54 protein-coding genes, 1 tRNA gene and 1 pseudogene (1 of these 56 cut by a window edge) are annotated in these 56,217 nt (G+C 65.8%); 19 read left to right on the top strand and 37 right to left on the bottom strand.

The features are described 5' to 3' along the window. Positions 1-343 precede the first annotated feature (343 nt). The gene (locus DCG74_RS07365; protein WP_172786060.1) at positions 344-988 is read right to left on the bottom strand and encodes a response regulator transcription factor; all 645 of its coding nucleotides are present in this window, start codon (positions 986-988) and stop codon (positions 344-346) included. Between the two features lie 86 nt (positions 989-1,074). On the opposite strand from DCG74_RS07365, the gene DCG74_RS07360 reads away from it, so the two are divergent. Continuing rightward, positions 1,075-2,415, top strand: coding sequence for a histidine kinase (locus DCG74_RS07360; protein WP_172786061.1), 1,341 nt, complete (start codon positions 1,075-1,077; stop codon positions 2,413-2,415). A gap of 1 nt (position 2,416) precedes the next feature. On the opposite strand, the gene DCG74_RS07355 is transcribed toward DCG74_RS07360, so the two are convergent. From DCG74_RS07355 to coxB, 9 genes are all read right to left on the bottom strand, one after another. Continuing rightward, complete coding sequence (locus DCG74_RS07355) at positions 2,417-2,782, bottom strand: nuclear transport factor 2 family protein (RefSeq protein ID WP_172786062.1); 366 nt, start codon at positions 2,780-2,782, stop codon at positions 2,417-2,419. Positions 2,783-2,891: 109 nt separating this feature from the next. Beyond that, positions 2,892-3,656 carry an SURF1 family protein gene (locus DCG74_RS07350; protein ID WP_172786063.1) on the bottom strand — a complete coding sequence of 255 codons (765 nt, stop codon included), beginning with the start codon at positions 3,654-3,656 and terminating at the stop codon, positions 2,892-2,894. Further along, positions 3,653-4,054, bottom strand: coding sequence for a DUF983 domain-containing protein (locus DCG74_RS07345; RefSeq protein WP_172786064.1), 402 nt, complete (start codon positions 4,052-4,054; stop codon positions 3,653-3,655). The genes DCG74_RS07350 and DCG74_RS07345 overlap by 4 nt, the downstream gene beginning before the upstream one ends. A 97-nt stretch (positions 4,055-4,151) precedes the next feature. Next, positions 4,152-5,048: a cytochrome c oxidase subunit 3 gene (locus tag DCG74_RS07340; protein WP_172786065.1), complete on the bottom strand. Its 897-nt coding sequence runs from the start codon at positions 5,046-5,048 to the stop codon at positions 4,152-4,154. A 79-nt stretch (positions 5,049-5,127) separates the two neighbouring features. After that, positions 5,128-5,781: a cytochrome c oxidase assembly protein gene (locus tag DCG74_RS07335; RefSeq protein ID WP_172786066.1), complete on the bottom strand. Its 654-nt coding sequence runs from the start codon at positions 5,779-5,781 to the stop codon at positions 5,128-5,130. Between the two features lie 5 nt (positions 5,782-5,786). Then, a complete protein-coding gene (locus DCG74_RS07330; protein ID WP_128923243.1) occupies positions 5,787-5,963 on the bottom strand; it encodes a CoxF protein in 177 nt (58 codons plus the stop codon). After that, the gene (locus DCG74_RS07325; RefSeq protein ID WP_172786067.1) at positions 5,960-6,904 is read right to left on the bottom strand and encodes a heme o synthase; all 945 of its coding nucleotides are present in this window, start codon (positions 6,902-6,904) and stop codon (positions 5,960-5,962) included. Before DCG74_RS07325 ends, DCG74_RS07330 begins: the two co-directional genes overlap by 4 nt. Before the next feature lie 61 nt (positions 6,905-6,965). Then, positions 6,966-8,591, bottom strand: a complete 1,626-nt coding sequence (gene ctaD, locus DCG74_RS07320) for a cytochrome c oxidase subunit I (protein ID WP_172786068.1) — start codon at positions 8,589-8,591, stop codon at positions 6,966-6,968. An 87-nt stretch (positions 8,592-8,678) separates the two neighbouring features. Continuing rightward, positions 8,679-9,533 (bottom strand): cytochrome c oxidase subunit II, encoded by an 855-nt coding sequence (gene coxB, locus DCG74_RS07315; RefSeq protein ID WP_172786069.1) that lies wholly within the window; start codon positions 9,531-9,533, stop codon positions 8,679-8,681. A gap of 459 nt (positions 9,534-9,992) precedes the next feature. Here coxB and DCG74_RS07310 point away from each other — a divergent pair, with 459 nt between their 5' ends. Continuing rightward, positions 9,993-10,526, top strand: coding sequence for an invasion associated locus B family protein (locus DCG74_RS07310; protein WP_172786070.1), 534 nt, complete (start codon positions 9,993-9,995; stop codon positions 10,524-10,526). Positions 10,527-10,750: 224 nt separating this feature from the next. On the opposite strand, the gene DCG74_RS07305 is transcribed toward DCG74_RS07310, so the two are convergent. Continuing rightward, positions 10,751-11,038: a hypothetical protein gene (locus tag DCG74_RS07305; protein WP_210268310.1), complete on the bottom strand. Its 288-nt coding sequence runs from the start codon at positions 11,036-11,038 to the stop codon at positions 10,751-10,753. Positions 11,039-11,207: 169 nt separating this feature from the next. Here DCG74_RS07305 and tldD point away from each other — a divergent pair, with 169 nt between their 5' ends. The 3 genes from tldD (at position 11,208) to DCG74_RS07290 (ending at position 14,096) form a co-directional block, all read left to right on the top strand. Next, a complete protein-coding gene (gene tldD, locus DCG74_RS07300) occupies positions 11,208-12,635 on the top strand; it encodes a metalloprotease TldD (protein WP_172786071.1) in 1,428 nt (475 codons plus the stop codon). Continuing rightward, complete coding sequence (lepB, locus tag DCG74_RS07295) at positions 12,632-13,408, top strand: signal peptidase I (RefSeq protein ID WP_172786072.1); 777 nt, start codon at positions 12,632-12,634, stop codon at positions 13,406-13,408. The genes tldD and lepB overlap by 4 nt, the downstream gene beginning before the upstream one ends. 121 nt (positions 13,409-13,529) lie before the next feature. Beyond that, positions 13,530-14,096 (top strand): nucleotidyltransferase family protein, encoded by a 567-nt coding sequence (locus DCG74_RS07290; RefSeq protein ID WP_172786073.1) that lies wholly within the window; start codon positions 13,530-13,532, stop codon positions 14,094-14,096. A 125-nt stretch (positions 14,097-14,221) separates the two neighbouring features. On the opposite strand, the gene DCG74_RS07285 is transcribed toward DCG74_RS07290, so the two are convergent. From DCG74_RS07285 to DCG74_RS07275, 3 genes are all read right to left on the bottom strand, one after another. Continuing rightward, the gene (locus DCG74_RS07285) at positions 14,222-14,788 is read right to left on the bottom strand and encodes a PAN domain-containing protein (protein WP_172786074.1); all 567 of its coding nucleotides are present in this window, start codon (positions 14,786-14,788) and stop codon (positions 14,222-14,224) included. Between the two features lie 116 nt (positions 14,789-14,904). After that, a complete protein-coding gene (locus DCG74_RS07280) occupies positions 14,905-16,275 on the bottom strand; it encodes a glutamate--cysteine ligase (protein ID WP_172786075.1) in 1,371 nt (456 codons plus the stop codon). Between the two features lie 100 nt (positions 16,276-16,375). Then, on the bottom strand, positions 16,376-16,870 hold the full coding sequence (locus DCG74_RS07275; RefSeq protein ID WP_172786076.1) for a MarR family winged helix-turn-helix transcriptional regulator: 495 nt from the start codon (positions 16,868-16,870) through the stop codon (positions 16,376-16,378). 605 nt (positions 16,871-17,475) lie between these two features. Between DCG74_RS07275 and DCG74_RS07270 the strand changes: the two genes are divergently transcribed. Together DCG74_RS07270 and DCG74_RS07265 are read left to right on the top strand one after the other, a co-directional pair. Then, positions 17,476-17,784: a hypothetical protein gene (locus DCG74_RS07270; protein WP_257187553.1), complete on the top strand. Its 309-nt coding sequence runs from the start codon at positions 17,476-17,478 to the stop codon at positions 17,782-17,784. 372 nt (positions 17,785-18,156) lie between these two features. Beyond that, positions 18,157-18,501, top strand: coding sequence for a hypothetical protein (locus DCG74_RS07265; RefSeq protein ID WP_172786077.1), 345 nt, complete (start codon positions 18,157-18,159; stop codon positions 18,499-18,501). 54 nt (positions 18,502-18,555) lie between these two features. On the opposite strand, the gene DCG74_RS07260 is transcribed toward DCG74_RS07265, so the two are convergent. The 4 genes from DCG74_RS07260 to DCG74_RS07245 form a co-directional block, all read right to left on the bottom strand. Beyond that, positions 18,556-20,769, bottom strand: coding sequence for an FAD-dependent oxidoreductase (locus tag DCG74_RS07260; RefSeq protein ID WP_172786078.1), 2,214 nt, complete (start codon positions 20,767-20,769; stop codon positions 18,556-18,558). A gap of 156 nt (positions 20,770-20,925) precedes the next feature. Next, positions 20,926-22,134, bottom strand: a complete 1,209-nt coding sequence (locus tag DCG74_RS07255; protein WP_172786079.1) for an acetyl-CoA C-acetyltransferase — start codon at positions 22,132-22,134, stop codon at positions 20,926-20,928. Between the two features lie 55 nt (positions 22,135-22,189). Beyond that, entirely contained in the window at positions 22,190-23,980 is a 1,791-nt protein-coding gene (locus DCG74_RS07250) for an acyl-CoA dehydrogenase C-terminal domain-containing protein (RefSeq protein WP_172786080.1), read from the bottom strand. A 41-nt stretch (positions 23,981-24,021) separates the two neighbouring features. Next, on the bottom strand, positions 24,022-24,408 hold the full coding sequence (locus DCG74_RS07245) for a nuclear transport factor 2 family protein (RefSeq protein ID WP_172786081.1): 387 nt from the start codon (positions 24,406-24,408) through the stop codon (positions 24,022-24,024). A gap of 195 nt (positions 24,409-24,603) precedes the next feature. On the opposite strand from DCG74_RS07245, the gene DCG74_RS07240 reads away from it, so the two are divergent. The 3 genes and pseudogenes from DCG74_RS07240 to DCG74_RS07230 all read left to right on the top strand — a co-directional run bounded on the left by DCG74_RS07240 (position 24,604) and on the right by DCG74_RS07230 (position 30,856). After that, a complete protein-coding gene (locus DCG74_RS07240; protein WP_036020538.1) occupies positions 24,604-25,191 on the top strand; it encodes a PadR family transcriptional regulator in 588 nt (195 codons plus the stop codon). A 378-nt stretch (positions 25,192-25,569) separates the two neighbouring features. Continuing rightward, positions 25,570-28,861 (top strand): annotated as a pseudogene (locus DCG74_RS07235) (hypothetical protein). Positions 28,862-29,212: 351 nt separating this feature from the next. Continuing rightward, positions 29,213-30,856, top strand: a complete 1,644-nt coding sequence (locus DCG74_RS07230; protein ID WP_172786083.1) for a lysine--tRNA ligase — start codon at positions 29,213-29,215, stop codon at positions 30,854-30,856. A gap of 147 nt (positions 30,857-31,003) precedes the next feature. Here the strand turns inward: DCG74_RS07230 and DCG74_RS07225 are convergent, their stop codons facing one another. Both DCG74_RS07225 and DCG74_RS07220 read right to left on the bottom strand, forming a co-directional pair. Continuing rightward, positions 31,004-31,756, bottom strand: a complete 753-nt coding sequence (locus DCG74_RS07225; RefSeq protein WP_172786084.1) for a carbonic anhydrase — start codon at positions 31,754-31,756, stop codon at positions 31,004-31,006. A 114-nt stretch (positions 31,757-31,870) separates the two neighbouring features. Then, the gene (locus DCG74_RS07220) at positions 31,871-32,527 is read right to left on the bottom strand and encodes a helix-turn-helix transcriptional regulator (protein WP_172786085.1); all 657 of its coding nucleotides are present in this window, start codon (positions 32,525-32,527) and stop codon (positions 31,871-31,873) included. 293 nt (positions 32,528-32,820) lie between these two features. Between DCG74_RS07220 and DCG74_RS07215 the strand changes: the two genes are divergently transcribed. Together DCG74_RS07215 and DCG74_RS07210 are read left to right on the top strand one after the other, a co-directional pair. After that, positions 32,821-33,165, top strand: a complete 345-nt coding sequence (locus tag DCG74_RS07215; RefSeq protein ID WP_172786228.1) for a DUF952 domain-containing protein — start codon at positions 32,821-32,823, stop codon at positions 33,163-33,165. After that, positions 33,162-34,259 (top strand): quinone-dependent dihydroorotate dehydrogenase, encoded by a 1,098-nt coding sequence (locus tag DCG74_RS07210; protein WP_172786086.1) that lies wholly within the window; start codon positions 33,162-33,164, stop codon positions 34,257-34,259. The genes DCG74_RS07215 and DCG74_RS07210 overlap by 4 nt, the downstream gene beginning before the upstream one ends. 152 nt (positions 34,260-34,411) lie before the next feature. Here DCG74_RS07210 and DCG74_RS07205 read toward each other — a convergent pair whose 3' ends face one another. From DCG74_RS07205 to DCG74_RS07185, 5 genes are all read right to left on the bottom strand, one after another. Beyond that, positions 34,412-35,737 carry an MATE family efflux transporter gene (locus tag DCG74_RS07205; RefSeq protein WP_172786087.1) on the bottom strand — a complete coding sequence of 442 codons (1,326 nt, stop codon included), beginning with the start codon at positions 35,735-35,737 and terminating at the stop codon, positions 34,412-34,414. A 3-nt stretch (positions 35,738-35,740) separates the two neighbouring features. Then, positions 35,741-36,475: an MBL fold metallo-hydrolase gene (locus DCG74_RS07200; RefSeq protein WP_172786088.1), complete on the bottom strand. Its 735-nt coding sequence runs from the start codon at positions 36,473-36,475 to the stop codon at positions 35,741-35,743. Between the two features lie 27 nt (positions 36,476-36,502). Then, positions 36,503-36,808, bottom strand: a complete 306-nt coding sequence (locus tag DCG74_RS07195) for a DUF6460 domain-containing protein (RefSeq protein ID WP_172786089.1) — start codon at positions 36,806-36,808, stop codon at positions 36,503-36,505. 314 nt (positions 36,809-37,122) lie between these two features. Beyond that, positions 37,123-38,784, bottom strand: coding sequence for an ATP-dependent DNA ligase (locus tag DCG74_RS07190; RefSeq protein WP_172786090.1), 1,662 nt, complete (start codon positions 38,782-38,784; stop codon positions 37,123-37,125). Further along, positions 38,781-39,818 carry a ligase-associated DNA damage response exonuclease gene (locus tag DCG74_RS07185; protein ID WP_172786091.1) on the bottom strand — a complete coding sequence of 346 codons (1,038 nt, stop codon included), beginning with the start codon at positions 39,816-39,818 and terminating at the stop codon, positions 38,781-38,783. The genes DCG74_RS07190 and DCG74_RS07185 overlap by 4 nt, the downstream gene beginning before the upstream one ends. A gap of 66 nt (positions 39,819-39,884) precedes the next feature. Here DCG74_RS07185 and DCG74_RS07180 point away from each other — a divergent pair, with 66 nt between their 5' ends. Both DCG74_RS07180 and DCG74_RS07175 read left to right on the top strand, forming a co-directional pair. Next, positions 39,885-40,811: a class I SAM-dependent methyltransferase gene (locus DCG74_RS07180; RefSeq protein ID WP_172786092.1), complete on the top strand. Its 927-nt coding sequence runs from the start codon at positions 39,885-39,887 to the stop codon at positions 40,809-40,811. Positions 40,812-40,926: 115 nt separating this feature from the next. Next, positions 40,927-42,156, top strand: a complete 1,230-nt coding sequence (locus DCG74_RS07175) for an ABC transporter substrate-binding protein (protein ID WP_172786093.1) — start codon at positions 40,927-40,929, stop codon at positions 42,154-42,156. A gap of 158 nt (positions 42,157-42,314) precedes the next feature. Here the strand turns inward: DCG74_RS07175 and DCG74_RS07170 are convergent, their stop codons facing one another. From DCG74_RS07170 to DCG74_RS07120, 11 genes are all read right to left on the bottom strand, one after another. Beyond that, entirely contained in the window at positions 42,315-43,172 is an 858-nt protein-coding gene (locus tag DCG74_RS07170) for an amidohydrolase (protein ID WP_172786094.1), read from the bottom strand. Positions 43,173-43,175: 3 nt separating this feature from the next. Further along, a complete protein-coding gene (locus DCG74_RS07165) occupies positions 43,176-44,153 on the bottom strand; it encodes an aldo/keto reductase (RefSeq protein ID WP_172786095.1) in 978 nt (325 codons plus the stop codon). Positions 44,154-44,255: 102 nt separating this feature from the next. Continuing rightward, the gene (locus tag DCG74_RS07160; RefSeq protein ID WP_172786096.1) at positions 44,256-45,188 is read right to left on the bottom strand and encodes a sugar-binding protein; all 933 of its coding nucleotides are present in this window, start codon (positions 45,186-45,188) and stop codon (positions 44,256-44,258) included. Positions 45,189-45,281: 93 nt separating this feature from the next. Further along, the gene (locus DCG74_RS07155; RefSeq protein WP_172786097.1) at positions 45,282-46,352 is read right to left on the bottom strand and encodes an ABC transporter permease; all 1,071 of its coding nucleotides are present in this window, start codon (positions 46,350-46,352) and stop codon (positions 45,282-45,284) included. Further along, positions 46,352-47,110 (bottom strand): ATP-binding cassette domain-containing protein, encoded by a 759-nt coding sequence (locus DCG74_RS07150; protein WP_172786098.1) that lies wholly within the window; start codon positions 47,108-47,110, stop codon positions 46,352-46,354. Before DCG74_RS07150 ends, DCG74_RS07155 begins: the two co-directional genes overlap by 1 nt. 13 nt (positions 47,111-47,123) lie before the next feature. After that, positions 47,124-48,446 carry a xylose isomerase gene (gene xylA / locus DCG74_RS07145; RefSeq protein ID WP_172786099.1) on the bottom strand — a complete coding sequence of 441 codons (1,323 nt, stop codon included), beginning with the start codon at positions 48,444-48,446 and terminating at the stop codon, positions 47,124-47,126. Next, positions 48,447-49,901, bottom strand: coding sequence for a xylulokinase (gene xylB, locus DCG74_RS07140; RefSeq protein WP_172786100.1), 1,455 nt, complete (start codon positions 49,899-49,901; stop codon positions 48,447-48,449). Between the two features lie 83 nt (positions 49,902-49,984). Further along, the gene (locus tag DCG74_RS07135; protein ID WP_172786101.1) at positions 49,985-51,058 is read right to left on the bottom strand and encodes a LacI family DNA-binding transcriptional regulator; all 1,074 of its coding nucleotides are present in this window, start codon (positions 51,056-51,058) and stop codon (positions 49,985-49,987) included. Between the two features lie 126 nt (positions 51,059-51,184). Further along, a complete protein-coding gene (locus tag DCG74_RS07130; protein ID WP_172786102.1) occupies positions 51,185-51,658 on the bottom strand; it encodes a GNAT family N-acetyltransferase in 474 nt (157 codons plus the stop codon). A gap of 24 nt (positions 51,659-51,682) precedes the next feature. Beyond that, positions 51,683-52,264, bottom strand: a complete 582-nt coding sequence (locus DCG74_RS07125; protein WP_172786103.1) for a helix-turn-helix domain-containing protein — start codon at positions 52,262-52,264, stop codon at positions 51,683-51,685. Between the two features lie 165 nt (positions 52,265-52,429). Next, positions 52,430-52,503, bottom strand: a tRNA-Gly gene (locus tag DCG74_RS07120). A gap of 173 nt (positions 52,504-52,676) precedes the next feature. Between DCG74_RS07120 and DCG74_RS07115 the strand changes: the two genes are divergently transcribed. The 5 genes from DCG74_RS07115 (at position 52,677) to DCG74_RS07095 (ending at position 55,656) form a co-directional block, all read left to right on the top strand. Then, positions 52,677-53,255 carry a methylated-DNA--[protein]-cysteine S-methyltransferase gene (locus DCG74_RS07115; RefSeq protein WP_172786104.1) on the top strand — a complete coding sequence of 193 codons (579 nt, stop codon included), beginning with the start codon at positions 52,677-52,679 and terminating at the stop codon, positions 53,253-53,255. A gap of 10 nt (positions 53,256-53,265) precedes the next feature. Continuing rightward, positions 53,266-54,105, top strand: a complete 840-nt coding sequence (locus tag DCG74_RS07110; protein ID WP_172786105.1) for a helix-turn-helix transcriptional regulator — start codon at positions 53,266-53,268, stop codon at positions 54,103-54,105. A 54-nt stretch (positions 54,106-54,159) separates the two neighbouring features. Then, complete coding sequence (locus DCG74_RS07105) at positions 54,160-54,519, top strand: VOC family protein (RefSeq protein WP_172786106.1); 360 nt, start codon at positions 54,160-54,162, stop codon at positions 54,517-54,519. A gap of 145 nt (positions 54,520-54,664) precedes the next feature. After that, positions 54,665-55,066 carry an SRPBCC family protein gene (locus tag DCG74_RS07100; RefSeq protein WP_172786107.1) on the top strand — a complete coding sequence of 134 codons (402 nt, stop codon included), beginning with the start codon at positions 54,665-54,667 and terminating at the stop codon, positions 55,064-55,066. 113 nt (positions 55,067-55,179) lie between these two features. After that, positions 55,180-55,656 carry a hypothetical protein gene (locus DCG74_RS07095; RefSeq protein ID WP_172786108.1) on the top strand — a complete coding sequence of 159 codons (477 nt, stop codon included), beginning with the start codon at positions 55,180-55,182 and terminating at the stop codon, positions 55,654-55,656. On the opposite strand, the gene DCG74_RS07090 is transcribed toward DCG74_RS07095, so the two are convergent. After that, positions 55,653-56,217, bottom strand: the 3' end of a protein-coding gene (locus DCG74_RS07090; protein ID WP_172786109.1) for an MATE family efflux transporter. The gene runs 878 nt beyond the window's last position; 565 of the gene's 1,443 nt are visible here — the last part of the coding sequence; its start codon lies off the right edge, out of view — the gene reads right to left on this strand; its stop codon occupies positions 55,653-55,655. The two genes, DCG74_RS07095 and DCG74_RS07090, sit on opposite strands and share 4 nt — an antisense overlap.

The following is a 56,217-nucleotide window of genomic DNA, read 5'->3' as shown; positions in this document are numbered from 1 at the left end:
TGTGTGCAGACCGGTTTGCTTCGTCGGCGAAGTCGCCCCTCAAAACTGTTCCGGCAAGCTTTCGTCGCCTGTCACGAAATCGTCAAGGCCAAAACCCGCACGTCTCGAAAATGTTCCTATTCTTCCCGACTCGGCTCAGGCTCGTCCCACGCAGGCACAGCCCAATCTCGGCAATGAATTCCGCTTTTTCCCGCATGAGCCATGGGAACGAATACAGCCTCGGTCCATTGTGTCGGCGGATGGCCGTCAGCCCGTTGTCCATGCATTGCCCGGCCAGCGGCGGCGTCGATCCGTCGGCCGAACCGCTGCATCCTGAAGCAGCCGGTTCGGTCGCTGGCAAAGGTCAGTTCAACCCGATTTCCACTGCGATCCGGATCAGGTCGGAATGGTTCTTGGCGCCCAGCTTCTGCTTGAGCAGGGACGTGGTGTTGGCGACGGTCTTGTAGGAGATGCCGAGCGCCTCGGCGACCTCGACGATCTTGTCGCCGCGTCCGAGCAAGCGGAGAATTTCGAGCTCCCGCGGCGTCATCTGCGAAGCCGGGTTGGCCTTGATCGCCGCGCCGGAAAACGTCACGGCTTCCGCAAGCTGCGGTGAGATGAAATTGTCGCCCGCCACCACCTTGCGCACCGCTTTCAGCAGGATCCTGGGGTCGTCGCCCTTGGAGACATAGCCTTGCGCCCCGAGCTCGACGGCCCGCACCACGAAGGCCGGATCGTCGTTCATGCTGAACATGATGATCTTGGCGTCGGGATCATCCTTGCGGATGCGTCGCATTAGCTCGAAGCCGGAGACGTCGGGCAGGCTGATGTCGATCACGGTGACGTCGGGCCGCTTGCTGACATAGGCGCGATGCCCGGATTTGGCGTCGGTCGCCTCGTCGATGCGAATTGAATGGTCGGATGCGAACAGGGTGCGGCAGCCGGACAACACCACGGGATGGTCGTCGACGATCAGGACCCTTGTCGCCAGCTTGGCGGTATCTTGCATCGCGCACTCTCTGTTTTCTCGACTCTTAGACCGGCGGGAATAAATGGAAAGAGCAAATTCCGCCGATGCGCGTTAGAATTGACCTAATGTGGCACCGACTTTCGTTCCGGACACAATTGTTTCTCCCGCTCGGCGCCAGTTTTCTCGCGGCGCTGGTCCTGGGCGGCGTGCTGCTCCAGGTTTTCGCGACGGGCCAGTTGGCGGAGGAGAGCGAGCCGCGACGGCGTTCGACGGAGGCGGTCGCCGCCGCGCTCAACAACGCCTTGAGCGCTTCGGACAATCCGCGGCAGACCCTCGACGCCTTTGTCCATTCCTTGGACACCTCCTCCGATATCCAATTCCGCCGCCTGGGAGCAGGTCCCGCGCCACCGGCGAAGGACGACCTGCGCAAGCCGCATGGCGTGCCGCAATGGTTCATCGACCTTCTCGCTGTTCCCAACATGGACACGGCATTTCCGGTGATGATCAACGGTAAGCGCGTTGGGGACATCGTATTTCTGCAGGACATGTCGGCCGATCTGTTCGAGAAATGGATTGGCCTTCTAGCGCTCGCCAGCCTGCTCGCCGCGCTCATGGTTCTTATCGGCACGATTGCCTATGTCTTGTCGGGATCGGTGCTGCGCCCCCTGCAAGATCTCGGCGAAGGTCTCACGCGAATACGACGGGGCGACTACACCAGGCCGATACCGGTCGGGGGCCCGCCTGAAATCCGGCAAAGCTGCGAGGAGGCGAATGCGCTGGCTGCAACGCTGGCGCATTTGAGCCAGGACAATCGCGATCTGATGCACCGCCTGGTGTCGCTCCAGGATGACGAGCGGCGCGATCTCGCCCGCGAGCTGCATGACGAGCTCGGCCCCCTGCTGTTCAGCATCCGCGCGGGCACGATCGCGCTGAGCGAGGCCTCCCAGCCACAGGGACATCTCGGCAATTCGGCACAGGACCTGCTGCAATCGGTCGAGGCACTGCAGCAGACCAACCGCCGCATCCTCGACCAGCTGCGACCGCTCTATATCGAGGAACTCGGCCTTTCGAGCAGCGTACAGACGCTGCTGCGGAATTTTCGCAAGCAGGCACCTCATATCGTCCTGACGGACGCGATTGATCCCGATCTCAGCGGGATCGGCGGACCGCTGGCGCAGACCGTCTATCGGGTGATCCAGGAGGCACTGACCAACGTGCTGCGACATGCCAACGCCGGCAACGCCCATGTACAGGCGACGGTCGCCGACAAGACGCTCGTCGTCGAGATCTCCGACGACGGCGGCGGTTTTCCTGCGGGCAATGTCTTCGGCCGCGGCCTGACCGGCATGCACGAGCGCGTGCGCGCGCTCAGCGGATCGCTATCGCTGTTGCGCGTGGATGGGCGAACTTACGTGCGCTGTCGCCTTCCGGCGGAGACGATGCGGGAGGCGCCAGCACCAGGCTAGTTCAGCACGCGCAGCCGTGATGCGCATTCTGTCGCGCCGGCTCGCACAGCGTGCTGCGGATCTTGCCATCCGGGCTGAAGCGGAACGAGGCCTGAATGCGCAGCGCGCCGGCGACGGAATATTCGAGGTCGACACCGTGGGACGCGGGATGGATCTCTTCCAGCCCGAAGCCAGCCAGCGAGAAGGTGCTGAGCCGCGGCTGCCAATAGATTTCAAGCTCGCTGCGGCCGCGATAGCGTTCCGTGCCGTTGCACGTGCATTCGAGCTCGGCATCGTCGGCATAGAGGTCGAGCAGCGTCGCAAGATCGCCTCTCCGACAGGCATCCACCCAGTCGACGACAATTCCCATCTGATCGAAATCGCTCACGCCGAAATCCTGTCTGCCGCGAGAAATCTTGAAGCCGGCTTAGGACCACACTCGTGAATGTCCGCTGAATAATAAAGTCCGGGCGATTCCGGGTTCCACATCAGGGAATCTACGGAGTGACGGAACTCTGCCGCCGTCCTCGCAGCCAGACCGCGAATGCGATCAACACCGCCCCCGCGAGCGTGAACCAGGTGATCGCGTATTGCAGATGGTCGTCCTTGAGATTCACCACGAGCGGCCCCGGGCGCGGAATGCCGTTCGCCGGCGCGGGCTGCTCGAGATCGATATAGAACGGCGCAACCGCACCCCAGCCCAGCGCGCTTGCGATTGCCAGATGATCGCGCACGAACCAGAGCCGCTTGTCGCGATTCTCCGCCGGTGTCAGCCAGCTTGGCGCCTCGGGAAAGCGCAGATAGCCGGTGAGCAACACCGGTTCGCCGGTGACGAGCTTCTTCACCGCGCGATCCTCGACGCCGCGGTCCTGCATCGTATTCTCGACGAAGCCGGCGTCGATCACGAGCGTCTCGCCGCCGGGAAGCCGCGCCGGCAGGAACGCCCAGGTGCCCGGGCCGGAGGCGTCCTTGCGCACTGCCGAGCCGGAGGAATAGACCATCGCATCGGGCAGGGCTGCGTAAGTCGCGGTGAAGCTGACGCGGCGGAATTCATCGCGGGCGGGATTGAGCGCGGCCCATTGCGCGGACGGCGGCAGCGCGACGGGCGCCGCCGCAATCCGCTCGGTGAGTGCCGCAATCAGCTCGTGCTTGGCCGTGCGGCGCTGCAGCTGCCAGACACCGAGGGCGACGAACACGGCCGTCAGGAACAGCGTGAACAGCGCGAAGCCGGTCACGCGGGCCTTGCGCGCAGGCTCGGTCATTTCGCGCGATCGACCAACCGGCCCGGCGCCGCCTTGTGATGGAATTGCAGCGCGATCAGCAGCGACTTCATCGAGCGCAGCGGCAACAGCGTGGTGGCGAGGATCAGCGGCAGCCAGAGCACGGCATGCAGCCAGTATGGCGGCTGGTATTTGACTTCGACGATGAGTGCGCAGGCGACGACGATGCCGCCGGCCAGCATGATGATGAAGATCGCCGGACCGTCGCCGGAATCGATGAAGGCATAGTCGAGCCCGCAACGGTCGCAAGCGGGCGCGAGCGTCAGAAAGCCCGCGTAGAGCTTGCCCTGGCCACAGCGCGGGCATCTGCAGGCAAGCCCGCGCAGCGCGCTTTGCAGGACCGTGGTTTCGGACTGGGGTGTGCCGGCACTGTCGTTCATGAGGACGGACTCTATCACAGTTTCCGGAGAAGCTTCCGGCGGCCGGAAAACGAAAGGGCGGCCCTGCGGCCGCCCTTCCCGATCGCTTCGATACGGCTCAGTGCGCAGCGTGGGCCATGGTCTCGGCGCCGCGTCCCCAGACGTAGATGCAGAGGAACAGGAACAGCCAGACCACGTCGACGAAGTGCCAGTACCAGGCGGCGAACTCGAAGCCGAGATGCTGCTTCGGCGTGAAGTGGCCGGCATAGGCGCGGAACAGGCAGACCAGCAGGAACACGGTGCCGACCAGCACGTGGAAGCCGTGGAAGCCGGTCGCCATGAAGAACGTCGCGCCGTAGACGTTGCCCGCGAAGGAGAACGCCGCGTGGCTGTACTCATAAGCCTGCACGCAGGTGAAGAGCGCGCCGAGCACGACGGTGAGGATCAGGCCGTATTTCAGGCCCTGCCGGTCGTTCTCGAGCAGCGCATGGTGCGCCCAGGTCACGGTGGTGCCTGAGGTGAGCAGGATCAGCGTATTCAGCAGCGGCAGATGCCAGGGATCGAAGGTCTCGATGCCCTTCGGCGGCCAGGTGCCGGGGACCGCGCAAGCGCCGGGCTGCGTGCCGAGGCCGCAGCCGAACACGGCGTCACGGGTGGCGTGAACGGCATCGGCCGGAAACAGCGCCGCGTTGAAGTAAGCCCAGAACCAGGCGACGAAGAACATCACCTCGGAGGCGATGAACAGGATCATGCCGTAGCGGTGATGCAGCTGCACGACGCGGGTATGGTCGCCCTTGTACTGGGCTTCCTTGATCACGTCGGCCCACCAGCTCGCCATGGTGTAGAGCACGCCCACAGTGCCGACGCCGAACACGATCGGCGCCGCGGAGAACATGTGGTGCATCCAGGCGATGGCGCCGACCGCCATGATGAAAGCCGAGAGCGAGCCGACCGCCGGCCAGGGAGAGGGATCGACCAGATGATAGTCGTGATGCTTGGTGTGCGCCGTGGCCATTTCCGTCTCTCTCCTCAATCCCGTGCCTGTCAGGCACTTATCCCCTTGTGTCCGACCGCCCGAGCGTTGAGCCCTGCGGTCAAAGATTTCCCTTGCGCTTGTCGCCCTCGCCCGATGCCAGCGGCTTCACCACCGGATCGCGCACCGGATAGAACGTGTAGGACAGCGTGATCGTGTTCAGCCCGTCGTTCTCGCGGTCGTCGGCGATGGACGGATCGACGTAGAACACGACCGGCATCTCGCGCTTCTCACCGGGCGCCATGGTCTGCTCGGTGAAGCAGAAGCAGTTGATCTTCTGGAAATAGGCGCCGACCGTCAGCGGCGCGACGTTGTAGGCAGCCTGGCCCGCAGTGGTGCGCGCCGCCTGGTTGGTCACGGTGTAGAAGACGGTCACGACCTGGCCGATATTGACCTCGATCTCGCTCTGCTCCGGCTCGAACTTCCAGGGCAGGCCGGGCGCGACGTTGGAATCGAAGCGCACCGAGATCTTCCGCGCGATCGGGCCCGTGGCCGGCGCGGAGGTCGCCACTTGCGTCGTGCCGTTGAAGCCGGTGGCGCGGCAGAACCAGTTGTAGAACGGCACCGCCGCGTAGGAGGCGCCGACCATCAGCGCGACCACGCCGCCGCAGATCGAAGCAACCACCACATCGCGGCCCAGCCCGCGTGCCTTGCCCGGCTTGCGAGAGCCCGGCTTGGCGCTGACGTCCTGCGATATGGTCCGCTCGTAATCCATGTTTCCTACATCGGCCGCACGAGCACTGCCGGCCCCTTGACCATGGTGACGGCGAAGAACAGCACCACCAGCACGCCGAGCGCCAAAGCGATGGCGATGGAGCGCTGACGGCGGCTCTTCTGCTGCGCCTCGGTGAGGACGATTCCTTCTGGCTCGCGTTTGTCGGCCATCGCGGTGATCATGCGCCCCCAACCATCGGAGCCAGCGCGCGGAACACGACCTCGGCCAGCAGGGTCGCAAACAGCGCGAACAGATACAGGATCGAGAAGGCAAACAGCTTGCGCGTCGCGCGCAGCGACTGGCTGCGCTCACGGCGCAGATAGACGTTGATGGCGAGCACCAGCATGCCGGCACCGAGGATCAGCGAGACCACGCCGTAGACGGCGTCGAAATAGCCGAGCGCCCAGGGCGCGGCGGCGACCGCGATCAGCACGATGGTGTAGAGCAGGATCTGCAGGCGCGTCGCGTCGGGGCCGGCGACGTTGGGCAGCATCGGAATGCCGGCGCGCGCGTAGTCGTCGGAGCGGAACAGCGCCAGCGCCCAGAAATGCGGCGGGGTCCAGAAGAAGATGATGGCGAACAGCAGCAGCGGCTCGACGTCGACCGTGCCCGTCACCGCGGCCCAGGCCACCACCGGCGGCAGCGCGCCGGCGGCGCCGCCGATCACGATGTTCTGCGCGGTCCAGCGCTTCAGCCACATGGTGTAGATCACGACGTAGAAGAAGATGGTGAAGGCGAGCAGCGCGCCCGCGACCCAGTTGACGAGGATGCCGAGCGTCATCACCGAGAAGAAGGCGAGCGTCATGCCGAACGCCATCGCTTCAGGGCGGGTGATGCGGCCGCGCGGGATCGGCCGGTTCGCCGTCCGCGACATCTTGGAATCGATGTCGCCTTCGAGCGCCATGTTGAGCGCCCCGGAAGCGCCGGCGCCGACCGCGATGCAGAGCAGCGAGGTGATTGCCAGCACGGGATGGAAATGCCCCGGCGCCATCGCCATTCCGACCAGCGCGGTGAAGATCACCAGCGACATCACCCGCGGCTTGAGCAGCGCGATGTAGTCGCCCACCTCCGCTTCGGAGATGCGGGGATTGATGTCGGCGGCGTGGTGGTCGAGGACAGACACTTAATTCAACTCGCTTCGTTATAGCGCCGCGGCGCCCGTCACGGGCGCCGCGGGAGATCGATCACTGCACGCGGGGCAGCACTTCGAACTGGTGGAACGGCGGCGGCGAGGACAACGTCCACTCCAGCGTGGTCGCGCCGGCACCCCACGGATTGTCGCCCGCAGGCACCTTCTTCATGTAGGCGTCGAGCACGCAGTAGAGGAAGATCAGCACGCCGAAGCCGGAGATGTAGGAGCCGACCGACGAGACCAGGTTCCAGCCCGCGAAGGCATCGGGATAGTCGACGTAGCGGCGCGGCATGCCCGACAGGCCGAGGAAGTGCTGCGGGAAGAACACCAGGTTGACGCCGATGAAGGTGACCCAGAAGTGCGCCTTCGCGAGCGCTTCATTGTACATGTAGCCCGACATCTTCGGGAACCAGTAGTACCAGCCGGCGAAGATTCCGAACACCGCGCCGAGCGACAGCACGTAATGGAAGTGCGCGACGACGTAGTAGGTCTCCTGCAGCACGCGGTCGACGCCGGCGTTCGCCAGCACGACGCCGGTCACGCCGCCGATCGTGAACAGGAAGATGAAGCCCACCGCCCAGATCATCGGTGCCCGGAACTCGATCGAGCCGCCCCACATCGTGGCGATCCACGAGAATATCTTCACGCCGGTCGGAACCGCGATGACCATGGTCGCCGCGACGAAATAGGCCTGCGTCGCCGAGGACATGCCGACCGTGTACATGTGGTGCGCCCACACCACGAAGCCGATGCCGCCGATCGCGACCATGGCGTAGGCCATGCCGAGATAGCCGAACACGGGCTTGCGCGAGAAGGTCGAGACGATCTGGCTGATCATGCCGAAGGCGGGCAGGATCAGGATGTAGACCTCGGGGTGGCCGAAGAACCAGAACAGATGCTGGAACAGCACGGGGTCGCCGCCGCCGTCGGGCGCGAAGAAGGTCGTGCCGAAATTGCGGTCGGTGAGCAGCATGGTGATCGCGCCGGCGAGCACCGGCAGCGACAGCAGCAGCAGGAACACCGTCACCAGGATCGACCACACGAACAGCGGCATCTTGTGCAGGGTCATGCCCGGCGCGCGCATGTTGAAGATCGTGGTGATGAAGTTGATGGCGCCGAGGATCGACGAGGCGCCGGCGAGATGCAGCGACAGGATCGCGAAGTCGACGGCCGGCCCCGGATGGCCGGAGCTCGACAGCGGCACGTACATGGTCCAGCCGGCGCCGACGCCGTTGGCGCCCGGCTCGCCCTCCACGAAGGTCGACATCAGCAGTAGCGCGAAGGACGCCGGCAGCAGCCAGAACGAGATGTTGTTCATGCGCGGGAACGCCATATCAGGCGCGCCGATCATCAGCGGCACGAACCAATTGCCGAAGCCGCCGATCATCGCCGGCATGACCATGAAGAAGATCATGATCAGGCCGTGCGAGGTCACGAACACATTGTAGGTGTGGGTCTCGTGGAACACCTGCACGCCCGGATACATCAGCTCGGCCCGGATCGCGATCGACATCGCGGCACCGATGATGCCGGCGATGACCGCGAAGACCAGGTACATCGTGCCGATGTCCTTGTGGTTGGTCGAATAGACGTAGCGTCGCCATCCGGTCGGGTGGGCGTGCTCGTCATGTCCGTGGGCTTGCGCGTGATCGCCGTGTGCCGCTGCGCTCGTTGCCATTTTCAAATCCTGCCTTGCGTCCCATTCGGACCTTTGGAGGTCCCGCCCTTTTATCGCTTTCAGTCCCTGAAAGCCGTCACCCGGCGCTTACTGCGTCGGGCCGGCCGCGGAGGCGTAGGTGCTGGTGCCGCCGCTCGCATATTTCTTCTTCGCCGTCTCGACCCAGGAGGCGAACTCCTGGTCGCTCACCACACGCACGGCGATCGGCATGAAAGCGTGGTCCTTGCCGCAGAGTTCCGAGCACTGACCGTAGTACATGCCGGTCTTGGTGGCCTTGAACCAGGTCTCGTTCAGCCGGCCCGGGATGGCGTCGATCTTGATGCCGAAAGCCGGCACCGCGAATGCATGGATGACGTCGGCGCCGGTGGTCTGGACACGAATCACCTTGTTGACCGGCACCACCATCTCGTTGTCGACACCGAGCAGGCGGGGCTGCTTGTCCTGCGCCATCAGCGAGTCGAACTCGAACTTGCCGTTATCCGGATAGGCATAGGACCAGTACCACTGCTTGCCGGTCGCCTTGATGGTCAGATCCGCCTTCGGCACGTCGAGCTCCAGGAACAGAAGCCGGAACGACGGCACCGAGATGCCGACCAGGATCAGCACCGGAACGAGCGTCCAGGCCACCTCGATCAGCGTGTTGTGGGTGGTCCGCGACGGCACCGGATTGGCCTTCGCGTTGAACTTGACGACCACGATCACGAGCAGCGCGAGAACGAACAGCGTGATCAGGGTGATCAGCACGAAGAGGAAGTTGTGGAACCAGACGATGTTGTCCATCACCGGGGAACCGGACTGCTGGAGCGTCCACTCCCATGGCGCCGGCTGCCCGAGCTCGGCCAATGCCGCACCACCCGTCGCCAACGTGACGCCAGCCGCCACCACGGCGATGGTGGCCAATCCCAGCAATTGCCGGCCCACCCGACCCATCGACATCCTCATGTCGTTCGCGCTCCCCTTCCGAAATCACCCCAAGTGCATTCCCCTGTTTCCGGGAAACGCTTATTCGATCCGCCAGTCCGACAAACCGCCACGCAAGAATACCTCTAAGAGGAATCGGGGCCAGATCGCTAGAACGCGAAATCAAGCCTCTCAAACCATAATTCTTGATCTATCGCAATGCAGTCTTGAGCCCCGTCTGCCAGGCATCACCGGCAAGATATTTCCCAGCAAGATCAGACAAAAATACCGTTTCCCGGGACGCTGCGGCTTGACAGCGGAATTGCCCGCGGTAGGCACTTGCAGACAGCCAGGCAGGAACCTGATTCGTGCCGGCAATGGCGGTGTGGGCGGCGCGGAATTTGCTTGGGAATCGCCTTCAAGACGCCGTCATTTCCGTATCAGTCCGCCAGATCAGCCCGCCAAGCGCGAGCAACCCAGGCGAGCAGAGGGACCGACCCGATGGGGCTTTCGAGATCGATGGCAAGGCCGGCGAACGGCCTCCCGGCGCTCGCCGCCCTCCTGGCTGCGATCGTCCTGCTGGCGCTTCCGGGGCTCGCCCATGCGCAGGGCGCGGTGCGCTCCGTCCATGGCGACTGGCAGATCCGCTGCGACACCCCGCCAGGCGCCCAGACCGAGCAATGCGCCCTGATCCAGAGCGTGGTGGCCGAAGACCGCTCCAATGCCGGCCTGACCGTGATCGTGCTCAAGACCGCCGACCAGAAGAGCCGCCTGATGCGCGTGGTCGCCCCGCTCGGGGTGCTGTTGCCCTCCGGCCTCGGGCTCAAGCTCGACAACCAGGACGTCGGCCGCGCCGGCTTCGTCCGCTGCCTGCCCAACGGCTGCGTCGCCGAGGTCGTCCTGGAGGACAAGCTGCTCGGCCAGCTCCGCGGCGCCAAGACCGCGACCTTCATCATCTTCGAGACCCCGGAAGAAGGCATCGGCTTCCCGCTCAGCCTGAACGGGCTCGGCGAGGGCTATGACAAGCTGCCGTAGCGCGTCACACAGCCCCGAGCCACCTATTCGCCTTCACCATCGGCGCCGTCATGGCCGGGCTTGTCCCGACCATGACGACTGAGAGTGTGGCGCACGCCTTTGCCCGATTGTTATTGCGAGCGCGGCGAAGCAATCCAGACTGTCTCGGCGGAAAGAGGCTGGATTGCTTCGCTGCGCTCGCAATGACGGAGTGTGGGCAACCACCTGCCCAACAATTCGCGACCTCACGCCTTGTCGACGCGATAGAGTTCGGAGTCACACCAGCCGCAGCGATAGATGCGACCTCTGCCGGCCACCGGCGCTACCAACGCCTTGCGCCGGCACGTCGCGCAGACGACGCCTTCCGCCGTAGCGCATCCGGGGTGGGCTGCAAGGTAATCCTCGCGGGAGGGATATGACGTCCACCGGCGACGGGAGGCGAACTGATTGAACAGCAGCACCAGAGCCAGCGCGGCAAAGCCGATGATCAGGCCGTGATACTGATCCCAGAACACAAGCAGGGAATTCCACATGCTCTGCCGGCGGCTCCGACCCAGGGTTCGCCCGTCATAGCCTGGAAAGCCTGAAAGCCGGCTTAAGGGGAAGTCTCACCTATCGTTTCCGTAATGTGACGGCCCGCCCCTCGCGGAACCGATCCAAAACCATTATCTTGCCCCACATCTTCCGATAATGGACGGACGCATGACCAATCCTGCCACGACCTCCCTGCTCGACCGCGCCAATCTCGACCGCGACCAGGTTCGCAGCGAGGTCGCGCGCGGGCTCTCGGGCGCTGACGACGGCGAACTGTTCCTGGAATACAGTCAGACCGAAGCGCTGATGTTCGACAATGGGCGGCTGAAGCAGGCGACCTACGACACCTCGCAAGGTTTTGGCTTACGCGCGGTCAAGGATGACGCGGTCGGTTACGCGCATTCCTCGGACGTGTCGCTGCCGGCGCTGATTCGCGCGGCGGACGCGGTTGCTGCCGTGCGCGGCGGCTACTCCGGCAGCTTTGCGGCACCGCCCCCGCATACCAATGTCCGCCTTTATGGCGACGACAATCCGCTCGATGCGCCGGGCTTCGAGACCAAAGTAAAACTGCTCGCCGAGATCGACGCTTACCTGCGCGACAAGGATCCGCGGGTACGGCAGGTCAGCGTCAGCCTGGGCGCGACCTGGCAGGTCGTCGAGATCCTGCGGCCCGACGGCGAGAGCTATCGCGACGTCCGTCCGCTGGTGCGCGTCAATATCTCGGTCGTCGCCGGCCAGGGCGATCGCCAGGAGAGCGGCAGCAAGGGCTATGGCGGCCGCGCCGGCTATGCCGAGTTCATCGAGAGCAAGAACTGGCGCGAGGCCGCCGACGGCGCGCTGCGCGAGGCGCTGGTCAATTTGGAATCGATTCCGGCTCCCGCCGGCGAGATGGACGTCGTGCTGGGCGCCGGCTGGCCCGGCGTGATGCTGCATGAAGCGGTCGGCCATGGCCTCGAAGGCGACTTCAACCGCAAGAAGACGTCGGCCTTCGCCGGCCTGATGGGCCAGCAGGTCGCGGCCAAGGGCGTCACCGTGGTCGATGACGGCACCATTGCCTCGCGCCGCGGCTCGCTCTCGATCGATGACGAGGGCACGCCGACCAACCGCACCGTGCTGATCGAGGACGGCATCCTGGTCGGCTACATGCAGGACCGCCAGAACGCGCGGCTGATGAACATGAAGCCGACCGGCAACGGCCGCCGCCAGGGCTATGCCCATGTGCCGATGCCGCGCATGACCAACACCTACATGCTCGCGGGCGACCGCGACCCGGCCGAGATCATCGCCTCGGTGAAGAACGGCGTGTTCGCCGCGAATTTCGGCGGCGGCCAGGTCGACATCACCTCGGGCAAGTACGTGTTCCAGTGCACCGAGGCCTACAAGATCGAGAACGGCAAGATCGGAGCGCCGCTCAAAGGCGCCATGCTGATCGGCAACGGGCCGACCGATTTGCATCGCATCCGCATGATCGGCAACGACCTCGCGCTCGATACCGGCATCGGCACCTGCGGCAAGAACGGCCAGGGCGTGCCTGTCGGCGTCGGCCAGCCGTCGCTGCTGATGGAGCGCATCACGGTGGGTGGAACGGGCGCATGAGCATCGAAAAGGCAACGGTCACCCCGAAGCGGAAGACTAGCGGCTGGGGTGGCCAACTCGTGCAGCTCGCCGGCATCGTCGCCGCCGTGTTCATCGCCAAGGGCGCGCTCGCCGAGCCGTTCTACGTACCGTCGGGCTCGATGGAGCCGACGCTTCTGATCGGCGATGCGCTGCTCGCCTCGAAATTCCCCTATGGCTACGGCACCTCGTCGCTGCCGATTCAGATCAGCCTGCCCGAGAGCGGCCGCGTCTTCGCGGAGACGCCGAAGCTCGGCGATGTCGTCGTGTTCCGCTGGCCCGGCGATCGCTCGCAGGCCTGGGTCAAGCGCGTCGTGGGTCTGCCCGGCGACCGCATCCAGATGCGGCAGGGCCAGCTTTTCATCAACGACCGTCCGGCCGAGCTGAAGCCCGATGGCGTCGGCGCCGCCGAGGACGACCATGGCGGCAGCGAGCCCGCCTATCGCTATGTCGAGACGCTGCCGAACGGCGTCTCGCATCTGATCTTCAAGATGCGCGACAGCGGTCCGCTCGACAACACGCCCGAGGTGACGGTGCCGGCAGGGCATCTGTTCGTGCTCGGCGACAACCGCGACAATTCGGCCGACAGCCGCGTGCCGCTGCGCTCCGGCGGCGTCGGCCTGTTGCCGATCGACAATCTGATCGGCCGTGCGGACGCAGTGGTCGGCTCCTGGGATCTCGGCATGCGTAGCCAGCCGGTGTGGACCTGGCTGTCCGGATTCAGGCTGGCGCGATTCTTCACCGCCGTGCACTGAGCGGTAACGTAGATCGGTAGGGTGGGCAAAGCGGAAGCGTGCCCACCACATCTGTCGTAACGTGGAGAGATGGTGGGCACGACGCGCGAAGAGCGCGCCTTTGCCCACCCTACGATTTCCGATGACCCGCGACGAATTCCTCGCGCTCGCCTTACGCAATCCGGTCAACGCCGCGATCCTCGACGAGCTGCACCGGCTTGCGCTAGCTGATGCGTGGCTGGTGTCGGGATGCCTGGTGCAGACGGTGTGGAACGTGCTCACGGGCCGCCCGATCGATCACGGCATCGCCGATTATGACGTGTTCTATTTCGACCCCGACACATCGTGGGAGGCCGAGGATGCGGTGATCCGCACCCTCCATGCGCGCCTCGCGCATCTCGGCGCCAAGATCGAGGTGCGCAACCAGGCCCGCGTGCACGTGTGGTACCCCGCCAAGCACGGCCTGCCCTATCCGCCGCTGAGCAGCTCGAGGGAAGGCATCGACCGCTTCCTCACGCAGAACACGCAAATCGGGATGAGACGCACGGGCGATGGCTACGATGTCTACGCGCCGCACGGCTTCGATGATGTCGCGGGGTTGATCACGCGCCCCAATCCGGGTGCGAATTTCTCTGCGGCGAACTATGCGGCGAAGGCCGCGCGCTGGAAGGCGCTGTGGCCGGAGATCACGGTGGTTGCAGCGGAGTGAGATCTCGTAGGGTGGGCAAAGCGAAGCGTGCCCACCACCTCGTGCAATGGCTGAACGATCGTGGGCACGGCGCTGCGCGCCTTTGCCCACCCTACCGACAGCAATGACGGCGGTGAGAGCTGCGCCTATCTCACCACGCCCGACGTGAACCCCGCCTTCCTTCGCGGCGGCTTGATTTCCTTCTTCAGGAAACAGCGCGCCTCACGGCCGGTGTAGCCGGGGCGGGCATAGGTGAAGGCGCGGCATTTGTTGTCGGCGGTGCAGGCGGCCTTGCAGGCCTCGACGCCGTCGCCGTCCTTGATCTCGAAATTGCGCAAGTCGCCGCCGGGCCGGTCGATCGACGTCTCGACGCCCTCGACGCGCGGCTCGATCACGCCGGCGCCGCGCACCCCGGAGATACAGCAACTTCCCGGCACGCGCGTCGGCACCGTGTTCTTCAGCCAGCACACCGCCGAGCCGCCTTCGACGTCGGGATAGTTGAAGCTCCAGGAGCGGCAGCGGCGATCGCGCTCGCACAGCAGCGCGCAATCCTCGGGATCGCCCGAGGTGACGGGCGTACTGAAATAATCGCCGCCGGGCCGATCGAAGGCGGTCTGGGCAGGCGCCGGCACGCTCGCAAATGCAAGCGAAAGCAGCGTGACACATGCCGCGGCGCTGGCCATGACGGCCCCGGACAGGCGGCCCTTCCCCATCGGAACAGCTTTCGAGTTATTGACGACGCTCAGGTTTTTTCAGCCGGTCATTTGATCGCCGCAAACCTGTATGGGCGATGAACGGCTGAAATCCAGGATCTCTGGGTCTCAGAGGTCTAGAACGCGTATTCCGCGTAGGCTGGTTCCACCGAGCCCTTCCAGGGTCCGTTGAATTTATCCAGCATTTCCTCGGCCGGCGTCCGGCCGGCATCGATAATGCGGTCGAGCGGCTCGAGATGCCGCGTTTCGTCGCGGCCGAGCTGGTCGATCCGGCCGCGCCGGCGCAGGCCGGCATGGGCCAGAATCAGGCACTCCTTGGCGATCTCGAACAGGTAGCGGTCCTTGATCCGCGCCTTGAAGCCCATGCGCGGCACGTCGTCGCGCAGGGCCTGGCGTTCATGCGAGGTCCAGTGCTTCACCAGGTCCCAGGCGGCATCGAGCGAAGCATCGTCGTAGAGCAGCCCGACCCAGAACGCCGGCAGTGCCGGCAAGCGGCCCCACGGGCCGCCATCGGAGCCGCGCATCTCGAGATAACGCTTGAGCCGCACTTCGGGGAAGATGGTCGAGAGGTGGTTGGCCCAGTCCGACAAGGTCGGACGCTCGCCGGGAAGATTGTTGTTGCGGCCGTTGAAGAAGGCGCGGAACGAGGAGCCCGAGACGTCGATATATTCCTCGCCGCGCTTGACGAAATACATGGGCACGTCCAGCGCGTAATCGACATAGCGCTCGAACCCCATGCCGTCTTCGAACGCCCACGGCATCATGCCCGAACGGGCATTGTCGGTGTCGCGCCAGATTTCGGAGCGGAAGGAGAGGAAGCCGTTCGGCTTGCCCTCGGTGAACGGCGAATTGGCGAACAAGGCGGTTGCGACCGGTTGAAGCGCGAGCGAGACGCGCAGCTTCTTGACCATGTCGGCTTCGGAGGAGAAATCGAGATTGGTCTGTACCGTGCAGGTCCGATACATCATGTCGAGGCCGTATTGACCGACCTTCGGCATATAATTGGTCATGATCTTGTAGCGGCCCTTGGGCATCACCGGGATGTCGGCGCGCGACCAGGACGGCGTCATGCCGAGCCCGAGGAAGCCAATGCCGAGCGGCGTTGCGATCTCGCGCACCTGCGCCAAGTGCGCCATCAGCTCGCTCTGGGTCTGGTGCACGTTCTCGACCGGCGCGCCGGAGAGCTCGAACTGTCCGCCGGGCTCGAGCGAGATCGCGCCGCCGCCGGTGACGTCGTAGAGGCCGATGATGTTGCCCTGCTCCATGATCGGCTCCCAGCCGAGCAGGAGCTTCATGCCTTCGAGCAGCGCGCCGATGCCGCGCGCGCCCTCGTAAGGCACCGGACGATGGCCCTCGAGCGTGAACGGCGTCTTCTCGTGCTCGGTGCCCATGCGGAATTCGGACGGGTCCTTGCAGCCGGCCTCGAACCACGCGACGAGCTCGTCGCGCGATTGCAGGGGCGTCATGTCGATCTGGTCTCGCGCCATATCAAACTCTAATCAAAAGCGCTTCGACCGAACGCGCGCGGGTGACAGGGACGGCCCGCGAACCCACCGGGGTGCACGGGCGAGCGGATTTGCCGCGCGATCATCGCGACGGCATGCTTTCGTTGGCGGCGGCGGGCGGCAGTTTCATCTCGCCGCAGGAGCAGCCCAGGCGGTCGAGCAGATTGCTGAGCTTGACGGCGTCGGCGTCCGACAGCTTCGAACCGACATATTTCTCGATCGCGGCCGAATAGGCGCCCCACATCCGCTTCTGCAGCTCGCGGCCGGCTTCGGTGATCTCGACGAACTGGCCGCGCTTGTCGATCTTGCATTCGCGCCGCGAGGCGAGGCCCTCGTCGACCAGGCGGTCGATCAGCCGCGAGGTCGAATATTGCGGGATGAGCATCTGCCGCTCGAGCTCGACCGGCCGCAGCTCGCCCGAGGGCGCCCGCGACAGTTCGAGCAGCGCGTCATACCAGGCCAGCGGGGGGAAGCCGGCCTTCTTCAAGTCCTGCTCGACGCAATCGAGCACGCGGCTCTGCACCCGCATCAGGCGGATCCAGGCGGCGGTTGCCTCGGTCGATGGTTTGCGTTTCATGGTCCCGCTCAAGCTCGTCGCCCGTCTCTTACTCCATTCGATGCACCTGCATCAATCTTGACTATTTCAAGCAGGTGCATGTAGTCGTTCTTTCGGCCGAACCAAGCGTCAGGGGAAGGAAATTCCTCGAAACCGGACGGTTTGCCCGGTGTGTGCCCGCCGTCTCCCCACATCGTGCTCCTGGAGGCCGGCCCGCCCTATGGCCTGGGTCGAGGTCGGTATCGGCGCCAAGAGCCCGAAATGGTGAGGATTATCTGAAGCTGAGCCCCTTGGGGCCAGGTCCCTCCGCTGGGCCTCGACAGCAATGAGATCGTGACGGAAGGCCAAGTGATTGTCCAGATGATCGCCCATCAGGTCTGGTCCGCCGTTCGCGAAGCACGACCGGTGGGACGACGAAGCGCCGGATCGATGATTCGGCTCTTTGCTTGCGTCATTTGCTAAATCCGAAGATGCGCGATGCGCTGATCGATTTTACGAGCATTGTCCGGGTTAACAATAACTCCGCGTTGTGCGCTCCGAGGACGTCACCATCCTTGTGAGAGCAATGCTCTTGGCTCAGCTTCAGCGCGGGACAGGACGCTGACCGTCGGACCGGAAAAACTATCGTGGCGACTGTACTCCTCCTCCTGCTCGCGAGCGCAATCACCGGCTTGGCGACAGGGCTATTCTTTCGGGTCTGGACCCTATTGCTGGTCTCGCCGGCGACTGCGATCCTTGCCGCGACGGTTCTTCAGACCTCGGGCTTTGGATTCTGGACAGGCGTTCCAATCGTCGTCGGTTGCCTGATTGCCGGCCAGGTCGCCTATTTGGCGGCGACATTCTACGTGCACAGAGGTGAGCTTTCAGTGCAGGACGAGATCGACGGCGAACCAGGCAAGCACGGCCAACGCCACATCAAAGACGAGGACGAGTAGGACCAGGCCGACCCACGAAGGAATTTTTCTGCGCCACCGGAGGAGCCGGCGGCGCAGCCACGGCCGACCAGGCAGCAACAAGGGGGCGTATCTTACCGCAACGCCGGCTGCGCTGTCTTGAGACACCGTGGAGATCATTGCGGGACACCTTCAATGCCGATGGGCCATCCGGTCGTTCATCAGCAAGAGCGGTGCCAGGGTGGAGCGAGCGTGGCCGGGGTGGAGATTGAGTGCTGGTATGTGACGGAAGCGCATCAGGCCGTGTGACAAGACACAAGGCAGAGCGGCCAAGTCGATGATCCAGCCCCTTCATCGTGAACCACTTGATCAACGGCAACGTCGAAGGAACATCCCCAGGAGACAATTGCCTCCATGAACATGATCGTCCTCATGACCGCCGCCGGCGCGCCGCTTGCGATGCTCGGGCTCTCGACGCCGGTGGCGCCGGAGCGCAATTGCATCTTCATGATCCATCCGCAGATCACCTCGGCCGTGTTCGAGAGCAAGGAAGGCAAGATCGTCTTTCCGGACCGGCCGACCGAATATCCCTGTCGCTACGCCAGGACGAAGAGCGGCGCGGACATCGCCTTCACCAACCAGAATGGCTGGCGCTTCGAGGTGCGCATCGGCCGCGGCGACGAAGGCAGCTGGAAGGCCAGCCTCGCCGACGATGCAGTATCGGGCCGCGCCTTCTCGCCGTTCGGCGAGCGCAAATGAAATGGCCGGATCGATGATCCGGCCATTTGTTTCTGCGTAGCCCCGACGCTTCCGTCAGGCCGCCGCCTTCTTCGGCGCGAAGCGGCCGTAGAAGGTCTCGCCCTTCGCCGCCATCTCCTCGAGCAGCTTCGGCGGGGTGAAGCGCGAGCCGTACTTCGCTTCCAGCTTGTGGCAGAGCTCGACGAACTTCTTCGTGCCCATGAAGTCGATATAGGACAGCGTGCCGCCGGTGAACGGCGCGAAGCCGAAGCCGAGGATCGAGCCGACATCGGCTTCGCGCGGATCGGTGATGACGTGATCCTCGACGGTGCGCGCGGCCTCCACCGCCTGCACCACCAGGAAGCGCTGCTTCAGCTCCTCGATGTCAAGCGTATCGGGGTCGAGCTGCTTCGGCTGCAGCGCGGAGAGACCCGGCCACAGGCTCTTCTGGCCCTTGCCCTTCTCGGGGTAATCGTAGAAGCCCTTGCTGTTCTTGCGGCCGAGACGGCCCTGCTTCTCGACCATCTCCACCATCAGCTTCTTCTGCTCGGGATTGATGGCGTTGGGGCCGAGGTCGGCTTCGGTCGCCTTCATGATCTTGAGGCCGAGGTCGAGTGCGACCTCGTCCGAGAGCGAGAGCGGGCCGACCGGCATGCCGGCCATCTTGGCGCAGTTCTCGATCATCGCGGGCGGCACGCCCTCCAGGAACATCTCGTTGCCTTCGGCGACGTAACGGCCGACGCAGCGGTTGGCGAAGAAGCCGCGGGAGTCGTTGACTACGATCGGCGTCTTGCCGATCTGGCGGACGTAGTCGAGCGCGGTCGCGAGCGCGACGTCGCCGGTGTTCTTGCCGAGGATGATTTCGACCAGCATCATCTTCTCGACCGGCGAGAAGAAGTGGATGCCGATGAACTTGCCCTGATCCTTGAAGCTCTCGGCCAGCGAGGTGATCGGCAATGTCGAGGTGTTGGAGGCGAAGACCACGTCGGGCTTCAGATATTGCTGCGCCTTGGCGAAGGTCTCCGCCTTGACCTTGCGGTCCTCGAACACGGCCTCGATGACGAGGTCGACGTCCTTCAGCGCGGCATAGTCCGCGGTCGGCGTGATGCGCGCGAGCAGCGCTTCGGCGTCCGCAGGCTTGGCGCGGCCCTTCTTGATCTGCTCCTCGATCACCTTCTGCGCATGCGCCTTGCCCTTGTCGGCGCTCTCCTGGTCGCGGTCGATCAGGACGACGTCGAGGCCGGCGCGCGCCGAGACGTAGCCGACGCTGGCGCCCATGAAGCCGGCGCCGATCACGGCGATCTTCTTCACCTTGGTCGCGGGCACGTCCTTCGGACGGCGCGCGCCCTTGTTGAGCTCCTGCATCGACAGGAACAGGCTGCGGATCATCGCGGCCGCTTCCTTCGAGCGCAGCACCGAGGTGAAGTAGCGCGACTCGACCCGCAACGCGGCGTCGATCGGCAGCTGCAGGCCTTCATAGACGCAGCTCATGATCGCCCGCGCGGCCGGGTAATTGTCGTAGGTTTCGCGGCGATAGATCGCGTTGCCGGCCGGGAACATCATCATGCCGGCCTTGGAGAATACCGGGCCGCCCGGGAGCTTGAAGCCCTTCTCGTCCCAGGGCGCGATCGCCTTGCCGCCGCCCTTGATCCAGTCCTTCGCCGCCTTGATGAGATCAGCGGCCGGAACGATGGCGTGGATCAGGTTCAGCGCCTTGGCCTTCTCCACCGTAACAGGATCGCCCTTGAGCAGGATCGTCATCGCGTCCTGCGGCGGCACCAGGCGCGGCACGCGCTGCGTGCCGCCGGCACCGGGGAAGAGGCCGACCTTGACCTCGGGCAGGCCGAGGCGGGTCTTGGGATTCTCGGCCGCGACGCGATAGTGGCAGCACAGCGTGATCTCGAAGCCGCCGCCGAGTGCGAGGCCGTTGATCGCCGCCGCCCACGGCTTGCCAGAGGTTTCGATTCCGCGCAGCACCTGCGAGAAGCGCCGGCTCTGGTCGAACAGCATCTGGTTCGCCGCGGTCTCGCCCTGCTCCTTGAAGACCTTCGCATAGGCCTGATTCATGCCTTCGAGCATGGACAGGTCCGCGCCGGCGCAGAACGCTTCCTTGGCCGAGGTGATGACGACGCCCTTCACCGCGGCGTCGGCCGTGGTCGCCTTGACGATCGCCTCGAGCTCGTTCGTGGAGGTCTCGTCGAGCACGTTCATGGAACGGCCCGGGATGTCCCAGGTGACGAGCGCGATGCCGTCTGCGTCGGTCTCAACCTTGAAGTTCTTGTACGACATGTTGGTTGCTCCTCGGTGCCGCAGCCGATCTCAGGCGCGGCGGTTGACTTGAGATCTCGTAGGGTGGGCAAAGGCGCTCTTGCGCCGTGCCCACCATCATTTGCGAAAGACAGCAGTGGTGGGCACGCTTCGCTTTGCCCACCCTACGGCAGCTCGTTAGACCCGCTCGATGATGGTCGCGGTGCCCATGCCGCCGCCGATGCACAGCGTGACGAGGGCGGTGGACTTGTTGGTGCGCTCGAGCTCGTCGAGCACGGTGCCGAGGATCATCGCGCCGGTCGCCCCCAAGGGATGACCGAGCGCGATCGCGCCGCCATTGACGTTGATCTTGGCATTGTCGATGTCGAAGGCTTGGATGTAGCGCAGCACGACCGAGGCGAAGGCCTCGTTGAGCTCGAACAGGTCGATGTCCGACTTCTTCATGCCGGAACGCGCGAACAGCTTTTCGGTGACGTCGACCGGACCGGTCAGCATCATCGCCGGCTCCGAGCCGATGTTGGCGAAGGCACGGATTTTTGCGCGCGGCTTCAGGCCGTACTTCGCACCGGCTTCCTTGCTGCCCAGCAGCACGGCGCCGGCGCCGTCGACGATGCCCGAGGAATTGCCGGCATGGTGCACGTAATTGACGCGCTCGATCTCCGGGTGCGACTGAATCGCAACGCCGTCGAAGCCGCCCATCTGCGCCATCATCGTGAACGAGGGCTGCAGCTGAGCCAGCGACTGCATCGTCGTCGAGGGACGCATATGCTCGTCCTTGGCGAGGATGGTGAGTCCGTTGATGTCCTTCACCGGCACCACGGACTTGTTGAAGCGGCCCTCGTCCCAGGCTTTGCCGGCGCGCTGCTGGCTCTGCACGGCGTAGGCGTCGACGTCGTCGCGCGAGAAGCCGTATTTGGTGGCGATCAGGTCGGCCGAGACGCCCTGCGGCATGAAGTAAGCCGGCACCGCCATCGAGGGATCCATCGGCCAGGCGCCGCCGGAGGCGCCGATGCCGACGCGGCTCATCGATTCGGCGCCGCCGCCGATCACGAGCTCATGCTGGCCGCTCATGATCTGCGCCGCGGCGAAGTTCACGGCATCGAGGCCGGAGGCGCAGAAGCGACTGATCTGCACGCCCGGCACGGCTTCGCCGAGACCGGCCTTCAGCGCCGCGAAGCGCGCGATGTCGGAGCCCGCTTCGCCGACCGGATCGACCACGCCGAGCACGACGTCATCGACCGAATCCTCGGGAAGGTTGTTGCGGTCCTTCAGCGCCTTCAACGGCACGGTCGCGAGCGCGAGCGCGGTGACTTCGTGCAGCGCGCCGTCCGCCTTGCCGCGGCCGCGCGGGGTGCGAACGTGGTCGTAGATGAATGCCTCAGGCATGACGCCCTCCTGATGTGATGTTCGATACGATTGGGAGCAGGCAGCGGAAGCAGGCTCAGAACGCTTCCGCCGGCAATTCCATGATGGTGGCGCAGCCGGCCTGGATGCGCGCGAGATTGGCGGCGGTCTCCGGCAGCATCCGCTCCATGAAGAAACGGCCGGTGACGAGCTTGGTCGAGAGATAGGGCGTCGCCCCGCTCTCGGCAATCTTCCCTAGCGTCACCTTGGCCATCCGCGCCCACATGTAGCCGAGCGCGACGAAGCCGAAGAGATGCAGGTAGTCGGTCGCGGCGGCACCGGCATTGTCAGGCTTGGCCATCGCGTTCTGCATCAGCCAGGTCGTCGCCTGCTGCAGATGGCCGAGCGAGGTGGAGAGCGGGGTGATGAAGGGCTTCAGCGCCTCGTCGCCGCCGTTCTCCTTGGCGAAGGCCATGACCTCGCCGAAGAAGGCCATGATGGCGCGGCCGCCGTCGCGCGGCAGCTTGCGGCCGACCAGGTCGAGCGCCTGGATGCCGTTGGCGCCTTCATAGATCATGGCGATGCGCGCATCGCGCACGAACTGCTCCATGCCCTGCTCGGCGATGTAGCCGTGGCCGCCATACATCTGCTGCGCCTGCACCGCGTTGGCGAAGCCGTAATCGGTGAGGAAGCCCTTCAGCACCGGCGTCATCAGGCCCATGTGATCGTCGGCGGCCTGGCGGTCCTTGGGGTCTTCGGAGCGATGGGCGACGTCGCTCTTCAGCGCAGTCCACATCACGAAGGCGCGTGCGGCCTCGTTGAAGGCGCGGATCGAGAGCAGCGTGCGGCGCACGTCCGGATGGACGATGATCGGGTCGGCCTGCTTGTCCGGCGCCTTGGCGCCGGTGAGCGCGCGGCCCTGGATGCGCTCGCGGGCATAGGCGACCGCGTTCTGATAGGCGACCTCGGACTGCGCGAGGCCCTGCACGGCGACGCCGAGCCGGGCCTCGTTCATCATCACGAACATGCCCTGCATGCCCTTGTTCTCTTCACCGATCAGCCAGCCGGTGGCGTTGTCGTAGTTCATCACGCAGGTCGAATTGCCGTGGATGCCCATCTTGTGCTCGATCGAGCCGCAGACGACGCCGTTGCGGGCGCCGACCGAACCGTCGGCGTTGACGAGGAACTTCGGCACCACGAACAGCGACACGCCCTTGATGCCGGCCGGCGCGCCCTCGATGCGGGCGAGCACGAGATGGATAATGTTGTCGGCGAGATCGTGCTCGCCGGCCGAGATGAAGATCTTGGTGCCCGTGATCTTGAAGCTGCCGTCGGCCTGGCGCACCGCCTTGGTGCGGAGCATGCCTAGGTCGGTGCCGCAATGCGGCTCGGTGAGGTTCATGGTGCCGGTCCATTCGCCGGCCACCATCTTCGGCACGTAGGTCTTCTTCTGCTCCGGCGAGCCGTGCACCAGAAGCGCCGCGGTCGCGCCCATGGTGAGGCCGCCATACATCGAGAACGCCATGTTGGCGGAGATCTGGAATTCGTTGACGGCTTGCGAGAGCGTCACCGGCAGGCCCTGGCCGCCATATTCGGTCGGCGCCGACAGGCCGAGCCAGCCGCCCTCGACGACCTGCTTGAAGGCCTCCTTGAAACCCTTCGGCGTGGCGACGCTGCCGTCTTCACTGCGCTTGCAGCCTTCGAGATCGCCGACGCGGTTGAGCGGCTGCAGCACCTCCTCGGCGAGCTTGGCGGCTTCGCCGAGAATGGCCTCGCGCACGTCGCTCGATGCATCGGAGAAGCCGGCGAGGTTGTCGTAGCGGTCGATCTGGAAGACGTCGTTAAGCAGGAAGTTCACGTCTTCGACGGGGGCTTTATAGATCGGCATGGGGGTCTCCCGGCGTAGGGCTTTTAGGGGTGATGTTGAGCTTATGATTGGGCGGCGGCAAGCTGCTCCGCCATCAGGCGGTGCAGCATGTTGATCGCCTTGAGCGGACGCACCATCACCTTGAAATGCGTGATGCGTCCCTCGGTATCGAAGCTGATGATGTCGACGCCGTTGATCTCGATGCCGTCGATGACATTCTTGAATTCGAGCACGGCGCCATTGTCGCTGCGCCATTCACCGACATAGGTGAAGCCGGGACCGCCGAGCACCTTCTCGGCGCTGGAGAGGTATTTGAAGGTGATGTCGCGGCCGGCTTGCGGCGTGTGCACGACGGGGCTTTCGAACACGGCGTCGGGATGCAGGAGGTCCCAGAGCGCGGCGCGGTCGTGCGACTTCATGTAGGCGTACCAGGAATCGAGGCCGGTCATTCTCAGGTGCCTCCCTAGGCTAAGGGCAAAACTGCGAAAACAACCCCATGCACAGTAGAGATGTGATTGAATTCGCTTGATTATTCAGTCGGGCCTTTGACCCGCCTGCACGCTGCCTCATATGCACATTGACGCATATGCGCCGATGCGCATAAAGTCAAGCAGCTTGGTCAAACCTCAGAAGGAAGGCCAGTCATGGCACTGGGCGACGCAATCCTCGCATGCCTGACGGAACGCCCGATGACGGGCTACGAGCTCGCCAAGACGTTCGATTCCTCGATCGGCTTCTTCTGGAAGGCCGACCATCAACAAATCTACCGCGAGCTCTCCAAGCTGCGCGACCGCGGCTACATCCAGGGCCGCGAGGTGGTGCAGTCAGGCAAGCCCAACAAGCTGATTTATACGCTGACTCCCGAGGGCCGAACAGCACTGCGGCACTGGGCCGCGCGGCCAAGCACGCCGCCCTCGATCAAGGACGACCTCCTGGTGCGGCTGCATGCGCTCGACAGCATCGACATCGAGCCCATGCGCACCGACCTGATGGCCCGCCTGGAGCACCACCGCGACCGCCACGCCAATTATGAGCGCATCCTGAAGAAACGCTTTCCCGACGGCACGGCGGAAGGCCGGCTCGACCTCGGCAATCTGCTGCTGCTTCAGCTCGGCGCCCGCCACGAGCAGATGGTGGCCGATTTCTGCGAGGAGGCACTGGAGGCGCTGTCGGCGATGAGCGGCAAGGCCACGGTGGTGCCGATCGAGGATGGCAAGCGCGAGAAGGGCTGAGAGCCCGGTCAACGCTACGGCGTGCTGTAGCCACATCCATCGGTGTCATGCCCCGCGAAGGCGGGGCATCCAGTACTCCGCAGCAACGCGGCTGGAATCGAACCGCTGCGGCGTACTGGATCGTCCGCCTTCGCGGACGATGACAGCTTGCGTGTAGCGAAAGCTGGCAACGTTCCCGCGCCGGCACTCCCTCCAAGTTCCCGCCGCCCAACTTTAAGACAGCGGCGCCGCATTCCTTAACCCGTTATTTACCGTAACAGGAAAAAGTCGGTTTTCGAGGCAGACGACCCGCGCCAAATTCGATTGTCTTTACAACCGGCACGCGTGGGGAAGCTGGAGGCGCCGGGTGGGGTGCCGAAGTCGGAACCGGACAGAGTCATGAATTCGCGCGTATCGTGGAGTGTTGACGGCATCGATCCATCCGTCCGGGAGCGGGCCGAGGCTGCTGCGCGTCGTGCCGGCATGTCGCTCAACGATTGGCTGAACTCCACGCTCGGCGAAACTGCCCCGCCCAATTTTCGCGGACCTTACGATCAGCGTCCGCAGCACCCGCCAAGCCAGGAGAGCCGCGAAGTCGCCGACATCCACCAGCGGCTCGACGCGATCACCCAGCAGATCGAGCGGATCTCAAAACCCGCCCCGCGCCAAGATTCCTCAAGACAAGACTCCTCAAGACCAGACGTCTCGCGCGAGCAGGGCGTCGCGCGCCAACTCAACGACGCGATCTCGCGGCTCGATGCGCGCCTGTCGCAGATCTCCCGCCCGCAGCGGCAACCGCAGCAGCCGCAGGCCCCGCGCCCGCCGGCCGAGGCGCGCCAGCGCCAGGCCGATGCCGTCGAGCGCGCAGCCGCGCAGGTCTATCGCAGCTCACCACCTCTGAGCCCGGCTTCGTTCGACGTCGCGGTCGCCGAGATCACGGCGCGCCAGAGCGAGCTCGACGGCTTTACGCCGAGGCAGATGCCGCCGCGTGCCGCGCCGTCGCTCGCGCCAACGGCTGCTTACGCGCCGCCGATGGCGCCACCCGCCCCTGCCTACGCGCCACCGCAGCCGGCGCCGGATTTTTCCTCGCTCGAGCGCCATCTGCTCAAGATCACGAGCCAGATCGAATCGCTGCAGCGGCCCGACAATACCGAGCAGGCCATCAATGCCTTCCGCAGCGAGCTGGCCGAAATCCGCGCCGCCATCACCGAGGCGATGCCGCGGCGCGCGATCGAATCGATCGAGAACGAGATCCGCTCGCTGCATCGCCGGATCGACGAAACCCGCTCCAACGGCACCGACGGGCAGGTTCTCGCCGGCATCGAGCGCGCACTGTCCGACATCAAGCAGGTGCTGCGCACGCTGACGCCGGCCGAGCAGCTCACCGGCTACGACGAGGCGATCCGCAATCTCGGCGCCAAGCTCGACCTGATCCTGCGCGCCAATGACGATCCCTCGACCGTGCAGCAGCTCGAGGGCGCGATCTCGGCGCTGCGCGCCATCGTCTCCAACGTCGCATCCAACGAGGCGCTCGCGCGTTTGTCCGAAGACGTGCAGCTGCTGTCGTCCAAGGTCGACCAGATCACCCGCGCCTCCGGTCACGGCGACAGCTTTGCGGTGCTGGAGCAGCGCATCGCGGCGCTCACCGCCGCGCTGGAAACGCGCGAGCGGCCGCAGCCGTCCGAGAGCACCGAGCATCTCGAAGCTGCGATCCGCGCGCTGTCGGACCGGTTCGACCGCATGCAGGTCGGCAACGATTCCGCCTCGACCTTCGCCCATCTCGAGCAGCGGGTCTCGTATCTGCTGGAGCGGATCGAGGCCGCGGCCGATCCGCGCAACGGCAATTTGAGCCGCGTCGAGGACGGGCTGCACGACATCCTCAGGCACCTGGAACGGCAGCAGGCGACCTATGCCGCGCTGGCCGAGAGCCGCAGCTCCGCAGCCCCGCCCGATTCCGGCATGGTCGATCTCGTCAAGCGCGAGCTCTCCGACATCCGCTTCAGCCAGGCCGAGACCAACCGGCACACCCAGGACTCGCTCGAGGCCGTCCACAGCGCGCTCGGCCACGTCGTCGATCGCCTCTCGATGATCGAGGGCGATCTGCGCGCGGTGCGCACCGCGCCGCCTCCCCCCGCCCCGCAGCCGATGCCGATGCCCACGGCGGCGGCGATGGAGCCGGCGCCAATGGCGCGCGAGCCGCGGCCGCAGCCGCAAGCACAGCCGCCGAAATACGATCCGAAGCCCGAACTGCCCAATCCCGCTGCTCCTGGAGCCGCACACCGCGCGCGCTGCACTCGCGCCGGAACTGCCGCCGGATCACCCGCTCGAGCCGGGCACCCGGCCGGGCGGACGCCTCGCCTCGCCGTCGGAACGCATCGCCGCCTCCGAGAGCGCGATCAGCGAAATTGCCGCCGCGCCCAAGGAGCCGGTGTCGTCGTCGAGCTTCATCGCCGCCGCACGCCGCGCCGCGCAGGCCGCCGCCGCGCAGCCGCCCGAGAAGCCGGCCCGTGGCGCCAAGGCCGCGATCGCCCGCGCCAAGGAGAAGGGCCAGGAAGGTGGCTCGACCATCACCTCGAAGATCCGTTCGCTGCTGGTCGGCGCGAGCGTGGTCGTGATCGTGCTCGGCACCTTCAAGATGGCAATGAACCTGCTCGAAGGCGGCAGCCTGTCACCGACGCCGCAGGCGATGCAAAACATTCCGAGCGAGCCGGCACCGCAGGTTGCGCCACCGCCGGTCGAGACCAAGCCGGCCGCACCGGAACAGATCACCCCGTCGATGACCTCGCCGACACCGCTCGGACGACAGTCGCAGAACAACGCCGCGCCGGCGCCCATTCCCCATTCCGGCAGCGCCGCCTCGGTTGAAATCCCGCAAGCGCCTGCCGCGGCGGTGCCGCCGCCGGCTTCCAGCGACGTCACCGGCGCGCTGTCGGGCACCAGCCGCGCCAGGCTTGGCATGATTCAGGTGCCGCCGAGCGAGAAGCTGCCTGACGGCATCGGCGGCCCGGCCCTGCGCACTGCCGCGATGAAGGGCGATGCGACCGCGGCCTACGAGATCGGCGTGCGCTTTGCCGAAGGCAAGGGCGTCGCCACCAATTACGACGAAGCGGCGAAGTGGTACGACCGCGCGGCGCAGGCCGGGGTCGTCCCCGCAACCTTCCGTCTCGGCACGCTCTACGAAAAGGGCTTGGGGGTGAAGAAGGACGCCGACATCGCGCGCCGCTACTACACCCAGGCTGCCGAGCGCGGCAACGCCAAGGCGATGCACAATCTCGCCGTGCTCGATGCCGACGGCGGCGGTCGCGGCGCCAATTACAAGAGCGCGGCGCAGTGGTTCCGGAAAGCGGCCGATCGCGGTGTCGCCGACAGCCAGTTCAACCTCGGCATCCTCTATGCCCGCGGCATCGGCGTCGAGCAGAACCTCGCCGAATCCTACAAATGGTTCAGCTTAGCTGCCGCCCAGGGCGATGCGGATGCCGCCGGCAAGCGTGACGACGTCGCCAAGCGCCTCGACCCGCAATCGCTCGCCGCCGCCAAGCTCGCGATCCAGACCTTCAGCGCCGAGCCGCAGCCCGACGATGCCGTCAACGTTGCGGCCCCGAACGGCGGCTGGGACAGCGCACCGCAGGCCAGCGCCAAGCCGGCCCCGAAGCCAATCGCGACCAAGCGCTCGGCATCAGCGGCACATTGAGCCGCATCGCATTCGATCCGACGCGGCGACACCTCCAACCCTCCCCCGCAAGGGCTGGGCTACCACATATGACTTGTGGCGGCGGCCTGCGCGCACGCCTCGTCCTTCGAGACGGCGCTGACGCGCCTCCTCAGGATGAGGCTAATCAGCGTCTGTGCCCGTTGAAACTGCTGCCGCGCACTCCGCCCTCATCCTGAGGAGCCCGCGACAGCGGGCGTCTCGAAGGATGGCCGCGGAGAAGAACTCCCATATGCGCTAGCCCTGTGTAAGCGGGAGAGGGCTGGGGGTATCAGCTCGCAACTTTTGCATTCTGCCGGGAAATCGCTATTTTCCGCGGCCCGGAGGCCCCTGATGTCCGTTATTGATCTAGCCGCAAACCCGAGCGAGTTGCGTTCGCTCGCCGAACAATCCAACGCCTGGCCGTTCGAGCAGGCGAAGGCCATCGTCGCGCGGCTGAAGAAAAGCCCGAAGGACGAGGTGCTGTTCGAGACCGGCTACGGTCCGTCCGGACTGCCGCATATCGGCACGTTCGGCGAGGTGGCGCGCACCTCGATGGTGCGCCACGCCTTCCGCGTGCTCACCGAGGACAAGATCAAGACGCGCCTCTTGGCGTTCTCCGACGACATGGACGGCTTCCGCAAGGTGCCCGACAACGTTCCGAACAAGGAGATGCTGGCGGAGCATCTCGGCAAGCCGCTGACGCGGGTGCCCGATCCGTTCTCCAACGAGTACCCGTCGTTCGGCCACCACAACAATGCGCGGCTGCGCGCCTTCCTCGATCATTTCGGCTTCGACTACGAGTTCGCGAGCTCGACCGACTATTACACGTCCGGCCGCTTCGACGCGACGCTGCTGAAGATGCTGGCCGCCTACGACAAGATCATGGCGATCATCCTGCCGACGCTGGGACCGGACCGCCGCGCGACCTATTCGCCGTTCCTGCCGATCAGCAAGACCACGGGCGTCGTGCTGCAGGTGCCGATGATCCGCCGCGACGTCGCGGCTGGCACGGTGACCTATGTCGATCCCGATACCAACCAGGAAGTCGAGACGCCCGTCACCGGCGGCAACGTCAAGTGTCAGTGGAAGGCCGACTGGGCGATGCGCTGGGTCGCGCTCGGCGTCGACTACGAGATGGCCGGCAAGGACCTGATCGATTCCGTGAAGCTGTCCGGCGCGATCGCAAGAGCGCTCGGCAGCACGCCGCCGGAAGGCTTCAACTACGAGCTCTTCCTCGACGAGAAGGGCCAGAAGATCTCGAAGTCGAAGGGCAACGGCCTCACCATCGACGAATGGCTGCGCTACGCCTCGCCGGAATCGCTGTCGCTGTTCATGTATCGCGAGCCGAAGGCGGCCAAGCGGCTGTATTTCGACGTCATCCCGCGCAACGTCGACGACTACCAGCAATTCCTCGACGGCTTTCCGAAGCAGGACGGCAAGCAGCAGCTCGGCAACCCGGTCTGGCACATCCACAACGGCAGGCCGCCGCAGGGCGACATGCCCGTCACCTTCCAGCTGCTCCTGACGCTGGTGTCGTCGTCGAACGCGGAGAACGCCGAGACGCTGTGGGGCTTCATCGGCCGTTACAGGCCCGGCGTCAGCCCGCAGACGCATCCGAAGCTGGATGCGATGGTCGGCTACGCCATCAACTACTACCGTGACTTCGTCGCGCCGACGAAGCAGTTCCGCGTGCCTGATGACAGCGAGCGCGCGGCGCTGCAGGACCTGCGCGATGCGCTCTCGCAGCTTGCCCAGGACGCCTCGGCCGAAGACATCCAGAACGTCGTCTACGAGATCGGCCGCCGCGAGCCGTTCCTCGACCAGGTCAAGAAGGGCAAGGACGGCCGCCCCGGCGTGACGCTGGACTGGTTCAACATGCTCTACCAGGTGCTGCTCGGCCAGGAGAAGGGCCCGCGCTTCGGCTCCTTCGTCGCGGTCTACGGCGTGCAGAACGCGGTGAACATGATCGACGGCGCGCTGGCGAGGAGCGCGTAATCCCACTCCACTGTCATCGCCCGGCTTGACCGGGCGATCCAGTACGCCGCGGCAGATGTGATGAATCGAGAAGCCGCGGCTTACTGGATTCCCCGCCTACGCGGGGAATGACCTTGAACTACGTAGCGAAGCCGCGGTGTGACGCACTCAAATCGATCGCAGCACGTAGCGGCGGTTGTCCTTCTGCACCGGGCGCGCATTCATCGGGTAGAGCTTTGCGAACGCGGCGACATCGCTCGCCGCCACCTGGATCGGGGTGGTCAGCAGCAGCCATTCGACCACTTCCGAGCAGGGCGGCGTCGTCAGCGAGCCGGGATAGCGGTAATAGCTGAGCTTCGGCGGCAGCATGGCCAGCGGATCGATGCTCGCATCCGCCTTCACCGCGGGCCCTTCCGCCGCCGGCATGGTCTTGATGATCTTGGCGAAGGATGCGTTCGGCCTGCCCTCGGTCATGAGCACGCCGACGACGGCGAGCCCGCCGGCGTCGTTGCGATGGACGAAATGCGCCTCCATCGGAAAATTCTTGCCGCCGATCATGTGCTCGCTGGGCCGGTGGAAGTGCACCTGGAGCAGCTTGTACTTGACGTCGCCGAGCATCAGCGTGCTGCCTTCGGCGAAATTGAGCTGGATGGTGTGCCCGTTGTTGACGATGGTGTCGGCGCTCTTGCCCCAGCTCAGCTTCAGAACCGGCAATTGCGACTTGATCGTCGCCTCGATGTCGATCGGCGATTGCTGCAGGCCGGCCGCGCAGGCTTTGTTGGCCGCCTCGAGATCGCCCCATTTGGCCGGGCCGCCGGCGCCCTCATAGCTCCAATGCGCGCCTTCGGCGGCGAAGCCCGGCTTGCACAACGGACAAAGTGCGAGACCCGCCAGGGCCTTCAATGCGTGGCGGCGATTCATCGTATTCCCCCTCGAGATGAACTTGGTCGGCAACAGGTGCGCAACCTATGCGAGAGGCGTGGTGAGTCGCAATGGCGGTCGCAACGCGAACTGCGTCATGGTCCGGTCACGCGATCACTGGCTGGCCCACAGGATCCGCGCGATCCACGCCACGTCGCCCGCCGCCATCGTCCATTCGGCCTGCGTCGCATCGAGCGGCTCAAGCTCCAGCGCCTTGGCCGTGCGGCGCTTCAACGTCGCGACCGTCATCTCGCCCGCCTTGCTCCGCACCACCACGCGATCGCCTTTGCGGATCGGCGCGCCGGGCGAGACCAGGACGATGTCGCCGTCGCGATAAACAGGCGCAAGCGCATCGCCGGAAATCTCCAGCGCAAAGGCGTGGCTGTCCTCGGTGGCGGGCAGCGCGATGTCGGTCCAGCCCTTGCCGGATGGAAGGCCGGCCTCGTCGAAAGCGCCGCTCGTGCCCGCCTGTGCGAAACCGAGCAGCGGCACCGAGCGGCCATCGCTCGCGCCGCCGTCGTCGATCAATTTGGCAAAGCTGTCGATCGAGGCGTCAGCCGCGGCCAGCGCTTTTGCGATCGATTCGGTCGAAGGCCAGCGCTCGCGTCCGTCGGCGGTGACGCGCTTGGACCTGTTGAAGGTTGTGGGGTCGAGCCCGGCACGCTTGGCAAGGCCGGACGGCGACAGCCCGGCCCGCGCCGCCAACCGGTCCAGTGCGGCCCAGATCTGGTCGTGAGTCAGCATCCTCTGCGCTTTGGCCTGTCTGACCATGGAAGGTCCAGCCCGTCGCAACTCAGGAAAACTGTCCTCAAATCAACAGGTTTTCCGTTTTTCGCGCAAGAGGCGAGGGAGAACGGCGTTCGTAACGGAGCGGGTACCCGTTCGCGTCAGGAAAACGCGCAAAACGGGAATCTGGAGCCCCCGTTCCGATTTCATCGGCACGGAAAAGGCTCTAAGCCTTGAGTTCGGAAGGGGTGGCCTTTACGGTCGCGCCCGGGTTGCGAGGACCCGCAAAAGACGAAAAAACCCAAAAGACTCAAAGAACAAACAAGGCTGCGGTAGCGGTGGTCAAGATCTACAAAATCTGTCCGGCCTCGGCCTGGCGCGAGGCGGAACGGCAGGGTGTCTACCGGGGCAGCGCAGACGACGCGCGCGACGGGTTCATCCATTTCTCGACCGCGGCCCAGGTTCCCGAGACCCTGCGCAAGCACTATTTCGGGCAGCGCGCGCTGTTCCTGGTCGAGGTCGACGGCGATGCGCTGGGGAGCGAATTGCGCTGGGAACGCTCGCGCAATGACGAGCTCTTCCCCCATCTCTATGGCGAGCTCGATTTCGGCGCGGTGATCGCGGTGATGAACCTCAACACGCGCTCCGACGGCGGTCACGATGTTCCGGAGCTGTTGCCGTGATCCGCGCGTTCGACGCCTTTTCGCTGCCGGTGCTGCGCTGGCTCGATCCCGAAGACGCCCATCGCCTCGCGATCCAGGGCCTGCGCTTCCTGCCGCCGGTCAAGCCGCGTGCCGATGATCCCAAGCTCGCGGTGCGCGCCTTCGGGCTGAACTTTCCGAATCCGATCGGCATGGCCGCGGGCTTCGACAAGAGCGCCGAAGTGCCGGATGCGCTGCTGCGGCTCGGCTTCGGCTTCGTCGAGATCGGCTCGGTGACGCCGAAGCCGCAAGCCGGCAATCCACGGCCGCGGCTGTTCCGGCTCGAGCGCGACGAAGCAATCATCAACCGCATGGGCTTCAACAATGACGGCGCCGAAGTCGCGCTGCGCCGGCTCGCCGCGCGCGCGCAGCACGGCGGCATCGTCGGCGTCAATGTCGGCGCCAACAAGGATTCACCTGACCGCGTCGGCGACTACGTCAAGCTGATCGAGACCTTCGCGCCGGTGGCGAGCTATTTCACCGTCAACGTCTCCTCGCCGAACACGCCGGGCCTGCGCAACCTTCAGGAAGGCGCGCTGCTCGACGACCTCCTCGCGCGCGTGATCGACGCCCGCGAGCGTGTCAGGCAGAAGGCCGGCGACACGCCGGTGCTGCTCAAGATCGCGCCGGATCTGAGCCTGGCCCAGCTCGACGACGTCGTGCAGGTCGCGCGCTCGCGCCGGGTCGACGGCATGATCGTGTCGAACACGACGATCGCGCGGCCGAGCACGTTGCGCGAGGAGATGCGGGCAAAGGAGCAAGGCGGCCTGTCCGGACGGCCGCTGTTCCGCCTGTCGACGCGCATGGTCGCGGAGACCTATGTGCGGGTCGAGGGCGCATTCCCGCTGATCGGCGTCGGCGGCGTGGATTCGGGCGGCGCCGCGCTGACCAAGATCCGCGCCGGGGCCAGCCTGATCCAGCTCTATTCGTCGCTGGTCTACAAGGGTCTCGGCCTCGTCGACGAGATCAAGCGCGACCTGACCTCGACGCTGCTGCGAACCGGGCGGGATTCGCTGGCCGAGATCGTCGGCGCCGATGCGGCGACGCTGACGGCGGAAGACTGGCCGGGGTTGTAGGTCTCGTGCCCCGGACGCCATAAGCGCGTTTACGCGCGTCTTCGACGCGCTATGGCAGCGCGCCGGCTTCGGCGTGGTGCGCTGCAGAGCCGGGGCCCATGTGGCCGCATGCTGGGTCCCGGCTCGCGCTTCGCACGTCCGGGACACGAGAGCTACGGCTTCGCGAACGTCGCCCGATACAGCACCGGATACCTCGCGCCCTGCAAGCCGCCGCGCGCGACGTAGAACGCGATCAGCGCGCTCCACAGGCCGGCATTGCCGAACGATTGCAGCGCCAGCCAGACGGCGAAGAAGATCGCGAGCGACAACAGCATCAGATTGCGCATCTCCCGCGCCCAGGTCGCGCCGACATAGATGCCGTCGAAGCCGAAGGCGAACACGCCGGGGATCGGCGCGAGCACGATGAAGGGCAGAAACTCGCGCGCGGCGCGGCGGACGTCCTCGCTCGCCGTCATGACGTTGATGATATTGGGGCCGAAGCCTGCGAACAGCACGGCGACGACGATGGCGAAGCCGAGCCCCCAGCGCAGCACCAGCCTGGTCGAATCCGCAAATCCCTTGGCGTCGCGCGCGCCAAAGCTGCGGCCGCAGAGCTGCTGCGCCGCATTCGCAAGGCCGTCGAGGAAGAAGGCGCTGACCAGGAGGAAATTGTTGAGCACGGAGTTCGCGGCCAGCGTGACGTCGCCGGCTCGCGCGCCCTTGGCGGTGAAGAACAGGAACACGGCGATCAGCGCCGCGGTGCGGATCAGGATATCGGTGTTCACCGCCAGGAGCCGCATCAGCTTTTCGCGATCGAACAGCGTTGCGCGAGGCACGGCAAAACCGCCGAGTGCATAGCGCCTGCACACGATTACGCCGAGCGCGAAGCCGATCGCCTCGGACGCCAGCGCGGCGATCGCCGCGCCGGCGATGCCGGTGTCGTAGACCAGCACCAATAGGATCGTCGCCACCATGTTGACGAGGTTGATGACGACCTGGAGCGCAAGGGCCGGATTGGCGCGGGCCTGCCCCACCAGCCAGCCGAGGATGACGTAATTGGCGAAGGCGAAAGGCGAGGACCAGATCCGGATCATGAAATAGGTCTTCGCCGCGCGCGTCACGCCCTCGCTGCCGCCCATCAGGTCGAACAGCGCGCCAGCCAACGGCAATTGCAGTGCGATCAGCGCCGCGCCGATCAGGCCGGCGACGATGAAGCCGCGCACCAGGATCACGGTCTGCTCGCGCGTCTCGCCCGCGCCGAGCGCCTGCGCGGTGAAGGCCAGCGTGCTCATGCGCAGGAAGCCGAACAGCCAGAACAGGCAGTCGAAGATGACGGAGGCCATCGCGACACCGCCGAGCAGCGCGGCATCGTCGAGCCGGCCGATCGCGGTGGTCGAGACCACGCCGATCAGCGGCGTCGTGAGGTTCGCGACCATCGCGGGACCTGCGATGGCGAAGACCTGCCGGCTACCGACGCGGTGATGAACGGGTGCGTGCATCTTTCAGAACACGAGCACCATGCCGTCTTCGGCAGCGAGATGCTCGACATCACCCAGGCGCGACAGCATGTCGTCGCTCATATGGGTGAGGACGAGCCGCTTGGCGCCGATGTCGGGCAGATGTTGTTCCAAGGTCTTCAGGCTGAGATGATTCTTGACCACCTTCTCGTACATATAGGCTTCAGCGATGAAAAGGTCCGCGCCATGCGCCAGCGGAATGAGCGTCTCCGTCCATTCGGTATCGGCGCTGTAGGCGAGCGTGCGGCCCTCGGCCGCGACGCGATAGGCGAGGAACGGACCGCCGGATTCGCCGTGCACGACCGGATAAGGCGTCACATTCACCGCGCTGAAGTTTCGGCTTTGCCCGGGTGCGAGCTCGACCACGTTCAGCTCGAAGCGCTGCCTGGTGTTCGAGGAATGCTCGAACAGCGCTTCCATCACCTCACGCAGCCGCCGCTCGATGCCTTGCGGGCCCGCGATCGTCAGCGGCCGCATCCGCCGCGAGAATTGCGCGTCGAGCAGAAAGAACGGCAGGCCGGCAAAATGGTCGCCGTGGAAATGCGTGATCAGGATCAGGTCGATGTCGTGGCGATCGATCTCGAGCCGCTTCAGCGCCGGGAGCGCCGACGCGCCGCAGTCGATCAGGAAGTTCGTTTCGCGCCCGGAGACATGGAAGCAGGTGTTGAGCCTGCCGCCGGAGCCGAAGGCGTCACCGCAGCCGACGAAACGCAGTTGCATCGGCTGCGCACTCCCTCGATCACACCCTTACCGGCCGCGCGGCGCGCCGAACACGCGCGACAGCAGCCAGATCGGGATCACGATGACCGCGCCGAGCAGGAAGTAGCGCCACAGCCAGTTCACCGCATCGAAGCCGAGATCCCACAGGCGCTGGAACAAGAGGCGAATGCTGTGGATGATGTTCCAGGGGTCGAAGCCGATCGTCGCCAGCACGACGCCGACCAGGATCGAGAGCAGCACCAGGCGGAACGCGACGGTCAGCGGCGAGCCGCCGAGAAAGCGGTGCAGGCCGTCGCTGCGGCCGGCCGGCAAATCTCTGACGTCTTGGACCATCGCAAACTCCTGAAGCGGATTCGACCCCATTATAGGGCACGGCGGGGGACATGGGGAACCCGCAAGGGGGCGTCAATCGGGTTACGGGAGTTTAATTCGGGCAGTCGATCACCTCTCCCGCGAGACTATTGAGAGGTTTCCCTGCGGCCATCCTTCGAGACGCCCGCTTTAGGCGGGCTCCTCAGGATGAGGACGGAGTGAGCGGCAGCAGGCGCTGACGCCGATTAGCCTCATCCTGAGGAGACCGCGAAGCGGTCGTCTCGAAGGACGAGGCGCGCGCTCAGGCGCCGCCAAAGTTCGGCTCAGCGCGCGCATCACACCTCGATCTCCGCCGCCTCGGCCTTCAGCATCTTCTCCAGCGTCTCCAGCCGGTCGGCCTCCCGGGGCGGCTTGTCCCAGCGCAGGCGGCTGATGCGGGGGAAACGCATGGCGACGCCGGATTTGTGCCGGGGCGAGCGCTGCAATCCCTCGAAAGCGACCTCCAGCACCAGGCCCTTGTCGCCCTCGTGCACGACATGGCGGACGGGGCCGAATTTTTCCGTGGTGTTGCGACGGACGAAGCGGTCGATCTGCAACAGCTCCTCGTCGGTGAAGCCGAAATAGGCTTTGCCGACCGGCACCAGCTCCTCGCCATTCTCGGTCTCGGTCCAGACGCCGAAGGTGTAGTCGGAATAATAGGACGAGCGCTTGCCGTGGCCGCGCTGCGCATACATCAGGACGGCGTCGATGATGTGCGGGTCGCGCTTCCACTTCCACCATTGGCCCTTCGGCCGCCCCGGCAGATAAGGCGCATCGCGCCGCTTCAGCATCACGCCCTCGACGGCGTCCGCGTCCTCGCCGGCGCCGGCGCTGGCGGGATCGGCGCGTGCGGCCGTCAGCGCCTCCCAGCTGTCGAAGGGCACGGTGGGCGAGAGATCGATGCGGGGATCGTCCAGCTTTGCGATGAATCTCTCCAGCCGCTCACGCCGCTCGGCAAAAGGCAGCTCGCGCAGATCGTTCTCGTCGTCGCCGAGCAGATCGTAGGCGCGCAAGTGAATCGGAAACTCCTTGATCAGCTTCGGCGAGACCACCTTGCGGTTGAGCCGCTGCTGCAGAACGTTGAAGCTCTGCACGCGGCCTTCGCGCAGGATCAAGAGCTCGCCGTCGATCGCGCCCGGCAGGCGCAGCGACGGCACGAGATCCGGGAAGCTGCCCGTGATGTCCTCGCCGGTGCGCGAATAGAGCCGCGCGGTGGTATGGCCGCGCTCGTCGCGCCCGGCGACCGCCTGCACGCGGATGCCGTCCCATTTCCATTCGGCGATGTAGTCGGCGGGATCGAGCGCGGCGAAATCGCCGTCTTCGATCGCATGCGCCAGCATCACCGGGCGGAACGGCGCGGGATCGCGGTTGACGGGCTTGTCGCCGCGGCCCTCCAGCCAGGCGAACAGGTCGAGATAGGGCGGGACGAGGCCCGGCCAGATCAGCTCGACCTCGTGCGGGTCCTTGTCGCCGAGCGCAGCGGCGGCGGTCTTGGCGAGCCGCGCCGAGATGCCGATGCGAAGCGCGCCGGTGACGAGCTTCAGCAGCGCCCAGCGGCCGGTCTCGTCGAGCTCGTCGAGCCAACGTTCGAGCTGCTTCGGCAGCTCGGTCTTGCCGAGCGTGCGCAGCGTGGTGACGACTTCGGTGAGGCTCGGCGGGGGTGGGTTGTTGTGGGCGGCGAGCGCGGTCTTCGGCCACATCAGCGCCACCGTCTCCGAGAGATCGCCGACATAGTCGTAGCTCAGCCCGAACAGCACCTCATCCGTGCGTGCCGCGATGAGATCGCGGATCAGCGCCGGCTTGGCGTGCTTGAAACTGAGTGCGCCGGTCAGCGCCGCCAGCGCATAGCCGCGGTCGGGATCGCCGACCTCGCGGAAATAGCCGGTGAGCAGCCGCAGCTTATTGTTGCGGCCGGGCTCATAGGCGAGGCGGTCGAGCAGCTCGGCGAAGCGGTTCATGCTTCGGCCTCGCCTTGAATGGGCGTCTCGCTCTCCTCCTCGTCGCCATAGCCGACGAGATCGAGCGGCTGCGCCTTCAGGCCCTTGCTCCGGCACCAATGCACCAGCGCATCTTCCTGGCCGTGGGTGACCCAGATCTCGCCGGCGCCGGTCGCCGCGATGGTCGCGGTGAGGCCGTCCCAGTCGGCGTGGTCGGAGATCACCAGCGGCAGCTCGACGCCGCGCTGCCGCGCCCGGGCGCGCACCCGCATCCAGCCCGAGGCGAAGGCGGTGACGGGATCGGGAAAGCGCCGCGTCCAGAGATCGGATGTGGCCGATGGCGGCGCCAAGGTGATGGTGCCGGCGAGCGCCGCCTTCTTCATGCCCTTCACGGGCTTGAGCTCGCCAAGATCGATCCCGCGGCTCTGGTAGTAATGCGTGATCGTCTCCATCGCGCCATGCAGGTAGATCGGCGCGTCGTAGCCGGCCTGCCGCAGCAGCTTGATCACGCGCTGCGCCTTGCCGAGCGAGTAGGCCCCGACGAGATGCGCGCGCTCCGGAAACAACGCGACCGAAGCCAGCAGCTTCTTGACCTCGTCGCTGGCATCGCCATGCCGGAAGACCGGGAGCCCGAACGTCGCCTCGGTGATGAAGACGTCGCACGACACCAGCTCGAACGGCGTGCATGTCGGGTCGGGCGCGTCCTTGTAGTCGCCGGAGGCGACGATGCAGGTATCCTTGCACGAAACGGCGATCTGTGCGGAGCCCAACACGTGGCCGGCCGGGTAAAACTTGACCTTGACGTCGCCGAGCCGGATTTCCTCGCCATAGCTGATCGCCTGGGTCGAGCCGGCAAAGTTCTCGCCATAGCGCAGCCGCATCATGTCCAGCGTTTCCTGCGTCGCCAGCACGGCGCCATGGCCGGCACGGGCATGGTCGGAATGGCCGTGGGTGATCACGGCCCGCTCGACGGGCCGGACAGGGTCGATATGGAAGCCGCCGGGCTTGCAGCACAGGCCGGCAGCATTTGGCAGCAGGATGTCTTGCGGGCGCATGCCTGTTATATAAGTCGAGCCATCACATCTTCGAGTCAATTACCCGTTTCGTTTCCTGGTTCCTCAATGCCGCTCCGCCTGTTCCTGACCTCCGGCGATCTCATGGCCGACCGCCGCTTCGAGTTCGCGCGCGACCTCCAGCTCAAGGGCGACCTGCCCGCCGCCGCCGACCTTCTGGAGCAGGCGATCGAGCTCGCACCTGATTTCACCTCGGCCTGGTTCACGCTCGGCGAGATCCGTCAGCAGCTCGGCGAGCGCGACAAGGCCATCGCGGCCTTTCGTGAAGCGCGGCGATGCGACCCCGAGGATCAGCACGGCGCAGGCCTGCACCTGATGCGGCTCGGCGATACCGAGATGGCGGAGATGCCCAAGGCCTATGTGCAGGCTTTATTCGATCAATACGCGCCGCGGTTCGAGCACGCGCTGATCAACGATCTCGGCTATCGCGCCCCCACGCTGATCTTCAAGGCGGTGCTGGCCGCGCGCGTCGCCGCCAAGAAGCCGGCCTACTTCAAGCACGCCATCGACCTCGGCTGCGGCACCGGCCTTGCGGCAGCCGCGTTCGCCAAGCAGGTCGACCATTTCACCGGCATTGATCTGTCGCCCGGCATGATCAAGGAGGCGCGGGCGACGAACCTCTATGCCGCGCTCGAAGTCGCCGACATGCTCGAGGGCCTGCGCGGCAAGCTGGATGCCAGCGCGAACCTCATCGTGGCCGCGGATGCGTTCGTCTATCTCTCCGATCTCGCCCCTGTTCTCACCGAGGCAAAGCGCGTGCTCGTCTCAGGCGGCGTGCTTGCCTTCACGCTGGAGACGCACGACGGCAGCGGCATCGTGCTCGGCGACGGCCTGCGTTATGCCCATTCCGCGGAATATGTGCGCGGCGCCATCGCCAAGGCGGGGTTGAAGCTGCTGACCCTGGAGCCAGCCTCGCCGCGCAACGAGAACAACGAGCCCGTGCGCGGCCTTGTCATCGTCGCCGAGAAAACTTGAGTCTAGGCGCTAACGCCTGACGATTTGAGCGTCATTGCGTCGCAAAGCTGCGACTTCCCACTTGCGAGCCGAGCTGCGATGTCAGCACAATGCGCGCATCAGGGAGAAAACAACAATGACCAAGAATCCATCGCGGCGCGATTTCAGCGCCGGCGCACTCGCCACCATCGCCGCATCCACCTTGCCCGCGCCCTACGTCTGGGCTGCGGAGAAAAAGTACGATGCGGGCGCCAGCGACACCGAGATCAAGATCGGTCAGACCGTGCCGCATTCCGGCCCCGGCTCGCTCTACGGCGTGCTCGGCCGCATCGGCGAAGCCTATTTCCAGATGCTGAACGAGAAGGGCGGCATCAACGGACGCAAGGTCAAATTCCTCACCATGGACGACGCCTACAGCGCGCCGAAATGCGTCGAGGCGACGCGGCGCCTGGTCGAGCAGGAGGAAGTGCTCGCGCTGTACGGCTCGCTCGGCACCGCGCCGCAGACCGCCGTGCACAAATACCTGAACTCCAAGGGCGTGCCGCAGCTGCTGCTCAACACCGGCGCCTCGAAATGGAATAATCCGAAAGAGTTCAAATGGACGATGGCGGGCCTGCCGCTCTATCCGACCGAAGCGCGCATCCTGGCGCGACACGTCGTCAGCGTGAAGCCGAACGCCAAGATCGGCATCCTCTACCAGAACGACGATTTCGGCCGCGACTTCCTTGCACCCTTCAAGAAAGTGCTGGCGGATGCCGGCGGCACTGCGCAGGTGATCATGGAGCAGACCTATGATTTGACCGAGCCGACCGTCGATTCCCAGCTCGTCAATCTCTCGAAGTCGGGCGCCGACGTCTTCTACAACATCTCGACCGGCAAGGCCTCGTCGCAGTCGATCCGGAAAGTGGCCGAGCTCGGCTGGAAGCCGCTGCAGCTGCTTTCCGCCGGCTCCACCGGCCGCTCGATCCTCAATGCCGCGGGCCTCGAGAACGCCACCGGAATCGTTGCGATCCGCTACAACAAGGAGGTCGGCCTGCCCAAATGGGAGAAGGACCCGGACGTCATGGCGTTCGAGGAGCTGCGCAAGAAGTACACGCCGGCGATCGATCCCGACAACACCATCGCCTTCGCCGGTTACGGCCAGGCCGCGACCATGGGCGAGATCCTGCGCCGCTGCGGCGACGAGCTCACCCGCGCCAACGTGCTGAAGCAGGCATCGAACCTCAATGGCTTCCACTCGCCGTATTTCCTCGACGGCGTCACCTACAGCTACACGCCCGAGGACTACACGCCGATGAAGACGCTGTTCATCTCCACCTTCACCGGAAAAGACTGGGACATTTCCGACAAGCCGATGTCGGAGTAAGGCTCTGCGATTGCGGCCATCCTTCGAGACGCCCGCTTTAGGCGGGCTCCTCAGGATGAGGAGCGGAGTGCGCGGCGGGTGCTTCAAAGGACACGGACGCCGCTTAGCCTCATCCTGAGGAGGCGCGTCAGCGCCGTCTCGAAGGACGAGGCGCGCGCTCAGGCGCTAACGCGCGACGCCAGCCGATACGCCTGCGCTGCATTCACGCCGAACGCCTTGTCCCGCACACGCGGGCCGAGACTCGCAAGGCAGGCCTCCAGCGCGGTCTTGATTTCGCTGTAGCTTCCCGCAAGCAGGCACACGGGCCAGTCCGATCCGAAGATCAACCGGTCCTCGCCAAAACATCTTGCGGCGTGCGCAACGAACGGAAACAGCCGTTCTGCATCCCAGTCATTCCAGACCGCCTCGGTCGCCAACCCCGAGATCTTGCACCAGACGTTGCCGCAGGCAGCCAGCGCTGCGATGCGGTCGGCCCATTCCGCGCGCCCGCCGGCCGCAATCGGCGGCTTGGCGGCGTGATCGAGCACGAAACGCGCGTGCGGAAAGGCCTGCGCGGTTGCGATCGCGGCAGGCAGCTCGCGGCTGCGGACGAGGAAATCGTAAGCGAGATCGTGGGCGAACACCGCGGTAAGTCCGCGCTGGACGTCGTCGCGCAGCAGCCAATCCGCATCAAGCTCGTCGTGGACCTGGTGACGGATGCCGACCAGCTTTGCTCCACCAGGCAGAGCGCGCAGCCGGTCGAGCGTTTCGTCAAGCGCAGCGTCGGTCAGATCGGCCCAGCCGACCACGCCGACGACAGAGGGCGTCGCGTTCGCGATACGCAGGAACTCCTCGGTCTCCTCCAGCGCGGAGCGGCATTGCACCACGATGCTGGCGTCGATGCCGTTCGCCTTCAGCAGCGGCGCGAGATCGGCCGGGCCGAAGGCACGGCGGATCGGCGCCAGCTCGGGCGCTTCCATCCAGGGATAGTCGGCGCGCGCCGGATCCCAGAAATGCTGATGGGAATCGACGATCATGCCCTACGCTCCGCCGGGAAGTGGCGCGCGCACATCCACGAGCTTTCGCGCCCGCAAGTCCTGCCAGAACGCCAACGGGACCGCCGCTTCCGACATGGCGATGTTGTCAGCGACCTCGGCGGCATTGCGCGCACCCATCACGGCGACCGTCACCCCCGGATGGGCCATACAGAATTGCAGCGCGGCGGCCTTCAGCTCGGTGCCGTGCCTGCGGCAGAGCTCGTCGAGCTCCAGCGCACGTGCCACGAGCGCCGCATCAGCATCCTGATAGTTGAATTTCGCGCTCGTCAGCGGATTGGCCAGGATGCCGCTGTTGTAGATGCCGCCAAGCAGGATGCCGATGCCCCTCGCCTGGCAGAGCGGAAACAGCGCATCCAGCGCGCCCTGGTCGAGCAGCGTGTAGCGGCCGGCGAGCAGGAAACAGTCGACCGGCACGGCCTCGGCGAAGCGAGCCAGCATCTCCGACTGGTTCATGCCGGCGCCGATCGCCTTGACCGTGCCGTCCTCGCGCAGGCGCCGGAGCGCGCGGAAGGCGCCGGTGACGGCATCGTCATAATGATCGTCAGGATCATGCACGAGCAGGACGTCGACGCGGTCGAGGCCGAGGCGCTGCAGGCTCTCCTCGACCGACCGCATCACGCCGTCATAGCTGAAATCGAACACCGGCCGCTCACGCGGCGTGCCCTTGTAGTGCTCGTCCTCGGGGGCAGCACCGTCCGGTGCGCGCAGCAGGCGGCCGACCTTGGTCGAGATGACGTAGGAATCGCGCTGCTGTTGCCGCAGGAAGGCCCCCAACCGCCGCTCCGCGAGGCCGAAACCGTAGAGCGGGGCGGTATCGAAGAACCGAACGCCGAGCGACCAGGCGCGTTCAAGCGTCGCTTGCGCATCGGCATCGCTGACGGGCGAGAACAATCCGCCGAGCGGGGCGGAACCGAGGCCGATCGAGGTGACATCGAGAGCGCCGAGCCGCGACCTTTTCATTCCATCGCCTTCCAGCAGTCGTCTTCCATTCCAAATCATCTCTCCCGCTTGCGGAAATCGCAAGCGGGAGAGGCATGCAGGAGCGCGGGGCTGGCAGCGCTCCTACTTCAACATCTGCGCGACGTTGTCCTTGGTGACGAGATCGAGGCCGGTGTAGACGATCTCCGGCACCTTCTCGCCCTTCTTGATGGCGAGCAGCGTGTCCATCGCCTTCTCACCCATCTCGAACGGACGCTGGCCGACCAGCGCATTGGCGTAGCCGTCACGCAGCAGCTCGAGCTGCATCTTCAGCGTATCGGCGACGACCAGCGTGAACTTGCCGGAATCGATGTCCTTCTTGTTCCGGCTGGCGAAGGCCTTGAAGCCTTCGGGCGCAAACATCGGCCAGCCGCCGATCGGAACGATGGCGGCGAGGTCCGGCGTTGCGGTGCGCATGTCCGTCATCTGCTGGACCGCGAGCGCGGGATCGTCGTTGCAGAACGTCGGCGAGCCCGCGACCTCGGTCCACTTCGAGCCCTTCAGCGCCTCGCGCACGCCGTCGACGCGCTCGGCGAGGTTCTTGGCGCCGGGGCCGCCGGAAACCATCGCGTATTTGCCGCCGTCCGGCCGCATTTTCAGGAGCTCCTTGCCGAGCGCGACACCGAACTCCTTGTTGTTGGTGCCGATATAGGCGATGCGCTTGGAGCCCGGCGCGTCCGCATCGAAGGTGATGACGGGAATGCCGGCAGCAGTCGCCGCCTCGATCGACTTGGTCATGGCCGCAACGTCCGCGACGGAGATGGCAAGACCATCGACCTTCTGCGTGATGAAGTCCTGGATGATCTGGGCCTGGGTCGCAGGTTCATGCTCGACCGGTCCCTTGTAGATGCACTCGATGTTGCCGAGCTCCTTGGCGCGCTTCAGGCAGCCATCGCGCGAAAAGTCGAAGAACGGATTGTTCATCGCCTTCGGCACGATGACGAAGCGGTAATTCGCAGCAAATGCCGGCGTCGCCATCATCGCGACCGCGATACCGGCAAGAAGCAGTTTCCTCATGGTCTCCTCCACTCTTGTTGGTGCCTATCCCCTCGAAAGCCCCCGGGAAGCGGATAGGCGGCGTTTTCCTTGCCTTCCCGAGATGTCGTCATTTCAGGTCATCCGCGAGCGAATGCGGTCGACCAGCACAGCCAGAATGATGATCACGCCGACCAGCGTCTGCTGCCAGTACGAGCTGACCTGGGCCAGCACGAGCCCGTTGCGGATCACCTCCAGCAGCACGCAGCCGACGATGGCCCCGAGCGGGCCGCCGATGCCGCCGGCGAGATTGGCGCCGCCGATCACGGCCGCCGCGATCACGTTGAGCTCGTAGGAGGTCGCCATGTTGGCCGGCGCCGATCCGAGCCAGCCGGAGATGATGATGCCCTGCAGGCCCGCGGCGAGCGCGCAGATCACGTAGACCTCGATCTTCACCCGCACCACCGGAATGCCGGTGAGCTCGGCCGCCTTCTCATTGCCGCCGAGCGCGAAGACGTGGCGGCCGAACGAGGTGTGGTGCAGCACCACGGCCATGGTGAGCGCCAGGATCACGAGATAGATGAACGGCGCGGGCACGCCGAGCACGTCACCGGACGTGAGCGCATAGAAATAATCGGCGTCCGGCCCGCCCGGGAAACTGCCGCGTCCGTTGGAGACGACATAGCCGAGCCCGCGCACGATCGAGAGCATGCCGAGCGTGGTGACGAAGGGCGACAGGCCGAGCACGGCGATGCAGAAGCCGTTGAAGAGGCCGGCAATCAGTGCGACGCCGAGACCGGCGAGGATCGAGATAATCAGGATCAGGCCGGGCACATTGGCGAGCACGGTCTTGCCGTCAGCGGCCATGTGTACCAGCGGCGAGCCGGGCGCCGACAGCTCGGTCATCACCATCGAGGTGATCATGGCGGAGAAGCACATCATCGATCCCACCGACAGGTCGATGCCGCCGGTGATGATCACGAAGGTGACGCCGAGCGTCGCAATGGCGATGAAGGAAAAGTTCTTCGCCACGTTCTGCATGTTGCCCTGGGTGAAGAAGTAGGGGCTGGCGAAATGCATGATCACCAGCAGCACCGCCAGCGCGAGCAGAACGTAGCCGGTCTGCGAGGCGAAGATGCCGCGCTGCCACCATCTGATCTTGCCGACATTGGTGAAGCTGATCGGGGATTCCATGGGCATGGCCATCACGCCGCCTCCTTCGCACCGGTGATGAGGGCGGTGACCTCCTCGGGGGAGGTCTGGTGAATCGACTTGTCGGCGCGCTTCTCGCCGCGCCGCATGACGACGACGCGGTCGCATACGGCGAACACGTCGGGCATGCGGTGCGAGATCAGCATCACGGCGACGCCCTGCTCCTTCAGCCGGTGGATCAGGCCGAGCACCTGCTCGACCTGGCGCACCGAGATCGCGGCGGTCGGCTCGTCCATCATCACCAGCCGCGCATTGGAAAGCCGGGTCCGCGCGATCGCGACCGCCTGGCGCTGGCCGCCCGACATCTGCCTGACGAGATCGTCGGGGCGCGTCTCCGAGCGCAGCTCGCCGAACAGCTCCAGCGCGCGCGATGCCATCGCCTTGTGGTCGAGCAAGGCAATGGGTCCGAACCTGCGCTTCAGCTCGCGGCCGAGAAAGACGTTGGCGGCGGCGCTCAGATTGTCGGCGAGCGCGAGGTCCTGGTAGACGACCTCGATGCCGACGGCGCGGGCATCGACCGGACGGTTGAAATGCACCGCGCTGCCGGCAAAGCGCATCTCGCCATGGGTGGGGCGGAAATTGCCGGCGATGATCTTCACCAGCGTCGACTTGCCGGCGCCGTTGTCGCCCATCAGGCCGACCACCTCGCCAGGCCAGACCTGCATGTCGACGTCATGCAGCGCGCGGATCGCGCCGAACTCCTTGCCGATGCCGGTGAGCTCGAGCACCGGTGTCGCGTCAGCCTTCGTCATCAGCGGCGTTTCCTCAGACATAGCGGTTCACCAGGGATTCCAGATATTCCTGCCGGCCGGAGCGCGGCTGCGGATCGAAGCCGGGGCTCATCGCACGGTCGGCGAGATCGGCGAGCGAACGCTGGCCGGCGAGAATGGCGCGGCCCTCGGGCCCGGCCCAGCCCTCGTAGCGTTGTGCGAGCGGCGCGCTGAGCGCGCCGGCGTCGAGCATGTCGGCGGCGGCGAGGAAGGCGCGCGCGCAGGCATCCATCGAGCCGACATGGGCATGGATGAGATCATCGGGGTCGATCGACTGGCGGCGGATCTTGGCATCGAAATTGAGCCCGCCCGTGGTGAAGCCGCCGCGGTTCAGGATCTCGTGGAACACCAGCGCCAGCTCCGGCACGTTCATCGCGAACTGGTCGGTGTCCCAGCCGAGCAGATCATCGCCGCGGTTGATGTCGAGCGAGCCGAACACGCCGAGCGCCTCGGCCAGCGCGACCTCGTGATGGAAGGAGTGACCGGCGAGGATGGCGTGGTTCTGCTCGATGTTGAGCTTGACGTCCTTGAGCAGGTCGTAGCGCTCCAGGAAGCCGTAGCAGGTGGCGACGTCGAAATCATATTGGTGCTTGGTCGGCTCCTTGGGCTTCGGTTCGATCAGGAGCGGGCCCTTGAAGCCTATTTTGTGCTTGTGCTCGACGACGAGCGAGACGAACCGGCCGAGCTGGTCGAGCTCGCGCTTGAGATCGGTGTTGAGTAGCGTCTCGTAGCCCTCGCGTCCGCCCCACAGCACGTAGTTCTGGCCGCCGAGCCGGTGCGTCACCTCCAGCGCGGCGCGGACCTGGCCGGCGGCATAGGTGAATATCTCGGGGTCCGGATTGGTCGCCGCGCCCGCCATGTAGCGGCGGTGCGTGAACAGGTTCGCAGTGCCCCAGAGCAGGCGAACCTTGCTCGTTGCCATCTTCTGCTCGAACAGATCGGCGATGGCGTTGAGGTTGGCGACGGACTCGGCGAGCGAAGCGCCCTCCGGCGCCGCATCGACATCGTGGAAGGTGAAGAAGGGGACGTCCAGCAGGCGGAACAGTTCGAAGGCGACATCGGCCTTGGCGCGGGCCATTGCCATCGCGTCGGTGCCGTGGTGCCACGGCCGCAGGAAGGTCTCGCCGCCGAAGGGATCGCCGCCGGGCCAGCAGAACGAATGCCAATAGCAGACCGCAAAGCGCAGGTGATCCTCGAGCCGGCGGCCATGCACCAGGCGGTCCTTGTCGTACCAGCGGAAGGCGGGCGCGCCTTCGGCCTCCTTGCCGGCGAAGGCGACGGGTGCACTTGCATCGAAGAATTTGGCTGGCGCGTTCACTTAAGAAGACTCCTTCAATGCGGGATAAAGCGCGCGCCATCGCCGATAGGCCTCGTCATAGGCCGCAGCGACGGACGGGCGGGGTGTGAAGCTCGCGAGCCGCCGCGGACGCGTGCAGACGTCCGCAAGGCTCTCGCCTGTCGCGGCGAGCCGGCCGAGCCGCGCAGCGCCGAGCGCGGCGCCGACCTCGCCTTCCTCGACGCGATGGACGGGCAGGCCGAGCACGTCGGCGCAGATCTGCGCCCACAGCGGCGAGCGCGAGCCGCCGCCGACGAGATCGACCTCGGCGATCGGCCCGCTGGCTGCGCTCAGCGCCGCCAGATTGTCGCGCGCGGCAAAGGCGACGCCTTCGAGCACGGCCTGCACGATCTCTGAGCGCCCGGTCGCGCCGCGCAAGCCGACGAAGGCGCCGCTGGCGGCGGCATCGTTGTGCGGCGTGCGCTCGCCGTCGAGATAAGGCAGGAACTGGACCGTGCCTGGTGCATCGACGCGCTCGCCGAGCGGCGCCAGGAGCGCTGCGGCCGGCGTCTCCATCACGCCGGCAAGCCAGGCAAGCGAAGCCGCGGCCGACAGCATCACGCCCATCTGGTGCCAGAGGCCGGGCAGCGCGTGGCAGAAGGCATGCACGGCCGAAGCCGGCGCCGGGGCGAAGCGATCGGTGACGCGGAACAGCACGCCCGACGTTCCCAGCGACAGGAAGGCATCGCCAGGTGCGATGGCGCCGAGCCCGATCGCGCTGGCCGCATTGTCGCCGGCGCCGCCCGCGACCACGACATTTTTCGCCATGCCCCAGCGCTGCGCGTATTCCGGCGCGAGCACCGCACTCACGGCACTGCCCTCGACGAGACGCGGCATGTGGTGCAGATCGAGCCCGGTGGCGTGCAGCAGCAGCGCGGACCAGCGGCGCAGACCGACGTCGAGCCACAGCGTGCCGGCCGCGTCCGACATGTCCTCGACCATCTCGCCGGTGAGGCGATAGCGGACATAGGCCTTCGGCAGCAGCACCTTTGCCACGCGGTCGAAGATCTTCGGCTCGTGCCTTGCCACCCAGAGCAGCTTCGGCGCGGTGAAGCCGGGCATCGCGAGATTGCCGGCGATCGCGTGCAGCGAGGGACAGCGCCGCTCCAGCGCTGCGCATTCGGCCTGCGAGCGGCCGTCGTTCCAGAGGATGGCCGGACGCAGCGGACGGCCGTCCTCGCCAAGCAGCGTCGCGCCATGCATCTGACCCGACAGCCCGATGCCGCGGACCTGCGCGACCTCGCGCGGATGGCGCGCGGCGAGATCGTCGACGGCACCGACGGCCGCATCGACCCAGGCATCGGGATCCTGCTCGGACCACAGCGGCGCGGGGTGCGACAGCGCAAGCTCGCGCGCCGCCGTCGCGGTCACCGCGCCGGCTTCGCTCACGAGCACCGCTTTCACACCGGACGTGCCGATGTCGATCCCGAGATACAAATCGTCCTCCCTTTCGCCTGCCGCGGGAGAGCGATCTTGCGTCGCTTTTCCCCCTGGCCGCCTGTTGCCAAATCCACCTGCCGCTAGGGCAGATTGTCCCGCATCACGATGTCGATCCGGATCTTCTCCTGTTCGCTCAAGATCGGCTCGCCGCGGGCGAGCGCGAGCAGCACGCGGACCGCCGCGCGCGCTTCATGTCCGGGGTTCTGCGAGATCGCGGCATCCATCACGCCCTGCAGCAGCAACCGCCGTGTCAGCGCGGTGACGTCGTGCCCGACGAACACCACCTGCTTGTCGCGCCCGGCCGCGCCAGAGGCCTTCTCGTTCTGCGCCTTGTCGTTCAGCGCTTTGGCGACGCCCTGCGTGCCGGCGCCGACGTTGTAGAGGCCGACGATGTCGGCGTGCTTGCCGAGCAGCCGCGCCAGCAGCTGCTCCGAACGGTCGTCCTCGTCGCGCCCTTCCAGCACCGGCAGCACGCTGAGATCGGGGAATTCGGCTCCCATCACCTGGTTGAAGCCGAAGATGCGCTCGGCATGGTCGCGCAGGCCCTGCGAGCCCGCGACGATCGCGACCTTGCCGGACCTCTGGCCGACCAGCCGCCCGACCAGCGCGCCGGCGGTGCGGCCCGCAGCGATGTTGTCGATGCCGACATAATGGTGGCGACGCGAGGACGGCACGTCCGAGACCAGCGTCACGACCTTGGTGCCGGCATCGACGAGGTCGTTGATGGCGGCGCGGACGCTCGGATGGTCCAGCGCCACCACGGCAATGCCGTCGTAATCGCCCGAAAGGGCTTCGAGCGAAGCTGCGAGCGCAGCGGGCTCGAACACGTCGGCTGCGATCATCTCGACATTGAGCCGGCGGGCCGACAGCCAGGCCGCCATCTCGCCGAGATAGGCCTCGATCTGCTGCATGAACGGGTTCGGCCCCGACGGCATCACGAAGGCGAAGCGGCGGGCGCGGCCGCGCGCAAGCTCGGCGGCGGCCACGTGCGGCTGGAACGAATTGCGCGCGATGGCGTCCTTGACGCGCCGGACCGTGTCCGGGCGCACCCCCGGCCTGTTGTGCAGGACGCGGTCGACCGTGGCGAGGCTGACACCGGCCTCGCGGGCGATGTCCTTCAGCGTCAGCGCAGTCGGGGTGAGGGTCTCGGCCATGGCTGAAGGCTAGCAGAGGTGTTTTGAGGTACGCAACTCATTTGATGAGGGGATCGGTCTTTTTGCGTCCCGGTCCAGGAACGACGTCCCGCCCCCGAGCGCGTGCTCGACAAGATCGCTCGTGAGCTACCGGTGCGCCGGCGCCGGCAGCTCGAGTGTCAGGAACAGGCTGTTGGGATCCTCGACATAACCCTCGAACGGGCGGCAGGCGACGAAACCGTGCGCCAGGTAGAGCGCATGCGCCGGCTTGAAATAGTCCCACGAGCCGGTCTCGAGGCTGAGCCGCGTCATGCCGCGTGCACGGGCCTCGGCAATGATGTGGCGCAGCATCTGGCCGCCATAGCCGCGCCGCCGCGTGGTCTGCAGCGTGTGCATCGACTTGACCTCGCCATGGCCGGCCGAGAGCGTCTTCAGCGCGCCGGTGGCGACCAGCGTCTCGCCGTCCCAGCCGGTCCAGAACGCAACCTCGGGCGCACGCAGGCCCGCGAGATCGAGCGCATGGTCGCTGCCCCGCGCCGTCTGCGCCCGCGCTGTCGTGACGTGGTGATCGAGCAGCGCGACGACGCGCGGATCATAGGTGTCGCCGGTGCGTATCTGCATCGTGCTCGTCTCCACGCTTTGTCCTCACATCTTGCCGTAGGAAGCGCCGCGCCTGACGATGATGACGTAGCGCGCGTCCTGCCTGGTTTCGTTCTCGAAGATCACGGCGCGCATCACGTCGAAATCCAGACAATCGCCCTCGCGCAGCCGCACCGCCTTGGCATCGATATGCACGGCGATCGCGCCCTCCAGCATCAGGAGTTGCTGCGTGAAGGCGTTGCGGCCCCACGGGCTGTAGGAGACGCGCGCGCCGGCCGGCAGGTCGACGACGATGATCTCGATGCCGCTGGCCGCATCCGGCGGCGAGGCGTGACGCCGGCGATAGCCGCTGTCGGGATCGCGCCAGAGCGGCTGGTCCGCAAGCCGCACCAGGCGCTCCGGCGGCTTCTCCGTGAGCGCGACGACATCGCTGAGCGTGACATCGAGCGCCGCGCAGAGCTTGTTCAGCAGCGCCGCCGTCGCACTGCTCTGCGCCCGCTCCACCCGCCCAATCATGGCCCGGCTGACGCCGGAGCGGGCCGCAAGCTCGTTCAACGTCATGCCCGCCTGCGTCCGCAGTGTCTTCAGCCGCCGACCGATGGCGCGATCGAGTTTTTGCTGGTCCATGATCCCTGATCCGAACATTGCCCGACATGAGGACCGACCCGTCACGGCGAAGCGAACCTTAAGCCGGGCGAGGCGCACCTGCCGGCAACGACAGACCAATATATTGGAATCTTTGCGCGGCGGGTGAGCGGCCTACGGTCGCTTATTGGATAGGGAATCGAAACTTGGAGCGGGCGAAGGGAATCGAACCCTCGTATGCAGCTTGGGAAGCTGCCGTTCTACCATTGAACTACGCCCGCGAGAGTGCGCTCCGCGCCCCTCCTGATTAGCCGAGACGGCGCCTGCCGCCAAGCGGTTTGGCGCGACCGGCGGGGCGGTTGTTAACGTCCTGATAAGATTCCAGGTGCGCCGGATTGTGGCGGTGTTATGATCGCTGCTCCGGGGAGAAACGTGCACTGAGTGGGGCGTGTGCATGGTGGGGCAGGCTTACGCGATATTCGACACGGCCATCGGCCGTTGCGGCATCATCTGGAGCGGCACCGGCGTGATCGCCGTGCAATTGCCGGAGGCGCGGGAGATCGACACCCGCCGCCGGATTTTTCAGCTCCATCCCGAGGCGCGGGAGCAGCGCCCGTCCGAGAACGCCGAGCTTGCGATCGAGGGCATCAAGGGCCTGCTGCAAGGTCACGATCCCGATTTTTCCGAGGTCAGCCTGGACGCCGGCGACGTGCCCGGCTTCAACCGGCGCGTCTACGAGTACGCCTGCAGCATCCCGCGGGGGGAGACGCGCACCTATCACGAGGTGGCCCGGGCGCTCGGTGCCTCCGGCGCAGCCTATTCGGTGGCGCAGGCGATTGCGAAGAATCCCTTCATGCTGATCGTGCCCTGCCACCGGGTGCTGGAGGCCGGCAATTACACCGACCGGCTCTCGCCCTATGGCGGCGTGATCTCCAAGCGGCGGCTGCTGGCGCTGGAGGGCGCTCATCCCATCGCCAGCAAGACCTTGTTCGAAGTGCTGCTGCCCGTTGCCCCGCCGAGACCCTCCACCTAGATAAGGCGGCATGCACGCCACTACGCTGCTGACGACGCCCTCGATAAGTGTTTCCGAGTTTCGCTGCGATGCGGGACCGGACGATACGCCGTTTGCGGAATGCCGCACCGGCCATTCCATCGCCTATGTCCGCTCCGGCAGCTTCGGCTGTCATTGCCGCGCCGGCTTCTTCGAGCTGGTGGCGGGCTCGATGCTGATCGGCGCCCCCGGCGAGGAATACACCTGCACGCATGAGCACGTCTTCGGCGACGTCTGCCTCGGCTTCTTCTTCAGCGCGGATTTGGTCGACGCCCTCGGGGGGCGGCGCGAGATCTGGCAGATCGGCGCAACGCCGCCGCTGCCCGAGCTGATGGTGCTGGGCGAGCTCGCTCAGACGGCAGCAGATGGCAACAGCGATCTCGGCCTCGACGAGATCGGCCAGATCCTGGCCGGCCGTTTTGTCGACGCCGTCTCGGGCAAGGCGCGCAAGCCGGCCACCCCCACCGCACGCGATCGCCGCCGCGCGGTGGAGGCCGCGCTGTGGATCGACGACAACTCGCATGCCGAGCTCGACCTCGAGCTGGCAGCAAAGCAGGCGGGCCTCAGCCCGTTCCATTTCCTGCGGCTGTTCTCGGCCGTGCTCGGCGTCACCCCGCATCAATATCTGGTGCGCTCGCGGCTTCGCCACGCCGCGCGCAGGCTTACTGAGGACGACATCGCCGTCACCGACATCGCCTATGACGTCGGCTTTGGCGATCTCTCCAATTTCGTCCGCACTTTCCATCGCGCCGCCGGCGTGTCGCCGACCAAGTTCCGCCAGGCCTCGAAGGGCGAGCGCAAGATTCTCCAAGAGCAGCTTGCCCTCAACTGACTAGGGTCGTCTCCGGCGCGTGCCCTTGCGTCACGCTTTGCAATGGAGACGAACATGTACGACCACATCGGATTGCGCGTTGCCGACCTCGACGCCGCCACGCGTTTCTACACCGCGGTGCTGGCGCCGCTCGGTTTTGTCCTGTGCTCGAGCGGCGACGGCTATGCCGGATTCGGGCCGAAGGGTGAGCCGGCGCTGTGGCTGCACCTGAACAAGGGCCGCAAGGCCGACGGCGTCCACATCGCCTTCCGCGCCAAAGACCATGATGCGGTCAAGGCGTTTCACAGCGAGGGCCTGCGAAGCGGCGGCCGTGACAACGGCGGCGCCGGGCCACGCAGGGATTACAGCCCGACATATTACGCGGCGTTCCTGATCGACCCTGATGGCAACAATGTCGAGGCGGTTTGCGTGTGAGGCGCCGCCGCGCACGAGCCCTCGTAGGGTGGGCAAAGCGCAGCGTGCCCACCAACTCCTCGCGACAACGCCGATGAATGGTGGGCACGGCGCGCGAAGAGCGCGCCTTTGCCCACCCTACGAATTCCACCTGATAGGAGAGACCATGGCCTCCATCCACAATGACATCTCCCTCCCCGCCTCCGCGCGCGACGTCTGGGACGCGGTGCGCGATTTCGGTGCGCTGCATCGGCGGCTGGTGCCGGGCTTCGTCACCGCGTGCACGCTCGACGGCGATGCGCGCATCGTTACCTTCGCCAACGGCTCCGTCGCGCGCGAGGTGCTGGTCGATTGCGACGATGCGCGGCGGCGCCTCGTCTATGCCATCAACAACGAGCGGCTGCGGCATTACAGCGCCTCGGTTCAGGTCGTTGCCGAGGGTGAGACGAGCTGCCGCCTCATCTGGATCATCGACATGCTGCCGAACGAGCTCGCGCCTTACGTTCAGGGGCAAACCAAGGAGGCGGTGACCGCCATGCACAAAGCGTTTCCGTCCGCGGCGGCCTGATCATTCACTGTGAGTTTTCTCACAGAAGCGCATCCTCGCCGGCCGTAACCATGCCCGCGTGCGTCCGGTCGGCTCTGCTTTCCCGGCGGCGCCACGCACGCGAGGAGCATGCCATGAGAAGTGCGGACAAGGTGATCTGTCAGGCAGCCGCGGTGCTGCTGCTGTTTTCGATCTCGAGCGTGCCGGCAAGGGCGCAATTCCTCGGCGGCGGAGGTACCGGCGGCGAAGACATGATGACGCAGATGGCGCCGATGCTGGAGATGATGAAGGCGAAGATGGGCAAGCGCCGCTTCGCCATGCTGATGCAGACCATGGGCCCGATGATGAGCCGCATGATGGAGAACGGCGGCGGCGGGCTCGGCGGCATGATGGGCGGCGGCAGTTTCGGCGGCGGATTCGGTGCACCGAACTATGGCTACGCGCCGATGGGCGGCGGCACCATGCCAGTCGGGATCGGCAGCATGGGCGGCGGCGACATCATGGGCATGCTCGGCGGCGCCGGCGGCGGCGACATGATGGCGATGATCCCGCAATTGATGCGGCTCGCCAATACCGGCGGCGGCGGCCATCGCCGCCACAAACGCCGCTAGTCACCAATCGAAAGCGCCGGCCTGATCGCGGGCTTCGTCTCGCGCGGTCCCCAGCGTGTCAGCACGACGCTGGAGCACGACAGCAGGCCGAGCACGACCATCGAGCTCGCGGCGAGCCAGAAGAAGCTCTGCGCGCTGGCGCCGTGCGTCGACAGCCACCAGCCGATTCCTGCGATGTAGATCAGCCGCGCCGTCTGCGCCAGCACCGGCCCGATCACCTTGGCCGCGCCTTGCGAGGAGAAATACATCGTCGTTGCAAGGCCGAAGAAAGCGTAGAACGGCCCGACCGTCGAGAGATATTGGTGGCTCGCCGCGCGCACGGCCGCGCTGTCGGTGAACATGTTGACCCAGAGATCGGGAAAGATCGCAACGAGGCACGCCGGCGCGCCGACCGCCACGAAAGCGGCAACACTGGCGGTCCAGGCGATGCGCCGGGCCCGCGCGATGCGGCCTGCGCCGATCGCCATCCCGACCATCGGCACGCAGGCAATGCCGAACGAGAACGCGATCGAGGTCAGCAGGAATTCGAGCCGCGCGCCGACGCCGTAGCCGGCGAGGATC

The sequence above is a fragment of the Bradyrhizobium sp. WBAH42 genome, assembly GCF_024585265.1.
GTDB lineage: Bacteria > Pseudomonadota > Alphaproteobacteria > Rhizobiales > Xanthobacteraceae > Bradyrhizobium.
Note: the sequence above shows the minus strand (reverse complement) of the source record. Positions and strands in the feature narration are given on the sequence as shown.

Bases quoted from the DNA above. Each gene is read 5' to 3' on its own strand.
- DCG74_RS07290 (WP_172786073.1), top strand. From the start codon at position 13,530: ATGACCCGCGACGAATTCCTCGCGCTCGCCTTACGCAATCCGGTCAAC.
- DCG74_RS07245 (WP_172786081.1), bottom strand. From the start codon at position 24,408: ATGACCGGCCTCGATTCCTGGTACGCCTACATGAAGTCGCACGACCGC.
- DCG74_RS07350 (WP_172786063.1), bottom strand. From the start codon at position 3,656: ATGACCGAGCCTGCGCGCAAGGCCCGCGTGACCGGCTTCGCGCTGTTC.
- DCG74_RS07155 (WP_172786097.1), bottom strand. From the start codon at position 46,352: ATGGCCATGCCCATGGAATCCCCGATCAGCTTCACCAATGTCGGCAAG.
- DCG74_RS07205 (WP_172786087.1), bottom strand. From the start codon at position 35,737: ATGCACGCACCCGTTCATCACCGCGTCGGTAGCCGGCAGGTCTTCGCC.
- coxB (WP_172786069.1), bottom strand. From the start codon at position 9,533: ATGAGGATGTCGATGGGTCGGGTGGGCCGGCAATTGCTGGGATTGGCC.
- DCG74_RS07105 (WP_172786106.1), top strand. From the start codon at position 54,160: ATGTACGACCACATCGGATTGCGCGTTGCCGACCTCGACGCCGCCACG.
- DCG74_RS07115 (WP_172786104.1), top strand. From the start codon at position 52,677: ATGGTGGGGCAGGCTTACGCGATATTCGACACGGCCATCGGCCGTTGC.
- DCG74_RS07160 (WP_172786096.1), bottom strand. From the start codon at position 45,188: ATGAGGAAACTGCTTCTTGCCGGTATCGCGGTCGCGATGATGGCGACG.
- DCG74_RS07255 (WP_172786079.1), bottom strand. From the start codon at position 22,134: ATGCCTGAGGCATTCATCTACGACCACGTTCGCACCCCGCGCGGCCGC.
- DCG74_RS07170 (WP_172786094.1), bottom strand. From the start codon at position 43,172: ATGATCGTCGATTCCCATCAGCATTTCTGGGATCCGGCGCGCGCCGAC.
- DCG74_RS07195 (WP_172786089.1), bottom strand. From the start codon at position 36,808: ATGGTCCAAGACGTCAGAGATTTGCCGGCCGGCCGCAGCGACGGCCTG.
- DCG74_RS07135 (WP_172786101.1), bottom strand. From the start codon at position 51,058: ATGGCCGAGACCCTCACCCCGACTGCGCTGACGCTGAAGGACATCGCC.
- tldD (WP_172786071.1), top strand. From the start codon at position 11,208: ATGACCAATCCTGCCACGACCTCCCTGCTCGACCGCGCCAATCTCGAC.
- DCG74_RS07275 (WP_172786076.1), bottom strand. From the start codon at position 16,870: ATGAAACGCAAACCATCGACCGAGGCAACCGCCGCCTGGATCCGCCTG.
- DCG74_RS07360 (WP_172786061.1), top strand. From the start codon at position 1,075: ATGTGGCACCGACTTTCGTTCCGGACACAATTGTTTCTCCCGCTCGGC.
- ctaD (WP_172786068.1), bottom strand. From the start codon at position 8,591: ATGGCAACGAGCGCAGCGGCACACGGCGATCACGCGCAAGCCCACGGA.
- DCG74_RS07125 (WP_172786103.1), bottom strand. From the start codon at position 52,264: ATGGACCAGCAAAAACTCGATCGCGCCATCGGTCGGCGGCTGAAGACA.
- DCG74_RS07110 (WP_172786105.1), top strand. From the start codon at position 53,266: ATGCACGCCACTACGCTGCTGACGACGCCCTCGATAAGTGTTTCCGAG.
- DCG74_RS07130 (WP_172786102.1), bottom strand. From the start codon at position 51,658: ATGCAGATACGCACCGGCGACACCTATGATCCGCGCGTCGTCGCGCTG.
- DCG74_RS07165 (WP_172786095.1), bottom strand. From the start codon at position 44,153: ATGAAAAGGTCGCGGCTCGGCGCTCTCGATGTCACCTCGATCGGCCTC.
- DCG74_RS07250 (WP_172786080.1), bottom strand. From the start codon at position 23,980: ATGCCGATCTATAAAGCCCCCGTCGAAGACGTGAACTTCCTGCTTAAC.
- DCG74_RS07185 (WP_172786091.1), bottom strand. From the start codon at position 39,818: ATGCGCCCGCAAGACATCCTGCTGCCAAATGCTGCCGGCCTGTGCTGC.
- DCG74_RS07100 (WP_172786107.1), top strand. From the start codon at position 54,665: ATGGCCTCCATCCACAATGACATCTCCCTCCCCGCCTCCGCGCGCGAC.
- lepB (WP_172786072.1), top strand. From the start codon at position 12,632: ATGAGCATCGAAAAGGCAACGGTCACCCCGAAGCGGAAGACTAGCGGC.
- DCG74_RS07230 (WP_172786083.1), top strand. From the start codon at position 29,213: ATGTCCGTTATTGATCTAGCCGCAAACCCGAGCGAGTTGCGTTCGCTC.
- DCG74_RS07220 (WP_172786085.1), bottom strand. From the start codon at position 32,527: ATGGTCAGACAGGCCAAAGCGCAGAGGATGCTGACTCACGACCAGATC.
- DCG74_RS07260 (WP_172786078.1), bottom strand. From the start codon at position 20,769: ATGTCGTACAAGAACTTCAAGGTTGAGACCGACGCAGACGGCATCGCG.
- DCG74_RS07175 (WP_172786093.1), top strand. From the start codon at position 40,927: ATGACCAAGAATCCATCGCGGCGCGATTTCAGCGCCGGCGCACTCGCC.
- DCG74_RS07305 (WP_210268310.1), bottom strand. From the start codon at position 11,038: ATGTGGAATTCCCTGCTTGTGTTCTGGGATCAGTATCACGGCCTGATC.
- DCG74_RS07200 (WP_172786088.1), bottom strand. From the start codon at position 36,475: ATGCAACTGCGTTTCGTCGGCTGCGGTGACGCCTTCGGCTCCGGCGGC.
- DCG74_RS07190 (WP_172786090.1), bottom strand. From the start codon at position 38,784: ATGAACCGCTTCGCCGAGCTGCTCGACCGCCTCGCCTATGAGCCCGGC.
- DCG74_RS07310 (WP_172786070.1), top strand. From the start codon at position 9,993: ATGGGGCTTTCGAGATCGATGGCAAGGCCGGCGAACGGCCTCCCGGCG.
- DCG74_RS07180 (WP_172786092.1), top strand. From the start codon at position 39,885: ATGCCGCTCCGCCTGTTCCTGACCTCCGGCGATCTCATGGCCGACCGC.
- DCG74_RS07340 (WP_172786065.1), bottom strand. From the start codon at position 5,048: ATGGCCACGGCGCACACCAAGCATCACGACTATCATCTGGTCGATCCC.
- DCG74_RS07365 (WP_172786060.1), bottom strand. From the start codon at position 988: ATGCAAGATACCGCCAAGCTGGCGACAAGGGTCCTGATCGTCGACGAC.
- DCG74_RS07345 (WP_172786064.1), bottom strand. From the start codon at position 4,054: ATGAACGACAGTGCCGGCACACCCCAGTCCGAAACCACGGTCCTGCAA.
- DCG74_RS07280 (WP_172786075.1), bottom strand. From the start codon at position 16,275: ATGGCGCGAGACCAGATCGACATGACGCCCCTGCAATCGCGCGACGAG.
- DCG74_RS07265 (WP_172786077.1), top strand. From the start codon at position 18,157: ATGAACATGATCGTCCTCATGACCGCCGCCGGCGCGCCGCTTGCGATG.
- DCG74_RS07095 (WP_172786108.1), top strand. From the start codon at position 55,180: ATGAGAAGTGCGGACAAGGTGATCTGTCAGGCAGCCGCGGTGCTGCTG.
- DCG74_RS07240 (WP_036020538.1), top strand. From the start codon at position 24,604: ATGGCACTGGGCGACGCAATCCTCGCATGCCTGACGGAACGCCCGATG.
- DCG74_RS07330 (WP_128923243.1), bottom strand. From the start codon at position 5,963: ATGATCACCGCGATGGCCGACAAACGCGAGCCAGAAGGAATCGTCCTC.
- DCG74_RS07335 (WP_172786066.1), bottom strand. From the start codon at position 5,781: ATGGATTACGAGCGGACCATATCGCAGGACGTCAGCGCCAAGCCGGGC.
- DCG74_RS07285 (WP_172786074.1), bottom strand. From the start codon at position 14,788: ATGGGGAAGGGCCGCCTGTCCGGGGCCGTCATGGCCAGCGCCGCGGCA.
- DCG74_RS07225 (WP_172786084.1), bottom strand. From the start codon at position 31,756: ATGAATCGCCGCCACGCATTGAAGGCCCTGGCGGGTCTCGCACTTTGT.
- DCG74_RS07150 (WP_172786098.1), bottom strand. From the start codon at position 47,110: ATGACGAAGGCTGACGCGACACCGGTGCTCGAGCTCACCGGCATCGGC.